The sequence below is a fragment of the Bacillus sp. NS1 genome (genome assembly GCF_058248265.1).
On the sequence record NZ_JBZAZF010000004.1, the window covers coordinates 1 to 57,104 of the forward strand.

Sequence of the window (57,104 nt, forward strand, 5' to 3'; positions counted from 1 at the left end):
CATCTGTCCGCTCGACTTGCATGTATTAGGCACGCCGCCAGCGTTCGTCCTGAGCCAGGATCAAACTCTCCGATAAATGGATCACAGGTTAAGTTCACCGCATCCTGCGGCGACTCCTGTGTGACCTGCATCCTGCAGGTCCTAGTTTGACTGACTACGCACATCGCTGTGCGATTTTATAAAAATGAATTAACAGGTACGTTTTGTCTTGTTTAGTTTTCAAAGATCATTCTCACTTCTTGTCGAAGCGACTTTATTAATATAACATTTCGACTTTCTTTTGTCAAATGTTTTTTTATTTTATTTCTCCGCCGCTGTGAGCCTGTTTTTTCAGAAGCGCATCAGCGACGTTTAATAATATAACATGGTCAAGAATCAGAGTCAACATCTTTTTTAAAAGAATATCCTCGGTGATAAACAGCCTGTCCTTTCGTTTCTATCTTGCAGACGTTGATAAGCCCCTTGTCCGTCAGGTAATCAAGCATAACGCCAAGATCTTGGGTAAAGTGCTTTAACTCAGGATGCTGAAGAAGCTCACCGAATTGCCATATGTCTTTTTCTTTCATCACTTCAAAAAGATGAGCCGAACCGATCTCAGCTTTGGAATGGATGAGAAAATCATTTGCTAAGAATAATAATTCGAGTCTTTTTTCCAAGCTCTCGTGACTGTCAATCAACTCAGAATATAATTTGTACACTTGAGGCTCCATCTGACGCACTTGGCTCCATACCGTGGTTTCCGGGTGGAATCCTCTGTCGATTACTTCAATACGCGCTAAATGGTGCAACGCATGAACAACCGCGTTGTAGGCATCTAAAAATTGATTGGCTTCAAAAAAAGCTTTGCCTTCAACATATCTTCTGATTAATTTGCCGTATTCGAGTCCGATCTTCAGTTTGCGTTCGGCAAACGGAAATGTATTCAGCCTGTCAATCAGCTCGACAATGTATTCGTTACGATCAAATAAGACTCTGCCATTTACAATCCAATCTATGATTCTCCTATTTGTCCCGAGCAAAATCCATTCTTGAATCTGAGAATCTGTTACCACATGCAAAGAAGCTGTTTTTTGATCAAATTCATAATGCTTTATAAAAACAGGCTCTTCAGCCTCCTTTACAATCACCAGCAAAGCGGCATCAAAGTTGTCTGTTAAGGAAGATGTTTTGTTTCTTCTCTCAATCATAATGACAGCCAATGTGTTGGGGTGACTTGCTCTTTCTTGGTAAATTGGACGGAGAAGATTATCCATCACTATTCCTCCAATGCAATTGTTCAAAATTTTTTATTCTCTATTTGATTCAATTCTATGGTTAAAACGAAATTCCTTTTTTCTAAACACATTGAACTATTATAAACAATTTCACAGTAAGTCTCCATATGTAAATTCCAGTTCAACCGAAAACATGAAGAAAATCCCATCAGGTTTGTGCTATAGTTAAACCAGAGGGGGATGGACATGGCGAAATACTCCAGCAAAATTAATAAAATCAGAACATTCGCGTTAAGTTTGGTTTTCGTTGGATTTATCATTATGTACATCGGGATCTTTTTCAAAGAGTCAGTTTTGCTATCTAGTTTGTTTATGATACTCGGGCTTTTATCCATCGGTCTCAGCACGGTTGTTTACTTTTGGATCGGAATGCTTTCGACCAAAGCAGTTCGTGTCATATGTCCGGCCTGTGAAAAAGAGACAAAGGTTTTGGGAAGAGTCGATATGTGCATGCATTGCAGAGAGCCGCTGACTTTAGATAAGGGATTAGAAGGAAAAGAATTTGATGAGTCTTATAATAAAAAGAAAATGCACAAATAAAATAAGCTGACCGTTTCGTGCGGTCAGCTTATTTTTAATGGTTTTCTTTTTTCGAACACTCTTGGCAAACGCCGTAAATTTCTAAACGGTGGTGGCTAACTTTAAAGCCCGTGACATGGGCAGCGAGCTGCTCCACTTCGTCAAGGCCCGGGTAGTGGAAGTCCACAATTTTACCGCAGTTTTCACAAATCGCGTGATAGTGATCGGATGTGACAAAATCGAATCTGCTGGAAGCATCACCGTATGTGAGCTCTTTTACCAAACCGGATTCCCGGAACACACGCAAATTGTTATATACCGTCGCTACGCTCATGTTAGGAAATTTCCCCTCCAGAGCTTTATATATATCGTCCGCTGTTGGATGAGCCATAGAGTTAACGAGATATTCCAGAATCGCATGACGTTGAGGAGTAATGCGAACTCCGGTTTCCTTCAACGTTTCTAAGGCTTCTTTTAGTTCATGTGCAGCCATCCGTCATGCACCTCTCTTCTAAAAAAAATTCTTACATTGTAATGTTTATAATTAGTGTAACTCTTTTCACGATAATTTGTCAATTGATATCAGGGTAAAAGCAAGCATGCCATTTGAAGCTGATAGACGAAATTACTTTTCCGACATATCTTTGAGGGTTTGAAGCGCTTCGGCTACATGGTCCTTCACTTTTACCTTTCTCCATTCTTTAACGAGCCGGCCTTCTTTGTCAATTAAAAAAGTGGAGCGCTCAATTCCCATATATTCTTTCCCGAAGTTTTTCTTCAGCTTCCATACGTCAAACGCTTCCGCCAGCTTATGTTCGTCATCAACAAGAAGCAGAAAAGGAAGGTTATGCTTCTCTTTAAATTTTCCGTGTTTTTCTTGACTGTCCGGGCTGACGCCGATAATAACGGCATCCAGTTCAGCGAAGCTTTCGTGGCTGTCCCGAAAATCGCATGCTTCAGTTGTGCATCCCGGTGTCATGTCTTTTGGATAGAAGTAAAGCACGATATACTTCCCTCTATAATCTGATAATTTTACTGTCTCCCCATGATCGCCTTTCAACTCAAGATCAGGTGCTTTTTGTCCGATTTCTATAGTCATTGCGTTACCTCCGGATGTTTTTTTATTAAGCGTATCCAATTCTTGTCCAGATTACAACCGTCGTCCCTTGCATCTTAAGCCCGAATCCATTGTTCTTGTTCGGAAGCATGCTACAATAGAAAGGACGCATGGAGATATAGGAGGTTTTTATTCTTGCATACAAAATCAATTGAACTTCACAATGAGGCATTAGAGCACATTGTCGGCGGTGTAAACAGCCCGTCTAGATCATATAAAGCAGTCGGCGGCGGTTCTCCCGTTGCAATGGAAAAAGCAAACGGCGCTTATTTTTGGGATGTGGACGGCAACAAATACATCGATTATTTAGCGGCGTACGGTCCGATCATTACCGGACATGCCCACCCGCATATTACAGAAGCGATTAAAAAAGCGGCAGAGAATGGTGTATTGTATGGAACACCGACAAAACATGAGGTTACATTTGCAAAGATGCTCAAAGAAGCCATTCCTGCTATGGACAAAGTAAGATTCGTCAATTCGGGAACAGAAGCTGTTATGACGACTATCCGCGTGGCACGCGCATATACAGGCCGGACAAAAATCATTAAATTTGCAGGCTGTTATCACGGACATTCGGATCTTGTGCTTGTCGCTGCCGGTTCCGGTCCATCTACTCTCGGCACACCAGACTCAGCCGGCGTACCAAAAAGCATCGCAAACGAAGTGATCACAGTTCCATTTAATGATATCGAAAGCTATAAAGCGGCCCTTGATAAATGGGGAAGTGAAATCGCGGCGGTTCTTGTTGAGCCGATTGTCGGCAACTTCGGAATTGTTGAGCCGAAAGAGGGCTTCTTAGAAAAAGTAAATGAACTGACACACAATGCGGGCGCTCTCGTTATTTACGATGAAGTCATTACGGCTTTCCGCTTTATGTATGGCGGCGCGCAAGATCTATTACAGGTGAAACCGGATTTAACAGCGCTCGGTAAAATTATCGGCGGCGGACTTCCAATTGGCGCCTATGGCGGTAAAAAAGAGATCATGGAGCAGGTAGCTCCGCTTGGGCCGGCTTATCAGGCTGGAACAATGGCGGGTAATCCCGCTTCCATCCTATCAGGCATCGCTTGTCTGGAAGTGCTCAAAGAGGAAGGCGTGTATGAAAAGCTTGATCACCTTGGCGCTATGCTGGAGGAAGGCATTTTACAGCATGCAGAAACACACGGCATCACGATTACTGTCAACCGGTTAAAAGGCGCACTCACGGTTTATTTCTCTGATGAGAAAGTCGAAAATTACGAGCAGGCTGAACGCAGTGACGGAGAAACATTCGCTAAGTTTTTCAAGCTGATGCTGGAACGCGGAATTAATTTAGCACCTTCTAAATATGAAGCCTGGTTTATTACAACAGCACATACAGAGCAGGATATTAAAGACACGCTTGCAGCGGTCGAGGATGCTTTTAGTCACCTTAAAAACTAGAATCAGACAACTTGGACAGGAGCATTGAGCTCCTGTTTTTTTATGGATTCAAACAGTGTGTAAGATTTTGGTCTTTTTCTAGAAAAATAGCTTGAATATTTGTGTTGATCCCTGTATATTACTTAATTGTTTAGCAAATAAACTTACCGGGAATTTTAAGGATTAGCCATTTGCTATGTCACACAATTTACTATAGAAAGGAATGCACGCACAAACTAATGAAACTTGGTGCCCGCATTTTCAAAACCGGGATTGCGATTACACTTGCCCTTTATTTGGCTTCGTGGATCGGGCTACCCGCGCCGATTTTTGCTGGGATTGCAGCGATATTTGCGATCCAGCCGTCGATTTACCGCTCTTTTCTCATTATTATTGACCAGGTTCAGGCAAATATCATCGGGGCTGTGATCGCCACAGTGTTCGGCCTTATTTTCGGACCCAGCCCGATTATGATCGGGTTAACAGCAGTTATTGTCATTACAATCATGCTGAAACTTAAAATTGAACATACAATTTCGATTGCTCTAGTAACAGTTATTGCGATTTTAGAATCCGCCGGTGACGACTTTTTAATGTTCGCGCTGATCAGAACAAGCACAGTTATCTTAGGGGTTCTTTCTTCCTTTATCGTCAACCTTGTGTTTTTGCCTCCTAAGTACGAAACAAAGCTGATTCATAATACTGTCGAAAACACCGAAGAAATTATGAAGTGGATCAGACTGTCCATGCGGCAGTCAACAGAGCATTCGATTTTGAAAGAGGATATTGAAAAACTGAAAGAAAAAATGATCAAGCTTGATCAGACATATCTTCTATATAAAGAAGAAAGAAGCTACTTTAAGAAAACAACTTATGTAAAATCAAGAAAGCTTGTCTTGTTCAGACAGGCCATTATTACTGCAAATCGGGCGCTTGATACATTGAAGAAACTGCATCGTTTGGAAAACGAGATCTATCATATGCCGGAAGAGTTTCAGGAAACACTGACTGAAGAGCTTGATTACCTGCTTTACTGGCATGAACTGATTTTGATGAGGTTTGTGGGCAAAATCAAGCCACATGATGACGCGGATGAAGAAGGCATTCGATATAAGCAGCTGTTAACAAAGTCATTTTTAAAAAATCAGCAAAACACGGATGATGAGCTTATTGATTACAACATGCTAAATATTATGGCAAGTGCCGTAGAATATCGCGAGCAGCTTGAACATTTAGAAACACTCATCACAAGTTTTCAAACGTATCATCCGAAAGACTGCGAAATAGAAACAGAAGAGTAACCCGGTTGAACAGCCGGGTTTTTTATATACAAAAAAATCTTATATCCTTCGTTAAAAGGATATAAGATTGATGTTCAGCTTAAATTTTGAATGGTAAATAAGTGCTTGTATTGACTATCATAGTCCATGAGTTCATCATGGGTGCCGATTTCGATGATCGTGCCGTTTTCCATGACAACAATCTTATCCGCATGTGTGATCGTCGATAAACGGTGGGCGACAACAAAAGTTGTTCTGTCCTTCGCCAGTTTGTCCATCGCTTCTTGAATGTAATGCTCACTTTCCAGATCAAGAGCTGATGTCGCTTCATCTAAAATGAGGAGCGGCGGATTTTTCAAAAATACCCGCGCGATTGATATCCGCTGCTTTTGTCCGCCTGACAGCTTAACGCCTCTTTCTCCCACCCGGGTCTCATACCCTTCTGGAAAACTCATAATAAATTCATGAGCATTGGCAGCTTTGGCGGCTTCAATAATCTCTTCAAGCGTGGCCTCAGGTTTGCCGATTGCGATATTTTCCCGAATCGTTTCACTGAATAAAAAGGTATCCTGAAGCACCATGCCAACCTGGTTTCGAAGGCTTCTCGCCTCATAATCGCGAATATCCGTCCCGTCAATCAGCAGTCTGCCGCTTGTCACATCATAAAATCTCGGGATCAGGCTGACGAGTGTTGATTTACCTCCTCCACTCATGCCGACAAGGGCTACGGTTTCTCCTCTATTTATTTTTAAAGAGACATCATGGAGAATATTTTCTTTTTCCTTTTCATATTGAAACGATACGTTTTGAAATTCCACTTCTCCGCGGATCTGGTCAGCCTTAATGGCATTTGGTTTGTCAGTGAGTTCATATGGCTCGTCAATAAATTCAAACACCCTGTCCATTGATGCGATTGACTGTGTCAATGTTGTAGAGGAATTAATCAGCCTTCTCACAGGATTGTACATTCTGTCAATATATCCGACAAACGCGACCATTGTTCCGACTGTCAGCGGTCCATTAATGACAAAATAGCCGGCGCACGCAATGACGATAAGCGGCGCCAAATCTGTAATGGTATTGACGACCGCAAAGGTTTTGGCATTCCAATTCGTGTGGCTGATGGCTTTATCTAAGAAATGGCTGTTTTTCTCATTAAAATTATCCTGTTCATGATCTTCTATCGCAAAGCTTCTGATGACTGGCATGCCTTGAATGCGCTCGTGCAAATGTCCCTGCACTTGAGCGAGCGCCTGCGAACGCTCCCTTGTCAGCTTTCTTAATCGACCGTAAAAATACTTCACTGATATGCCGTATAATGGGAATAAAATGATAGAGATCAGCGTTAATTTTATGTCCAGTGTCAGCATGATAGAGATCACAATCAAAATCGTCAGCATATCAAGCCAAATATTCATCAGGCCTGTGATGACAAAATCCTTTGTTTGTTCCACATCATTAATCACTCGGGAAATGACTTCCCCTGTTCTTGTATTCGCATAAAAACGAAGGCTCAGTTTCTGTATATGGTCAAACAGCTTGGCTCTTATATCGTACAGCACCTTGCTGGCTGTCCACTGGGCAAAATATTGCCTATAGTATTCAACAGGCGGCCGCAAAATTAAAAACAAGGCGAACATGATCGCCATAATGGTGAACAGTGACGTTGTTTTGTCACTAGCCGTGCCGCCTCCTTGAATAATGTCGTCAACGACGTACTTCAGAAGCAATGGGAGAGCAAGCGGAATGGAGAATTTTACGATCCCGATTAACACCGTAACGAAAATTTGCTTCTTATAAGGTTTGACGAATTGCATGTAGCGTTTCATAACCCCCACGTTGATTCCCCCTCTCATATCATGATGTGTGTGAGCCCATGTGAAAAACCTGTTGTACCCCGCAACAGGTTTTTACGTAACTATTATTTTGTATAGCGCAAATACCGTTCATACCACATATCGACAAACTCGGGCGCAAACGGTCCCTGGCGCTGGTGAATCCAATGGAGCAGCGTGTTTAAGTAGTCTCTTAAAATACTGTCGATTTCTTTTGGATAATTCATGGATTTCCGATGATCATCATATTCGTCTTCATCGAGAATATTGTAGGTCATGTCAGGAAAAACCTTAACATCTAGGTCATAATCAATATATTTAATTGCTTCGCCATCATAGGCAAACGGAGAACTGATGTTGCAATAGTAATGGACCCCGTCTTCCCTCAGCATCCCGATGACATTAAACCATTGTCTTGCGTGAAAATAACAGATTGCGGGCTCTCTGGTTATCCATGTCCGGCCGTCTGATTCGGTTACCATCGTCCGGTCATTGGCTCCGATGACACACATTTCTGTACTTTTTAAGATTGTTGTCTCATTCCAAATTCTGTGAATCAGCCCGTTATGCTTATAGCTGTGAATTTGAATGGTTTCTCCTTCCTTGGGATAGCCCATATTTCTCCCCTACTTTCTATAAAGCCCTACAGTTAGTATGTCCAAATTTGCTTACCGACAACGTCTTTTACCTATTATAACGTTACAAATTGAAAAATGAAAATAAAAGAGCCATTCCGGCCGGGGAATGGCACATTCCTGCTCTACACAAAGGAAGACGGCTTTTCTGAGCTGCGATAAGAACGAATCACTTGCTCTGTCTGCTTTTGAAACATATCCTGTATATCGGCTAGATGTTTCCGTTTTACCGCAATTTCATCCTGAATGCCGCGCAGCCTTGCATCCCTTTCCAAATGCCGGAGTTCTGCTTCAATTTGTTTGCAGCGGTCGAGCTCTGATTGGAGATCGAGAAGCTTATCCATCGTTTTCATTTGTTCGCTTACCAGCTTTTCAAATTCTGTCATCGGTTCCTCCTTCAGCCTGGTGAAAGTATAAACGTTTCCTCCTTTAATCATTTCGATCCCATTAAAGCAAACCCTTTGACTCATTCTGTAGACCTTTCACAAGTTTTGTCGTATACAAACAGAAAAAAAGCACTTCCATCCGAAGATGAAGTGCTTTTTTCTGTTTCAGTGATTAGCTGTTTTGTTGTTTGTTTTGTTCAGCAGATTGGTTTTGCTGTCTTACCTGCTGTACGTTAGTTTCACTAGCGAATTCAGTGCCGAATTGACCTTGTTGGCCAGCAGCTGATTGCTGGTTTTGTTTTCTGACTTGCTGAGCGTTTGTTTCGCTAGCAAATTCAGTGCCGAATTGACCTTGACCAGCAGCTGATTGTTGGTTTTGTTTTCTAACTTGTTGTGCGTTTGTTTTGCTGAATTGATTTGAGTTAGCCATTGTTATCACCTCCACGGTCATTAGAATGTGCAGGTGATCGTATAGCTATTCCTCTTTTTTAAAAATTTTTAAACGAGCAGTGAGCGTCCGCCGTCAACGATAATTGTCTGTCCACGGATCATGTCAGCCTTGGAAGATACTAGAAATTCGACAGTATCAACCATGTCTTTAATTTCAACCATGCGTCCCGCCGGCGTGTTTTGACGCGCATCCTCAAGCAAATCCTCTCTGTTCGGGAAATGTTTGAGCGCATCTGTGTCAATCGCTCCGCCTGATACGGCATTGACGATAATTTGTTTTGGCGAAAGCTCAACCGCAAGATAACGGGTTAAAGCTTCTAACGCCGCTTTTGATACGCCAACTGTCGTGTAGTTTTCAAGGTAGCGGATCGAACCTAATGAACTGATGCTGACGATATGCCCGCCCCCGTTCTTTTCCATTAGCTTGGCCGCTTCCTGGGCACAGAAAAGCAATGCTTTCGCATTAATGTTCATCGTCCAGTCCCAGTGTGTTTCTTCTAGTTCCATGACAGGTCTCAGAACGCCTGAAGCGGCATTATTGACAAAAACATCAAGTCTGCCGAATGTTTCATCAATTTGCTGAAACATTTCTTTGATTTTTGCCGGCTGTCCTACGTTTGCTTTTACGACAAGCACTTTGACGCCAAGTTTTTCGATTTCTTCCGCGGTTTCCAAAGCGGCTTTTTTGCTGCGTGCATAGTTAATGACAATGTTATAGCCTTTCTCAGCAAGTCTGAATGCGGCCGCTTTTCCGACACCGCGGCTGCTTCCTGTTACGAGAGCGCATTTATTTTGTTCCATTTTTCCTCATCTCCTTGTAGCGTATAGTTCTTTTATTTCCACAAACAATAATGGCAAGAACTTAAAAGGGGGTCTTCTGTTTATGTATGTCGGACGTGATATGAGCGAATTGAACATGGTTTCCAAAGAAGATTGGAAAAACAGCGAACTCGCCTATTTTCATCATGCCTTTCAGCAAATTATGCCTTATTTGAACGAGGAAGGCCAATCAAAATACCGGGAATTAACGCAAGAAATTGAAGCGCGCGGCGGAATGAAGCGCAATGAAGCGGACTACACCCACGGCACGCGCGTCTCTTACGATTAACAATGTTTACGGAGCAGCCGGGGATGCGGCTGCTTCCTCTGCCATCTTCCAGATTTTTTGATGTGACACCGGAAACGCAAATTGTTCGAGTTCTTCCTTCGTTACTTTTTTCAGCTCTGAGGTATCCGACACTTGTTTTACTTTACCGAAAAACACAGAAATATTCCATACCAGGTGGGTGAAAACGTGCTCGACCACACCCTGCAGGTCACTGATATCAGCTTGTATCCCATATTCGTTTTCTAAAAATGCAGTGAGCTGTTCACGCTCGGTTTTGATCCCTTTTTGTGTTTCAAGATTAGGGAATTCCCACAGGTTGGCGAGCAAACCTTTTGACGGCCTTTTGTGTATATACACTTGTCCGTCTTCATCAGTCAGTACGATCGCGGCCATTGTTTTAATCCCGGGCTTTTTCTTTTTGCTTTTTACCGGAAGCTCCCGTTCAGTTCCTTCTTCAAATGCTGAGCAATGCTTCTGAACCGGGCATAGCAGGCATGAAGGTGACTTTGGCGTACAGATCAAGGCTCCGAGCTCCATCAGGCCTTGATTGAATTCCGATGGTTTTTCTTTAGAAATAAATGCACGGATTGCGTCTTCAAAGATCGTTCTTGTTTTTGGTTTGGCGATATCATCCCAAATGGAAAGAATTCTGGACATGACACGCATCACATTTCCGTCAACCGCGGGAATCGGCTTATTATAGGCGATGCTGAGCACCGCTCCCTTTGTATAAGGGCCGACGCCTTTTAAGCCGCCAAAATCTTTCTCGTCTGGAGGAACAATCCCCCCGTACTCCTGTTTCACTTCTTTTACCGCGCTTTGCAGATTTCTGACTCGCGAATAATAGCCGAGCCCTTCCCATGCTTTCAGCACTTTTTCTTCATCAGCATCAGCGAGCGCTTCCACTGTCGGGAATTGTTCCACAAACCGGAGAAAGTAGGGAATCACTGTCTCTACTCTCGTTTGCTGCAGCATCACTTCAGATACCCACACTTTATATGGATCTTGGTCCTCTCTCCACGGCAGAACACGCTGCTCTCGTTCGAACCATGAAATTAAATCATCGCGAAATCGCTGTATGTCTTTTTGTTTTAATTTGTCTTCAAGTACGTTCATATGTGTTTCTCCCCAGTCTTTCGCGCCCCGCTTTTCTTTAGACTGTTTTTTGTTGTACACTAAGGGCACAGTACGATAATATGTTACATTAAATAGAAGTAAAGAAAAAGCGGAAACATATGAGAATGATTGAATCAGGTTAGAAATTGGGTATATGAAAATGGGGAATATCTTACAAAAGTGAATGTGCAGGACGATTCTGCAAGGAGGTCACCTATGGATACGGGCACACATGTCGTGATGGGCATCGCACTTGGCGGTATTGCGACGCTTGATCCTGTTGTCGGATCAGATCCGGCAATGGCTCATGCTGTTATGATTGCAACGCTTGCGGGCTCTCAGGCTCCGGATATTGATACTGTGTTAAAGCTTAAAAATAATGCTGTTTATATAAGAAATCACAGAGGATTCACCCATTCAATTCCCGCCGTTTTGTTTTGGTCTGTAATTATTCCGGCGATTCTGTATTTGTTTTATCCGCAGGCCGATTTTCTGCACCTGTGGCTGTGGACGCTGCTGGCAGTCGTTCTACATGTCTTTGTTGATATTTTCAACGCGTACGGAACACAAGCGATACGTCCGTTTTCGAAAAAATGGGTTGCGCTGGGCCTGATTAATACGTTTGATCCGTTTATTTTTATCAGCCATCTGGCGGCTATCGCGATTTGGTATGCGGGCGGCAGTCCCGGCATTACATTTCTCAGCTTATATATCATATTGGCAGGCTATTATTTGGTGCGTCTGATCATGCAGCTGAGAATTAAACGGAAGCTTCATGAGATGATTCATGACGATATCGAAAGCATTATTATTTCTCCGACGATGAAATTCAGGCAATGGCGGATCGCAGTGACAACAGCCCATGCTTTCTATGTAGGAAGAAGCATGGAAGGGCATGTAGTGATTCTGGATACGTTTAATCGGGTGCCTGTTCCTGAAACCGAAGTGATGCATGCGGCAAAGCAGGATGATAACATTGCGGCGTTTCTGTCATTTTCTCCGGTTTACCGATGGGAAGTCGATACGTTTAAAGATCACTACGAGGTGAGGTTTATTGACCTGCGTTATCGGAGCAAAGGCCATTATCCGTTTGTGGCCATCGTTCATATCGGTCACGACCTCACGATTCGCTCATCTTATACAGGATGGATATTCAGCGAAGAAAAACTTCAGAAAAAATTAAAGCTCGGCTCTATTTAGAACCGGGCTTTTTTTCGTCTTATATATAAAACAGCAAGCAGCAGACTGACGAGAGATATAAGAACCGATATTTTAAAATATGGCGGATAGTAGGTCAGCTCAATGTGATTGTCTCCCTTTTGCGCCTTAAAGCCTATGAAAGCATAATCCACTTTATCAATCGTCTGTGGTTTCCCGTTGATCTTCAGCTCCCAGCCTTTTTCATAGGGGATCGGGAGCATGATGTACTTGTCTTTTGACAGATGATATGCAAACGTCAGCTTGTTTTTATCCCATTTCAGATTGTTTGCTTTATCTGTTTTGTTTTGCAGCACAGCGCTCTTCAGTGTTTGGTAATTTTCTTCATAGAGCGCTATATTTTTAAGCTCATACGTTCCTTTCGGTAGCTTGATTGAAATATGGCCTGATTTAGGCACTCTGACCGTGATATCATCTACTCCGGTTTTATAAATCGATTGGTTCGATTTCCTTGTTGTGACATAATCATTGACTCTTAATGTAAATCCTTTGTCTTTTGCTTTGCTTTTTAAATAAAAGCTGACATAGTAGTCTCCTGGAGCGGATGACGTCTGTTTCGGGGTGATGATCAGTTCTCCTCCGTTTTCTCCAGTCACAGTAAGCAGTCCATTTTGATACTGTGCATATTTTGCAGTGATGTCCGACTTAGGAATGAGATTCGCCAGTTTTGGTGTCTGCTCCGTTTTCCCTGCTGGATCTGCTACTACAATTCCTTTCAGCATTGCCTGTTCTTTCGCAAGAGCGGGCAATTTGTCCAGCTCGCTTTCGCTGTATATGGCATCGGCTGTTTTGACGAAAGGAAGCATGTATTGATTTTCATATACCGCATAATGCTCTGATTCCAAGTGCTTTTTGAAGCCGTACGGGACGCTGGCTTCGTTTGTTTTTTCCGTCATATAATATTTGCCGTAAAGCAGGCTGTATAAATTTGCCCTGTCTCCCAATGACGCATAACGGCTGACGCTTTCCCTGCCCATATCAATGCTCAAATCATTCCAATAGAAGGTCAGCAGATGCTTGTTTAAAATGCTGGAGTAGGCGCTGAATCCATTAAACCCGTAAATAATTGGCGTATTATTGCGGACCCCGTTCATCCAATCGACTCTCATGAGCGGATCATCGTCTTCCTTCTGTAAACGCCCGATGAGCTCAGATGATTCTTGCCCTTTGTATTCCTCACCCGTGAGATATTCTTTTGTCACACTGTCCAGTCCGCCGCCTTCTGAGAGTGCATATTTTTGATAGGTGTTGGCGACAAACAGCGAAGAAAGAATGATCACACCGTACACAGCCATCTTTGCCCTTTTTTTCGCAAAAGCTGCAGCAAACAAGGCTGCTATTGTCAGGAATAAGAGCAATAGAATGCTTTCATTCGCAGGCTTCCATATATCCAGTTCATACCTTTGGATATGATACCAGTAAAGAAGCAGGACAACAGCTATAGCCGGGAGCAGTTCTTTCCATTTCAATTCAGACAGCTGTGACAGGCCCGCCGCAGCTGCTCCTGCAATGGTAAACGCCAGAACATATTCAAACCGGTTTTGCGGGGCGGAAAAGCCGTTAAATACGCTTGCCGCACACGGACTGAAATGAAAAAGAATAAACAGCAGGCTCAATCCGGCAAAGAGACGAAACACGCGTTTTTTGTAAAAAGAAACAAGAAATAAAAACAGCAGAAAGGCGGCCGGCACAATGATGATCCGGCTCGAAAATAAGATATTATCATCAAAATTAAGCCACTCTATTTTCTGGCTGTACGGAGGGCGCAGGTTGTTTAAATAACCGTATACTACCGGCACAAAAGCCGCCGCACTGATGCCAAAAGAAATGAGGCCTGACACCAAAAACAGTCTGCATTGAATCCATCTTTTCTCTTCATGCTTTTCCAGTCGGATCAGCCATCTGAACAGCACGTAGATCCCAATGAATATAAGGTTTATGTATGTAAAGTAAAAATTGTTGATTAACGTCAGCGAGCAGGCAATGATAAACCATGCCGGGCGCCGCTCTCTCATGATTTTTTCTGCCCCGAGCACAAGCAGCGGAAGCCAAATCATTGTATCGGTAAAGAATTCCCAATACGCTTCGTGGCGGAAATAAATGATTGAGGCACCGTATAATACGGCCCCCGTAAACGACGCCGCTCTGTGTTTGAGAAGATAGTGAAAAACAGAAGCGGCTGTAAAAATGATTAGACTCAGTTTGAAAATACTGACAAAAACTGCTGACTCCGCCCAAAAAAACGTATCCGCTTCTCCGATCAGCTGGACGGCCTGAAGAAGCAAGACAGCTGCGGATACCGCAAGAAAAAGAAAGGAAGCAGAAAAATAATAGCCGAGCTGACTGAACGTACCGCCGCCGAGTCCGAATGAATAATTGTAGAAAAAATTCCCGTGTGTATATTGGTCAAATAATAATTTTTTAAATACGATCATTTGCGCAAGCCCGTCACCCGGACCTGTCATATATCTGCCGTCCGCCCATTCTTTCACAAAAAAAGCGTGTGCCAGAACGGAAACCAGCAGACTGGCCGCATAGATCATGACATATTTTCTTTTCATATGAATTCTCCAGTCTTGCTTTTAAGATAGTAGACACGCAAAAAAAGCACTGCCAACGGCGCTTGGATATTCAGTGCATTTTTGTCAGACGCCGCATGCTTTTCAATTCGTTCGTTTCAGGCAGGTCTTTGTTTGGGATATTCGCTTCTTTAATCAAATAATGCGGGCGTTTTTTTGTTTCATAATAGATACGGCCGATATATTCGCCTATGACTCCGAGACTTAACAGCTGTACCCCGCCAAGAAATAACACTGCTGAGATAATTGTGAAATACCCGGGTACAGAAATGCCGTTAGTCAGAATGTTAACGAATGTGGCAATGATATAAATGATGGAAAGAAGTAAGATGAAAATGCCGGTATAAAAGCATATTCTCAGCGGCTTATGGTTAAATGAAACAACGCCGTCCATTCCGTAATTAAACAGACTGCTGAACGACCATTTGGATGTACCGTTTTTTCGTTCGACATTTTCATAAAACACAATTTTCTGATCGAAGCCGATCCAGCAAAACAGACCTTTGGAGAAGCGGTTGCCTTCACTCAGCTTCAAAAGAGCGTTCACAGCTTGGCGGCTTAACAGCCGAAAGTCCCCGACACCGTCACGCAAATCAACTTCCACCGCTTTATTGATGAACTTGTAATAAAGAGATGACAGGAGTGAGCGCACAGGGCTGTCCCCTTTTCTGTTCCTTTGGGCAATGACTTGATCATAGCCTTCTTCATAGCCTTTGATAAATTCCTTCAGCAAATAGGCCGGATGCTGCAGATCAGCGTCCATTACAATAACCGCCTCGCCTTGAACATGCTCAAAGCCCGCCAGAATTGCGGCTTCTTTTCCGAAGTTTCGAGAAAAAGATATGTATTTTACCCTGCTGCATACGGCTGCCAAGTCTTTGATCTGCTGAAGCGTGTCATCAACACTTCCGTCGTTTATGAAGAAAATTTCATAGTCATAATGAATGGTTTTGAATTCCTTTTTCAAAGATTCATGAATGAGTTTGACATTATACCCTTCATTGTAAGACGGGATAATAATCGAGATTAATCCTTGCTTCATTAAGGCACCTTCTTTTTTATTCTATTTAAGTATTGCCTTAGGGGGAGTTGTAGACAAATCTTCAGTAAGGCTATTCCTTTTTTTAAAGTCGTTTAAACCTGTTTTTTGTTACATTTTATGGTGACATTCATCATTTTTTTAATGTTATTTTGTCATGTTTAAAACAGACTATGAAAAAAACGCACAGAAAAAGTCTGCCATTATGACAGACGGACGAGAGAAATTCGACTTATTGTTTTTTAAGATATTCCAGAATAAGCTGATTGACGATAGCTGGTTTTTCGTGGTTAATCCAATGGGAAGCATCATCAACAAAAATGAGATGTCCATTCGGGCAATGACTTTCCGTTTCTTTCGCAAGCTTTCTGCTCAAAAAGCGGTCCTCCATTCCCCAGATCATCCGGTAAGGTGCTGTTTCGTAAGCAGTTTTCTCTGAAAGGCTTCCTTTTCTGAGGGCTCTGTACCAGTTCAGCATAGCTGTCAGCGCACCGGGCTGTTTCCACGCTTCTTTGTACTTGCTGACATCCTCAGACGTAAAAAGCTCAGGACGGGTCGATAATCCAATCGCTTTGTCTAATGTTTCATAATTATTTTCCTTTAGTGATTCCTCCGGTATGTCGGGCAGCTGGAAGAAGGCGATATAAGAGCTTTTCAGCCATTGTGGCGGATAAATCGGCGTTACTTTTTTCATGACGTGCGGGTGCGGGATGTTGATGGCAATCAGCTTTTCCAGATATTCCTGGCGCGTGGAAGCCAAATGCCATGCGACAGCTCCTCCCCAGTCATGCCCGATGACAATCGCTTTTTCATCTGTGAATTGGGAAATAAGCCCGATGATATCATCTCTTAATGTATCAATCCGATATGAATCAATTCCGTCCGGTTTGTCACTAAGATTGTAACCCCGCTGATCGGGAGCAATGACCCGGTAACCTGCATCGACAAGCGGTCTAATTTGATTTTTCCAGCCGTACCAAAACTCTGGAAATCCATGGAGCAGGACAATTAACGGGCCGTCCTCCGGCCCTGCGGCCGCAACGTGGAGCGTGATTCCGTTTGTTTTGACAAACTGGCATTTAACTCCGTCCACTTATATCTCCTCCTTGACTGTACGTCATGTTTTTCAGCCTTTTCTCCGTAAGCATAAACGTAATGACACAGGCGGCAAACAGCAGGATAAGCTGAAGAATGATCAAGTTTGATCTCAGGAGCAAACCCATTCCTGCAATCACCAAGCCTGACAGGAGCATCAATGATGCACTGTAACGGTTCGCTTCATCCCATAATCTTTGACCTGACATTGAGCGTCTCGTTCTGTATCCGTACACACTGTTGATGGATTTGGGAGGAAATAGTTTGATCAGTATACCCGCAATGATCATAAGCCCTCCACCGACTAAACCAGCCATATCATCATCTCCTTTCTCATTGTTACGTGCAGAAAGAAGAAATGTTTCATACAAAGGCAAAAAGACAAGCCTCAGCCTGCCTTATTTATCGTATTGTAAGTCCTTTGTCTGAATATAGCCCTTAACTCCGCCATAATCAACGAACGCCCATGTGAAGTCAAATCCGCCGTTTTCACTGAATCCCCATCCGAGTAATGTCACCTCTGTTCCGGATGAGAGCTGTTTTGCTTTCCCGTTTTCTGGTGTCGGTGCATAGAAGGCTGTCTGTTTCACTGTTTTCGCTTGGCTTGCGGTTTTCATTAAGAAGTGTGTTGATATATATGCTTTTTTTCCTTTGAATTGAATTTGAGCCCAATCGGCATTTGCGAAACCATTGACTGTGACTTTTTGCTCTGATGATATAGTGCCAAGAATTTTACCTTTATGATTTGGCTCAGTCCGGACATTCAGCTTTCCTGCTTTTATGATGTAAGAATCGGATGATGGCATGCTGACAGATATGTCGTGAAGGGGCGCAGCTTTTGCTGCGGGAGCGGAATAAAGTGCTGTCATACTCAGTCCTGCGGCAGCTGTTAAAGCGAGCATTACTTGTTTCTTTTTCATATAAAGCTCCTCCTCGCATTTGACAAGATATAAGTGGTATTCCCTGATTGACCAGCGGGTGAAACACGTTTTGTTTATTTTTTTGCCTGTTAAGGTAATTTTAAGAAATGAAAAAAACCTGCCGGATGATAGGGCAGGTTTTTTTTAATGCGAGAGGCCTCTGCTTTGGTTTAAGTGATCATTTACGTCGTCACGGGAACTTTGAAAAAGGTGGAGCTGGCCGCCATAGTTTTCGATCCATTGTGTGACGATTTTCTCTGTCATTTTTTCACCCTGATAGGCGTGTCCGGCTTTTGCATAGGTTGCTTCGAAATCGCTCCATAACAATTCCACCCATGTTTTTGCCTGTATATAGCTAATCATATCGTTCTTTTCCAGAAGCAGATTTGTCAGTTTCTCAATATACGTATCCATATGTGCAGTCTCCTTTCTCCAGGAAAAAAATGACGCTTTAAAACGTGCTGTTCTCCATATACTAACCTTACGTCTTCATCTGGAAAGACGCAACTTTTTGATCTCGAACCTAGGGGGAAATGACATGGTCCGGAATAAAGAAAAAGGATTTCCTTACGAAAACGAAAATAAATTTCAGGGTGAACCGAGAGCAAAGGACGACTATGCTTCAAAGCGTCCTGACGGATCAATCAATCAACATCCTCAAGAAAAAATGAGAGCCTCCGGCAAACGGTAAAGAAGAACAGCTGCATGCGCTGCAGCTGTTTTTTTTACCCTTTATTGACTTGATACTCATAGACGCTTTTCTTTTCTGACAAATGTGCGAAGGTAGAAAGCACGAGTCCGCATGCGGTCATAAGCGCTCCGCCTGCGAACAGCCAGGAATAAGAGCCTGTGCCGCTTAAAATCATTCCGCCGATCCACGCACCGAGCGCATTAGCTAGGTTAAACGCCGACACACTGACAGCAGCGGCAATGGTTGTACCGCTCTCAGATGAGGAAATGACCTTCGTTTGCAGTAAAGGCGGCGTGCCGAATGCGCATGCCCCAAATAAAAACGTTGCAACAATGGCTGCAGCCGGGTAAATGGAGATGTAAGGAAAGACGGCCAGCACACCGATCAAACTGATCATCACGCCAATCATCGTCCGAGTCAGCAAAGGAAGTGGCACTTTTCCCGCAAAGAAATTCCCTGCAACGCCTCCCAAACCATACGCAAAGAGAGCGCCAGTAATGCCGACCGTGCCGAATCCGGCTGAATGTCTCAAAATCGGTTCGATAAAGGTGTAGGCGATAAAGACTCCGGAATAGCCTAAAATCGTAATCGCAAAGGAATATAACACTTGTTTGTGTTTAAATACTCCCCACTCATTCATGAGCATTGGGATGACTTTTGGTTTTCTGTTCGGCACAGCAGCCATGAGACCTAAGAATCCGATAACTCCAAGTGCCGTAATGATGGAAAAAACGACTCTCCAATTTAGGACATCTCCGAGAAAGGAGCCGAACGGAACACCGAGCATTAGAGCCACTGTCAGTCCGCCGTTCATAGACGCAGCCGCAGCCGCTCGTTTCTCTGGTGGAACCATTTCACTGGCAAATACCATGGCGATCGCGAAGAAAGCGCCGTGAATGGATGCAGATAAAATTCTAGAGACAGCTAATACCGCAAAATTCGGTGCCAGCGCGCTCATCAGGTTAGAAAGGATAAAAATCGCCATCAACCCAAGCAGCACAGGCTTTCTCGGAAGCTTGACGGAAATGATGGTGACGATTGGTCCAGTTAAACAGACGCTTGCCGCATAGGCCGTGACAAGAAGCCCCGCAGATGAAACTTGTATATGAAAGTCATTGGCAATCGACGTCAAAATACCCATCACTGCGTATTCTGTATATCCGATTGAGAATGTACAAATCATAAGAACAAATATAATAAATTTTACAGAGGGGTTTTTGATACTCAACGTCATCGCCTCCTTTGATTTTAAAAAACAACGAGTTTCATCTTAAAAGATTTTTGAAGTGAATTCAATGATTTTTTCTTTAAGATTCCGTGTAAATGTGCTGCACATAAAAAAGAGGCTGATATTCAGCCTCCCTGTTACACTTGCTTCTTTTGTTGCAATACTGAGATTGGCAGCGCTTCTTCTTGTTGTGGGGACGAGGTTCTGTATCCCCATGCGAAAACGCCATTTAAATAGCTGATGGTAAACTCGTCTTCAGAGTCTTCCACGCGATACGTTTCTCCCAGTGAGAAATCTTCCGGGTTGAGCAAATATGCTTTTGCCATCGTAATTTTCCGTTCGAGCACTGCCAGTTCGTTTATGATTCCATGCTGTTCGGCTTTTCTTGCTTTTTCTGAAAGTGATGCGATTTCGGTATTGAGTTCGTGCTGTGTCATTTGACTGTATCGTTTCTCCATTTTTTCAGCTACTCCTCTTCCTGCAGAAATTGCTCGATTAAATCGAGTGAGAATCCTTTACGGAATAAAAATTGTTTGACCTTCATGGCGCTTTCATATGAGCCGTCATAGCGATATTTTCTAAACGCTTTTTCAGCGTGAAGGCGCAGCGCTTCTTTCTCTGTGTCTTCATCATTTTCATACTCAATCTGCTCAAGCGCCGCGCTGATGACATCAAATGAGAAGCCCTTGCGCTGAAGCTGCATCTGGGCGCGCTGTTTGAGTTCTTTCGTCGAAAGTTTTTTATCTTTTTTGAGAAGCTTTTCAACATGCTTGACCGCTTCTCTCGTCTGATCTTCAAAGGAAAAGGAACTCAGCGCCTCCTTAATTGTATCGTCATCGATCCCCTTCGCTCTCAGCTCTCTGAACAAAACGTCAGGGCCTTTTCCGTTCGTTTTTTTATGGGTGCTGACATAGGCCGCGGCAAATTCCTGGTCGTTTAAGTACTTATAGTCGTTGAGCTTATGGATGACTTCCGCAATGACGGGCGCCGATGTTTCTTTTTTCTTTAAGTGGTCCTCTACCTCTTTCGTTGACCTCATTCGGTAGGATAAAAAATCAAGCGCACGGTTGAAGCCTTTTTTCACTTCGTCCCCGTATTGAATCTCAATGATGTCAAGGTCATCAAGCTCTTTTCCCTTTTCAAGCTCAAATTTCACGAGCACGTCCGCGTCCACACTGAAGGCGTATTTTTCATCCAGAAAGATATTGAAGCGTTCCGTATTCTTTTTTTGCGTAGATATTTTTGTAATAAATGGCATCTTAATCTCCCTTCTCAGGCCTGAAACGCGTTTTCACTTATTAAAATGAGGTAAAGTATATTTATTAGAACAATGAGGAGAGATAATCATGAATATAGCAATGACGGGCGGAACCGGTTTTCTCGGCCAGCATCTGACGGGCGTTCTTACCAGTCAGGGACACCATGTTTATATTTTATCAAGAAACGCAAGGGAAACTGAACAAAAAAATATCACATATGTCCAATGGCTGACGGAAGGAGCCGAGCCGGAGCAGGAACTTCCTCATATTGATGTCTGGGTAAACCTTGCGGGAAAATCGATTTTTGGCCGCTGGACAGAAAAAACGAAGCAGCACATTCTCTCCAGCCGTATCAATGCGACGCGTGAAGTGCAGCGGCTTATTCGTAAACAGAAGGAAAAACCCAATACGCTAATCCAGGCCAGTGCCGTGGGCATTTACGGCACAAGTCTTGAAAAAACTTTCACAGAGGATTCTGCAACGTCAGATGAGGATTTTCTCAGCCATACTGCACATGTGTGGGAAAAGGAAGGACAGAAAATTGAGGCATTGGGCATCCGGACGGTTTATGCGAGATTTGGCGTGATGCTTGGCGAAAAAGGAGCTCTGCCCCTCATGGTTCTTCCCTATAAGCTTCTGGCCGGCGGAACGATCGGAACGGGCAGACAATGGCTGTCATGGATTCATGTCGAGGACGCGGCCCAACTGATCCGATATGCGATCGAAAACACCGGCATCTCAGGGCCCATGAATGTCACCGCGCCCAACCCTGTGGAAATGAAGCAATTCGGAAAAACGATTGCACTGGTGAAGCACCGCCCACACTGGCTTCCCGTTCCAGAATTCTTGTTATCAAAAGTATTGGGTGAAATGAGTCTTCTGATTGTGAAAGGCCAGCGTGCTCTGCCTAAAAAAGCGATGACCTCTGGATTTCGTTTTACATATTCGGATCTTGAATTTGCACTCTCACAGCTGATAACGGAACGAAAGGCTGTATAAAAACGGAAGGAAGCGTCAACCTTAAGAATAACATGGTTGAAGGAGGTCCTTTTTTATGGAAAAGAAGAGGGAGAAGCATCAGCAAGGCGCCAACCTGAAGAAAATGCAGGAAGTTCTTTATTCAGGCGAATTTAAAAAAGCGGAAAAAGCTGCTAAGCGGAAGTAGGAATACATAACCCCTTATTGCCAGATACTATGTTTGTTTGATATCACTTTTTAGGGGGAATTTGATATGGGCAGAAATCATATCCACAAAAACCGTGATAAAAACAAACAAAAACTTCCTCAAGTTCCCGACGCATTAAAAAGGGAAACTGACGGCGTTTACGAAGAATATTCAAGCGAGCTTGCTGATGCGGATGACCGCGAAGCGCAAGAGCGTGCGAAAGCAGCAGATAACAGAGCGAAAAAGAAAACTCGTTAATGAAAAAACCCTTGTCTCCGTTTGAGACAGGGGGTTTTTTACATGTCGGTGAACCGTTCACGGATCGGCGTGCGTTTTTTCACTTCCGGTGCTTCGTCAGGATAGCCCGTTTGTATGATGGCGGCGAATCGTTCATTATCCTGTAAACCAAAGGCCTGATGGACTTCTTTGTCGTAAAGGATTTTTCCGCTTTTCCAAACCATGCCGATTCCTTTTTCCCAGGCAAGAAGCTGAAGATTTTGAATCAATGAGCTCGTTGCCGCAAAATCATCGTCTCGCGCTCTTTCGTTTTCATCTTCTTGAAATACAACGAGCAGAAATCCCGGAACGCGTCCGAGTGTGTTTTTGAAATTTTGAAGCTTTTCCTCTGTCAGATCCGGCTTGGATCTCTTAGAGAATGCTGCAAATGTGTTGATCAGGTTTGCTTTTCCTGTCTCACTGGAAACGTAAATAAATCTCCATGGCTCTGTCACTCTGTGATTTGGCGCATATTTTGCCGTTTCAAGCATGTCAAGAATGACTGCTGAAGGCACTGGATCTTGTTTAAATTTTCGAATCGATCTTCTGCTGCGTATGATGTCCCGCAGTGCTGAATGTTGATGTATCTGTTCGGTTTGAGGCATACCGTCTCACCTTCCTAAGCAATTGAAAATGATTATCATTCATAATGATAACGGAAAGTGCATCTTTTTGTAAACCATCATCCGTATTAGATTTTCAGAATACGGGTTTCTGAGTATACAGCCGTTCCAGTCATGTTTACTTTCACATGATCACCATCTTCGTTTATTTCAATTTCTACTTTACCGTCTTTTCCTATTTCCTGCCCTTGTTCAATGATAAATTCACGCTGCTCGGTATTGCCGTACTGTTTCATATAAGCCCCCATCACACCAGATGCTGTGCCCGTTACAGGGTCTTCTATCGTTCCCGAATATGGTGATGAAAAGTGGCGTCCATGCAGGTCGCTGTCGGGATGAATGGTTTCATAGGTAAACGGGTGGACAGAAGCCTTTGGCAGATCAACTAAAACCTCTGGAAATTGTTTGTTATCAGGCACCATTTTTTTGGAGGCCTCTAATGATGCAAGCGGAATGATGGCTGTCCATATGCCAGTGCTGCCAAACACAATCGGAAGGTCTTCATGAAAATCTTCTTCCGTGATTCCCAATGCGCCCGCAAGTTTTTTTCGATCGCCTGTAAATGGTTTGAATTGCGGAGAAGCCTGTTCAAGCGTGATATGAATGCGGCCATCTTTTTCAGAAATCTTCACAGGCAGGATACCGGCTTTTGTCTGGATGCTGTACGTTTTACCGCTCTTCAGCATTCCTTTTTCACATAATGCGTAAAGAGAAGCGACTGTTGCATGACCGCACAAATTCATTTCGTGTCCAGGGGTAAAGTAACGGAGTTCAAGATCAGCCGACTCGCTTTTCCGGATAAAGGAGGTTTCTGAATATCCGGCACGCTCAGCTATGGCCTGCATCTCTTCTTCAGTATAATCGTCCCCCTTCAATACGACGCCTGCGGGGTTTCCTTTACCGGGACTGCTTGTGAATGCTTCATATTTTAATACCTCTATTTCTTTCACTTGTCTGCCGCCCTTTCTTTATCAATGTCTCTGTCAGTATAGCAAAAATAGTTATGAATTTTCAGTCATTATCAGAAAAACCCATTTTCCTTTTTTAGAAAATGGGAGTAACGATCAAGAGTTTCTCGTTTTATAAAGCAAATAAATAAAATAAGGGGCGCCGATAGCCGCTGTAAAAACGCCGGCTGGCACTTCCACCGGAGCAAATAAGGTTCTGCCGACGATGTCAGCTGTTAAGACGAGCAATGCTCCGATGAGTGCCGACGCCGGAAGCAGCGCGCCGTAAGACGAGCCGACGAGGCGTCTTGCAATGTGAGGAGCCATCAGCCCGACAAAACCGATTGTGCCTGCAACCGAAACTGCACAGCCCGTAAGAGCCGTACTCAAAAGCAGCAAGAAAAAACGATTTCGCTGCACGGCACTTCCGGCACCGGCCGCAATATCCTCGCCCAGCACCTGTATATTCATATTTTTCAGCGCGATAAAACAAATAAATAAGAGAATGACAGATAAAATTATAGCTATCTTTACATGCTGCCAATTTGACCCATAAACTGACCCGGTAATATACACATTGGCTTGCGATGCTCGATAAATTGGCCCTTTGATCATCAGCAGGGTAGTCATCGCTTGCGCCGACATTGAAAATCCGATTCCGATAAGCACCAGCCGAAATGTGGAGGCACCATTTTTGTATGCCAGTAAATAGACGATGAGTCCAACAGCTGAGGCACCGATAAATGCGGCCGCCGGAAGCCATGACAGACTGATCGTAAGTGAACTGCTGCGATCCGAGAAGAACATCATCAAAAGCACGACTGCTACTGCCGCTCCTCCTGTTATTCCGATAATATCCGGTGATGCGAGAGGGTTTCTGACGAGCCCCTGCAATATCGCGCCTGCCGCCGCCAGGCAGACGCCGGCGCATAAAGCGGTCAAAATTCTTGGCATGCGGAACGACATAACCATCAATTCATCCAGCTTTGAACCTGCACCAAAGAATGTTTTTGCTACATCCCAGGGAGGAATAAATCTTTGTCCAAGACCGGCGCTTATCACTAGTACAGCCGCTGTTAATCCCAGTAAAACAAAAAAGACAATCCATGCTTTCTTTTCAGCCCCGGTAACGCCAAAACGAAGTTTCATAGTTTAGCCCCCCTCCTTGCGATGTACACAAATACAGGCATACCGATGATGGCTGTCATGACCCCAACAGGAACTTCCTGAGGCATAATGATATATCGCGCCCCGATATCCGCGGCAACAAGCAAAAACGCACCCAAAACAGCGGAAAACGGCAGAATCCAGCGATAATCATTGCCGACGATAAATCGGGCAAAATGCGGAATAATGATGCCAATAAATGAAATCGGCCCGGCAATGGCGACAGCAGATCCGGCAAGCAAGACAACACAAAGCGCCATCACAAATTTCAGGAGGCCTGTTTTTTGGCCGAGTCCTTTTGCCACATCTTCCCCCATGACGAGGAGATTGATTTTTTGGCCAAGGAACAAGCTGATCACAAGCGCTGCTGCCGCATATGGGAGCATTGTCATCAACAGATCCAGACTCCTGCCCTGCACAGAGCCGGTCAGCCAAAAAAGCACTTGAGCAAGCTCGAGTTCATTGACAGAAAGCAAGCCTTGTGTCAGAGAAGAAAACATGGCCGCCATGGCGGCTCCCGCCAGCGTCAGTTTAATTGGCGTCAGCCCTTCCCTTCCAAGCGAGCCTGCGGCATAGACGATCGCGGCGGTAAATGTAGCCCCGAGAAACGAGCTCCATACTAGTGCCTGAGGTGATTGAATATGCAGAAAAAACGAGCCGGCAACAATAAAAAAGCCGGCACCGGCGTTAATTCCGAAAATCCCCGGTGACGCAAGCGGATTTTTTGTGAGCGCCTGCATGAGAGCGCCCGCAGCTGCAAGCGAGGCGCCGACGACTGTCGCAACCAAAGCGCGCGGAAGCCTGACATCTTTGATGATGACATGCTCATTTGTTCCGTTGAAGGAAGTAAACGCCTGATAGACCTGTCTCCATGACGTCCCTGTATAGCCGTAGACGACGCTTGCGCAGACAGCCGCCAGTAAAATGAAAATCAGACATACTAACACAATCCATTTTGAAGATGCCTTTTTGCAGATCATGATCTAATTCTCCTAGTTATTTACTATGTAATGTTTGTTTTTGAGAATAATCCTCAATTAGGGATTGACACTCTTAACACTGCTTATTATGATCTAAATGATAATGAATTTCAATATTGGGAGGAAAAAGATGAAAAAGCATATCAGCATGCTATTCGTAATTTTAATGGCCGTTATGGTACTTTCTGCCTGTAATAGTTCAGAAAGTTCAAGCAACAGCGAGGGGTCAAGCAGCAAAACAAGAACGGTCAAACATGCAATGGGGACATCAGACAACATTCCCGCCAATCCAAAACGGATTGTTGTTTTAACAAATGAAGGAACAGAGGCGCTCTTAGCGCTTGGCATTAAGCCGGTCGGAGCCGTAAAGTCATGGAAGGGCGACCCGTGGTATGACTATCTGAAAGATGACATGAAAGGTGTTAAAAACGTCGGTCTTGAAACGGAACCGAATGTGGAAGCCATCGCAGAATTAAAGCCTGATTTGATTATTGGAAACAAAGTGCGCCAGGAAAAAATTTATGATCAGTTAAATGCGATTGCGCCGACCGTTTTCGCTAAATCTTTGGCTGGGAACTGGAAGGATAACCTGACTCTATACGCCAACGCGGTGAATAGGGCGGATAAAGGCAAGGAAGTCATTGCCGACTTTGATAAACGCGTTTCTGATTTGAAAGACAAGCTTGGCGATCAGACAAACAAAACAGTTTCTGTCGTACGCTTTTTATCCGGCGAGTCAAGAATTTATTATACCGATTCATTTTCTGGGATTATTTTAGACCAGCTTGGATTCAAGCGCCCTGAAAAACAGGTGGAGCTGTTCAAGAAACAGAAGGACCAATTTACGTTCTCAACAGACAGTAAAGAGTCCATTCCTGATATGGATGCCGATGTGCTTTTTTATTTCACATATAAAGCCGATAATGCAAAAGAAAATGAAAAATGGGCCAATCAGTGGACAAGCAGTTCACTATGGAAAAACCTGAAGGCCGTGAAGTCCGGTAACGCCCATGAAGTCGACGACGTCGTATGGACAACCGCAGGCGGAATTAAAGCCGCAACCTATCTGCTTGATGATATTGAAACCTATTTCTTAAAAACGAAATAAAAAAAGACTCCGTCTGGTTAGACGGAGTCTTTTTTGCTTTTACCGATCAGCCGCGTGACGAGGAACATAGTGACGGAAAGAGATCTGTTTTTCCGGTACGCCAAGTATTTGCCGCGCCATTCCGGTTTGTATTTTTCTTTAAAGGCCCTGAGACCGCTAAAGCTGTACATGTATCTGACATTATTAAAAATGACAGCGGCAAATCTTTCTGACCAGAAGGATGTAAAGGCGGTGCCGACATTGGCCAAGGGCGCCATTCCCATGTTAAACGACGAGCAGCCTTCCTCCTTCGCCCATAAAAACATACGGATGAATAATGCGTCCATAATGCCGTTCGGGGCGTCGTCACGGTAGCGCATCAGATCGACTGATATCTCTCCTTCCTGATACATCGGCATGACATTTGCAAATGCAACGATCTCTCCTTCTGCATTTTTCATGTAGGCAATCGGCGCTTTCTGTAAATAGGAGGGATCAAAAAATCCGAGCGAGAATCCCTTCTCCTTTTTCGAGCCGAGCCATTCATCTGAGATTTGTTTCAGCTCCTCCAAAAACACATCAGAAAATGGGGGATGATCCACATGGAAGGTATATTCCTCCCGCTCAAATCGGTTATTGATTGCCCGAAGGCCGGCTTTTTTCTTCCCTGTCAGGGTAAATGTGTCTAAGTCCACATAGGCTTCTTCGCCCAGCTTAAAGAAGTTATAGCCAAAATCGTGATACAGCGCCATATCCTCTCGCTCAATTTGATAGAACAGAACACTGAATCCCTTCTGATGCGCTTCGTTCAGAAATTCTTCCAGTACAAGCGGGAACGATTCTCTTTGGCCTGACGGATCTCCGAGCACGACCAGTCTTCTGGCGATTTTTCCGAACAAAAGAAGTGCATTGCCATCACTTGAAAAATAAAACCGCTTATCTCCAAGATAGCCGAGATGGCTCAGCGCGTTGCCGCCTTTTTCATTGAGAAACGCAGCAAGATGCTCAGGGTCTGCTTTCTCTCCGATTGGTTTCGTTCTATTATGATACACCACTGTAAAAATTAAGAAGAACAGCGGCACAATGATGATCGCCATGATGGTTGCATGGGTAATGTGCGAGGTGCTGTGGACGAAATATTCGTGATGCATCACCTTTTTCATCCGGTCCCAAATGAAGCCCGCGATCAGATTGTAGTTAAAGAGTGCCACGGTAAACAGCGCCACAGCGAATATCAATTGTCCCAGCGTATAGGATGCCTGTTCTCGGACAAATTGTTTTTTTAACAGCACAAGCAATACGATAATCATCGGCAGTACGAATATCGCACTGATGTTAAGTCCTTTTAAAAAGCTGAACACAAAGCCGCCGACAAGCGCTGTAATGGCCATCGTATAGGAGCGTTTTGTCCGTTTATAAAGCTCGATCGGCAAAATCAGCAGAATGAGCGCTGAGCTTAAGGACAGGCCATTGAACAGCAAAAGAGCCGGGCGCGGAATGTGCGGTATGACGGTCAGCCTGTCAATCGGCAAGGATACTGAAGCCAGAACTATCAGGCCTGCAACGAACACAATAAGCGAAAGTGAGCCTTGCAAAATTTTCACTAATATCGCCCGCTGTACGACAAGCAGAACATTTGTCGTCTCAATTGCCGGTGCGATCCGCGGGTTCGTTTCGAGCCGCTTCATTGTATTTTCGGTCAGGTCGCCGGCAGCAAAGAACAGTCCCAAAACAAATGGGATAAATGAATAGACGAGCCTGTACAAAACAATAGAAGTAACAATGGCCTCCTGATGATAGCCAAGCTGCTCCATCCCGAGCAAAAACAAAAGGTCAAACGAGCCGAAGCCGCCCGGCACGAGGCTGATCATTCCTCCAATCGCCGCAATGACGAACACTCCGAACACAAACCTGATATCAGCATGAATGCCCATAGCGAACAAAGACAAATAGATGACAATTCCCGCCATAAGCCATTCGGCAACGGAAGCGCCGACATAAGCGAAAATCGGATTTCTCACCTTGTCCGCATTTTCTTCGTCCCCGGCTTTGCGTCCTTTCATTTTGGACACCGTCAAGGATAGCGGCAAAATCAGTGCGAAACCGATAACGACTGCCCACAGCCAAGGCTTTTCATTCATCACTTCATCCACTGGCAGCACTCGTGCGGCGACGAAAATGCTGAAAACAGATAACCCAAGCAGCATAGATGATGTAAGCCAGGCGATTCCTTTGACGAGCGCCTTATGGTCTTTCGTATGCTCTTTATAAAACATCATTCTTAACCCGACTCCGGCTAATCCGCCGAATCCCAGGACGTTATTAAATGAATTGGCGATCCAGGAAACCCTGAATACCTTTCCGTTTGTGATCGATAGGCGCAGTGAGTATTTCAGGACGTAATCATACAGTGACATGGCTGCAACAGCCAGCAAGCCGACCAATACAAGGATGAATAAGTCCGTTCGCTCAAGCCCGTTGATGACCATGAGCGTGCGTTTGAATGACAGATTTGTCAGTTCTTTTTTCGATTGATAAATAACAAATAATAAAACAGCAATAGGAAAAACGATTTTTAAAATTGATAAAGCATTCTTTTTAATCAGCAATGGTCTCTCCAATCATAATCTAGTTCGAACTTCTTCCCCCCCCAATAATCTCCAACTCATTATACACTACCGTTATTTTTCGGACAAAGTCCCGCATACATTTCTGCTTACTTTCTTTCAGGAGTGGAAATCGAGTAATATGGTAAGAGGAGTGAATGATGAGGAAGTGATGACATGGAATACAATCTACATGATACAACGGTATTAAACGAAGACATTCTTTCATCTGAGGAACGGGAAATATGGGTGCTCTATATGAAAGTACTAACCTCTGCAGGTCTTGGTGATGTGTCCGAGTGGATGAAGCTGGATATGAGCATGCCGCAAATGAAAGTGATGATGCTGTTAAACAACCATGGAACACTGAAGGTCAGCGACATTGCAGAAAAAATGGGAGCTTCCCTGTCCAATACAACAGGACTGCTTGACCGCCTTGAGAAATCAGGGTTTGTCAAACGCTCACATTCTGAAGAGGATCGCCGTTCAGTAGTTGTTCAGTTGACGGAGAATGCAAAAAATATTTTTCGGGGGCTTTATGAAAAGGGCCATCTGAAATTGAAGCGTTCATTGGAGCTGCTGTCCCCTGAAGAAAAGCAGGCTGTCTCCGAAGGGCTGTCTATCCTTTCAAGAGCATTAGAGAAAGCGAAAAAGGAATAAATCTGTAAGTCTGTCATCCGCAAACCGCGGGGCAGGCTTTTTTTATTTGACATTTAGTTCATTTAAAATGAATAATATATTTAAAGTGAACAAAAAAGGAGGTTGATGAATATGCCTGATGTATTGACAGAGCAGAAAAGCCAAAAGTGGGCAATCAGCCTGTTTACGATTGGTGTGTTTATGGCTGCACTGGATAACGGAATTATTTCTGCTGCTTTAACAACGATAAACGAGTCGTTTGCCGTTTCTCCTTCCTGGGGATCATGGGGCATTACTCTTTATACGCTTGGTCTTAGCGTCAGTGTGCCGATTGTCGGAAAGCTTTCTGACCGCTACGGCAGAAAGAAACTTTTCCTCATTGAGGTTTGCCTGTTCGGACTTGGTTCCTTGCTTGTTGCTTTGAGCCAAAGCTTCCCGCTCTTTCTGGTCTCACGGCTGATTCAGGCGCTTGGGGGCGGCGGGATTTTCATTATCGGAAGCTCTCACATTCTCGCTACCCTTCCAAAGGAAAAACAGGGAAAAGCACTTGGGCTGCTTGGCGCAATGAACGGGATGGCCGCTGTGCTCGGGCCGAATATCGGAAGCTTTCTGCTTGATTGGACTGGTTCTTGGCATTGGCTGTTTTTGATTAATTTGCCGATTGCGGCGCTATTGGTTGTTTTCGGTGCATGTTTTATTGCGGAAACAAAAGCGCCTGAGGCTAAGCGCCTCGATACGGCAGGAATCTTCCTTCTGTCCCTGTCGATTTTAGCTGTGATGTACGGCATGACGAATCTTGACGGGGCAAATCTCTTAAACAGCTTGGGAAATCCGGCGGTTTATGGGTGTATTGTTTTTGGCATTCTCTGTTTTGCAGCGCTTATCTCGTTTGAAAAGAGGGTTGAAATGCGCGGGGGCGATCCGATTTTGGCGTATTCTCTGCTGCGGAACCAAATGTTTCAGCGCACGCTTATCATCGGTTTGTTATCCGGGGGACTTTTGGCGGCGGTCATTTTTATCCCGTCATATGTTGAGCAGTATTTGGGTGTCCCTGCTGCAAAAGCAGGCTATTGGATGACACCGCTTGCGTTAGCTTCCGGCATCGGCGCTTGGCTTGGCGGAGCGCTCACCGACAAGAAAGGACCGGTAAAAACCGTTGTTCTTTCGGGAATCATTTCATGTGCGGGATTTGCTTTATTTCCGCTCTGGGTGACGGACAAATGGGAGTTTGTGATCGCAAGTGTGGCAGCTGGGATCGGTTTTGGCTTTCTGTTAGGCGCGCCGCTGAACGTCCTTGTATCAGAAGCGGCTAAAACCAATAAGGGAACAGCGCTTGGCACTCTTTCATTAGTAAGGCAAATTGGACTGACATTGGCGCCTACTCTTTATGCAGGTTTTATCACAGCCGGGTTTGATCAAATAGGTGATGAGATTAGCAGCCGCTTATCGGACAGCGGACGTTCGGAACAGGCGATGCAGATGATTCCGGAGATCGACAGTTCTAATGTTTCTTCCTTACAAGAACAAATCGAACGCATTCCCGTACCTGAAGTGAAAACCGCGATAAGCGATGCCATTCATGCGAGTGTCGCCAGCGGCTATGATCATTTATATGCAGCGGCTGCTGTGATTTCACTGCTGGTGATTGCTGCTATCACTCTTCCGGCTTTCCGCCGGCAAAAGCGTTAAGACCACCCCATCCGTTTGGAAAGCTCCGTAATATGAGCGATATGGTGATGTGAGTGCCAGACATACAGTCCGAGCGCGTTCTCTAGGGTCATGATCTCCTTTGTATCGGGATGGTAAAATCCGCGCTGAAATTGCTGATCCGTCAGGGTGCGGAGAAGAGCCGTCCATCGCCCGTGAAGCTCCTGCAAAAGCGCGAGTGAACCGCTCGGCTCTGCTGTTTTGGAGTCCTTTAGCTCCGACCACGCTTTTTCATTATACGGACGGATGGCCGGTGTCTCTTCCGTCAAGCTCAATTTAAAGCGGATATAGCTGTTCATATGGCTGTCAGCCAGATGGTGAACAACTTGCCGAACAGTCCATCCCCCGTCTCGGTACGGTGTGTCAAGCTGGCTGTCTGTCATGCCTTCAACCGCTTGCTTCAGTTTGGCCGGCACTTCTTCAAGCGCTTGAATCCATTCTTCTTTTTGCTCCTTCGATACGGATTCCCTCGGCGTGTATTCTCCTATTGGGTAACTTTGATTAGCTGTTGTCATGAATGTACTCCCTTCTGTTCAATCTTCTCCTATATTTTACAAGAAAAAGTGCACGTTGTATAATTTAAAACCCGCTGAAGTTAAAGGAATGGAGGATTGCAATCATTATTTAAACTGAATAAACATAAAACAAGCGGCAGGAGCCTCTCTCCTGCCGCTTGTTTTCATCCTGCGTGATCACGCATTTCTACTGTTACTTTCTTCTGTTTTGGCTGATAGATTTTCCCCACAAATAGATAACCGTATTTGAATTGATTCAATGCCCAAGAGGTCAGGATTGGGCCGGCTGTGCACACGGCAAACAACAGGAGAACAGCCGGTACGGCGGGAATTCCGGGCATGTTTGTCAGTAACACGTAGCCTATGATCATAAAATAGGCATGGAGCAGATAAATCGAAAATGAATAGTTGCTGATAAACATCATGATCTTCGGCACATGCTTTATTTTAGAAAACAAGTGAAAGCACAGGAAAATCATGCTTGTCGAATACAACATGATATCAGGCCGTTTCGAGCTGATCATGCCGATTTCACCGACATAAGAAACAGTGACAACCAGCGCAGCAGAAGCTAGCGCGGCGCCGTATATCACCCAGCGGTATTGGTCAAGCAGCGCTAAAAAACGCTTGTACTCTTTTCCGCAATAGTAGGCTAGACAAAAGTAGAAAAGCCAGCCTGTGAACGGAACCCAGAAGAATGGAAACGACCCGCCCTCTTCTGAAGCAGGAGCTGGGCTGACTGCTGAGAAATAGCTTAAATAAGCTGCTGTCACCACAAATGAGATGGACAGCACCCATTTCGGCGAAGCTTTTTTCAAATACTCATGAAAGATCATATGCAGAATGTAAAATTGAAAGATGACGAGAATGAAGTATCCGATAAAGTTTCCTAACAATACGTTCGCCAGGTATTTTTGCACAATCGCGAGAAAGGTTACCTCTCCCCCCATCGCACTGGTCATCAGCAGTGCATCGATGGCCGCGATAAATAAAAAAGGAACGAAAATCACTTTTCCCCGCTTCCTTAAAAAACCGTCCGGCACCCCATCAGGATAAGAACGGGCCAGCAGAAATTCAGAGATGAAAATGAAAGCAGGCGTACTGAACATCAGGAGTGTGCGAAAAGAATCTACGGTGTGAGAAATGTTTGCGAGAGCCTCTGCCTGAAGCATCAGGACCATTGAAATGATATGGAGCAGGACGACACTTAAGCACGAAATGCAGCGGATCATAAAAATTTCTTTAATTTGCATAACAGCGCTCCTTTTATTTCAAATTTTTAGAAATCGATGGTTGTACCTTAACATGCCTGCCTTATTTGAAAAAGTGCCTGATGTCATAAATTGGGGTATGTATTATAGACTAAGGTTATCAAAATCCCTGACTTTTTGGTGTATCTTTCTCATACGAGATTGCTAAGAGAATCTCAAAAAACCTGCTGTAACGGAGACGGCAGGTTTTTTTATAGAGATATTAATTTGTATTAAGGCCTCCGCCATTCAGCCCTTCTTTGATATAGCCGTTCACTTGGCTATTAGAAAGCAAGCCAATATGGCCGATGCCATAAAGCTGGATGTTTCTCGCCCCTTGTAACCGAGACAAGCTATTGATTACAATTTGATCATTTAGGCTGTAAATAGATGTATAGAGGATCTTTTGATTAGGGTCTGTACCTGGGAGCGCAACAGATGACACTAAACCATTAGCCCCTCCAAGTGTTACGACATTTTGAATCTTATTGCCCCCGCCTAAATATTTAATATAGTACAGCGTGTTAGCGCCTCCCATACTATGAGCCACAATATCTACTTTTTTGGCTCCCGTTTCTTTTAAAACGCGATCAACATATGAAGCGAGCTGCGGGCCGTTATTTAGGTTGTTCCCTGTTTTATCATAAAAATCAATAGCATACAGTTTGTTGCTTTGCCAGCCTTGAGAAATTAAGTAGTTTTTAATAGCGAAAAAGTTGTATGAGCCACCGCTTATTCCATGAACAAGAACTACAGGATTATGTACTGATTCAGCTTTTGCGCTTGACGGCGGAGCAGTTAGAACAGATAGAATCAGCGATAAACAGATAGCGGATGCAAAAAGTATTTTTTTCACGTTCATTCCCCCTTAAAATGTTTGTACCATCAATTTCCTATTATACATAAAAAATCAATGTTGTTAATATTTTTTCAGAAAATTAAATTTAAATAAATCATTTTTATATGATGGATGAAGATGAATCCGATATCTCCTGAATCATTCCATCCCTTTTATCTTAATTTCACAAGTAGACCGGTTGTGTTCCCTTTCTCCCTTTTCTATAATAAGGGGAATAGGCAGTTAGAATCACAGATGAGCACTGGCTCATCTTTTTTGCGAAACAGCCATAGACACGGAGGATAGCATGAGAGTATTAAAATACGCCATATTAGGGCTTTTGCGAAAAGGCGAATTGAGCGGATATGATATTACAAGTTATTTTAAAGAGGAGCTCGGCCAATTTTGGAGCGCCAAGCACAGCCAGATTTATCCTGAGCTCAAAAAGCTGACGGATGAAGGGTTTATCACGTTCCGGACAACAATTCAAGGCACAAAGCTGGAGAAAAAGATGTACACCCTGACAGACAGCGGAAAGCAGGAGCTGCATGACTGGCTGATCCGCCACCAGCCGATACCGGAGACGGTGAAGGATGAATTTATGCTGAAGGCTTATTTCATTTCATCTCTATCGCGGCAGGAGGCTTCTGATTTGTTCACAGATCAGCTGCTGAAACGCAAGGCCAAGCTGTCAGATCTGCAGGGAAGCTATGAAAAGCTTATGGCTTCAGCGGAGCCGATGTCGTTTTCTTCACCAGATTTCGGCCACTACCTCGTGCTGACAAAAGCGCTGGAGCGGGAAAAAACTTACGTTTCTTGGCTGGAATCGATTTTAGCGATGATAGATGAGGATTAGCTGGAGCGGCCTTCAGGCTGCTCCGATACTTGAAGTGGGAGGACAAAGGATGAATGTGACATTCAATGAATTAACAGGGAAACAGGTCCAAGTTGTGCCGATGGACAAAAGCCATATCCAAGGTTTATACGAAGCTGCAAATGATGAAAACATCTGGACCCATTTACCGAAAACCATTACAACGCTGCATGATATGGAGGCTTTTGTAGAGGAAGCGCTGCAAACGAAAGAGTCCGGAGCAGAATGTCCATTCGTGATTATTCATCGTGAAACTGGCAAAATCGTCGGCACGACGCGATTTCTGTATATGTCATCCGCTTCAAGGAGCCTTGAGATCGGCTGGACGTGGTTTCACCCTTCAGTGTGGGGAACCTCGTTCAACACAGAATGCAAATATGTGCTGTTACAGTATTGCTTTGAACAGCTGAACACGATTCGGGTGCAGTTCAAAACAGATGAGCGGAATATCAGATCGCAAAAGGCGATTGAACGGCTTGGAGCAGTTAGAGAAGGCACATTGCGAAACCAAATGATCAGAAAAGACGGAACATTCCGCAATTCGGTATTTTACAGCATCATCGACAGTGACTGGCCGAGCGTGAAACAGAATTTGGAACAGAGACTAAAGCTTACAGAAAAAACAAAATGATTGCGAAAAAACATCTGCCCGGGGGCAGATGTTTTTTAGGCGCGGAGCGCTTTCAGTCCCGCTGTGAAAGTAATTGCCGCAAAAGCAAGCAAGATGCCGCAGACCCCGAGTATATCTGTGACGTGGGCACCGTTAGCCATTATCTCAGTGAGCCCGCTCATCGCCCACTTTTGCGGAAGAAATTCAGCGATGGACTGCATAAATTTCGGTTCAATGTCTATCGGCCAATACATTCCGCTTACCATACACGTTGCGATGACGAACAAGTTGCCAAACGCAAGCTGCTGTTCCGGCGTTCTGACATTGGCCGCAATCACCAATCCGATACCGACAACGGTAAGCAGAAAAAGCGACACTAACACAATAACCGCAGCCGGGTTCCCCCAGTTGATGCCAAACAGCCAATGGGTTGCAAGAAGCAAGATGCCAAATTGAATCCAGCCAATGACGAAGAAGGACAGCACATACCCCGCACCAATTTCCGCCCGGCTGACAGAGGCTGTAAGCAATCTGGACCAAACGCCGTTTTTTCTTGCCTCTATAATGGTTCCTGCCGCCCCCATCATTGTCAACATGACAAAGAGAATGGAAAAGCCTGCTGCTCTGGAAGCTATATCACTTGCACCCGCGGCTTCCTTTTTATCGCTGAGGGACTTTTGTTTTACTGTTGGTACTGCATCTTCATGGTCTTTGGCAATAACTGTTTTATAAGCCGCCTTCCAGTTCTCCCCCGCTGCCTGAGCAGCCGTTTTCGCCGCGGCAACCTGAATATTAAGCTTTGCCAATGCGCTTTCTGCATACTGTTTGGCCATCGGTGCTTCCGACAGCTCCGGACCGTGCCGGAAGATCAGCCCCGGATTTTTTCCTTTTTCGAGCTGTGCCTGAAACGAGCGGGATATGACGATGACCCCGGCAATTTTCTTTTGCTTCAGCTTTTCCGACGCTCTACTTTCAGACATGCTATCGAATGTATACATATCATCGTGTGTCTTCAGCTGTCGAATATAATGCTGCGAGAGAATCGTGTCATCCTGATCAACGATGGCAAGATGCAACTTATCATCATTGCTGCCAAGCATCCCCCCAAATACAAAAGTCAGCAAAAGCGGGGCAGCGAACATCATCAAATAGTTCTGCCGCTTCTTGAAAATGAGAGAAAGCTCAATGCCGCAAATGGCTATGATTTTTTTCACCCTGGTGTACCTCCTTATCTTCTATGAAGCCGTCTGATGCCAAGCACGAGTGAACAAAGGCCGATCACCGCAAAAAGAAGCACAGGCTTTTGAAGGTCAGCCCAGCCTCCGCCTTCCATTAGAGAAAGAAAGCCATCAAGCGCCCATCGATTCGGCACCGCTTTTGATACAGACTGCAAGAAGTCCGGAAATTGGTACAGCGGCAGCATGGACCCGCCGAGAACCGCAAGCAATTGAATGCCGAAGCCGCCTATCGCATCGGCTGATTTCATATCGCTGATGCACGACGCAAGCAGCATGGAAATGCCGGATACAGCTGCAGCGTATGAAAGCCCGAGCACACTCACAAACAGCAGATTGCCGCCCCAGTTCACACCAAATACATTGATCGTGACGATCAGAAAAATAAAAAATTGTATGATGGCAAATAGATAGGTTCCGAGCCATTTTCCGAAGAGAATGGCGTATTTTTGTACAGGCGTCATCAACATTCTGGCAAGCGTTTCCGTCTCCTTTTCCTGTAAAAATGATTTCGCCCCAACTGTCATATGAAACAGCATAAACATGCAAAGCATTGCCGCCGAATAGTATTGAAAACTGGTAACTGCCTTGCTGCCGACTGATCTTTCCGTCACTGTTGGTTTGTCACCCGTTTCCTCTTCAAGCGCCTTTACCAGCTTTTCTGCAAAACGTGAAGGGTCAAGTTTTCCTTGCTTGACAGCTGCCGTTTTGCTGATGTAGTCCATTGAGGCTGACGCGGCTTCTTTTACCGCTTTATATTGGTCTATGAAAGATGCGGCGGCTGTTTCGATAATGGAACTTTTTAATGTTTGATCAGGATCAGCATAAATAAAGGCTGACGTTTTGCCGGCTTCCCAATGGTTCGGGATAACGATACCGACATCGATTTTCTTTTCATCGAGCAGGTTCTTCATCTCGTCCTCGCTGCTGGCTTGTGTGACCTTTATCGAGTTCATTTTTTTGAGCACATCTGTTTTAAACATGTTCGCTGCTTCTGACTGGTCTGATTGAACATAGCCGACTTTGATGTCGTCAATCTGGCTGCCTCCGTCAACAACCGATCCGAGCGCGGCCCCTAAAATACAGGTCAGGATCAGCGGCATTAAGATAAGCATCATAAACCCTTTTTTGTCCGTGATTCTGATTTTGACATCCTTCCATGCGATCCATATGCTTTTTTTCATAGCCGTCCCCCCCTTAATCCCGCAAAGTGCGGCCGGTCAGATTCAGAAACAGACGCTCCAGGTTTGGTTCCTGCACCTGAAGAGACAGCAGGTTGATGTGATGGGCAGTTGCTTCCGCAAGCAGACTGGTAACTACCTTCTCATGATGAGCCGCAGAAATGTCAATTTTGAGCTCTGACTCGTGTACTGTCACATCATTCACATGAGCCAGGGAACGAATTGCAAAAAGAAACGCTTCATCGATTCCGCTGACAGTGAGCTGAATGATCGTATCGCCTCCAATGCGGCTGCATAAATCAGTTTTTGTGCCGATCGCAATCATTTCTCCTTGATCAATAATGCCAATCCGATCACATAAATACTCGACCTCTTCCATGTAATGACTCGTATAGATCACCGTCATACCCGTTTCATTGAGCTGTTTCACCGTTTCTAAAATATGATTTCTCGATTGGGGATCAATACCAACAGTCGGTTCATCCATGATCAGCAGCTCAGGTTTGTGCATTAAGGCAGCACCGATGTTGATTCTCCGTTTCATTCCGCCTGAGAATGTTTCAATTTTATCTTTGGCCCGCTCAGTCAGGCTGACATATTCAAGGACCTCTGCCGACCTTTTTTTGGCTTCGCCGTGCGTTAGTCCGTACATTTTCCCCCAAAACATAAGATTCTCATTAGCCGTCAGCGTCGGATATAAAGCAATTTCCTGCGGGACAACGCCGATTTTTTGTTTCGCTTTTACCGTTTCTTTTCCGATGACATAGCCGCCCACTGTGATGTTTCCGCTGTCATGCGGCACGAGGCCGGAAATCATCGAGATGGTTGTGGACTTCCCCGCACCGTTTGGCCCAAGCAGCCCGAACGACTCCCCCTTTTGCAGAGAAAAAGAAATGCCTTTCACGATTGTTTTTTTCCCATATGCCTTTTTGATGTTTTCTGCTTGCAGCACGTCGTTTCACTCCTTTTTTAATCCCATTGTCATTGTAGATAAAAGAAAGGCGTGCGGCATGTAGCGGCAGATAGATCATAAGGCATGAAAAAAAAGCCTGTAAAAGGCCTTTTCAAAGAGACGCATGTGCTGAACGTCATATGTCAAAAGACAGATACACCATATCTGACGGAATAGATGGCGGCTTGGGTTCTGTCCCTGACAGCCAGCTTGCTGATGATGTTTGACACGTGATTTTTTACTGTGCCTTCTGTAATGTACAGCTTTTCGGCAATTTCTTTGTTATTCAGCCCGTACCCCAGCTCGGCCAGAACTTCCATTTCACGCTCGGTCAGGTCGAGCAGCTCCTTAGGTTTTTCTATCTCGTTTATTCCTTTCAGCTGTTTTTCATGCTTCCACTCATTCAGCATTTGGGCAGTCAGTTCTGGAGGAAGCACCATTCCGCCAGATTGAACAGTCATCACCGCTTTAACAATTGTATCGGCTGACATGTCCTTCAGCAGGTACCCGCTCGCTCCTTCTTCAAGTGCTTCTGCAATCAGCTCTGAATCTTTGAATGTTGTCAGCATCAAAACCTTTACGCCGGGTAAAGAGCTTGTAATCATTTTTGTCCCTTCAACTCCGTTGGACACCGGCATTCGGATATCCATTAACACGATATCCGGCTCAAGTTCTTTCGCCTTTTCGAAGGCTTCCTGTCCGTTTCGCGCCGTGGCGACCACATCAAGCTCTTCTCTGAGCTGAAGCAGCGATGCCAGCCCTTCTCTGACGATATCCTGATCGTCGGTAATGATGATCTTAATCATGATAAACTCTCCTTTTGCTGCGCGGGCCCAAAGCTCCATTTTTTATTTGCCAGTGAAAATTCAGCGATTACAGCAAACCCTTGGTCCCGTTCGCTCTCAAAGCGGATCATACCCCCATGCTCCGCTGCCCGCTTTTTCATATTCAAGAGGCCAAAGCCAAGTGCCGCCTCGGCATTTCCTTTTCCGTCATCCTTAATGACAAGGCTGATACTTTCCACTGTGCAGGCAAGCTGGATCGAACAGGCTGTAGCGCCGCCGTGCCGTTTGGCATTGGTCAATGCCTCCTGCACCGTTCTGACCAAGGTCGGATGAAGTGACAGCGGGATTATCGCCGGATCGCCGCTGACCGCAAGTTCGGTTGTGACTCCTGCATTTTTGTAAAAGTCTTCTGTCAGCTGTTTCAATGAATCGATTAACGAAGGGTCGTTATCCGTTTGCAGGGTGCGTACTGATAAGCGGACATCATCGAGCGCTTCACGGGCAAGCGTTTCACATACCCCAACGGTCTCCTCCGCTTTTTGGCTGTCTCTTTTTTGCCATTCACGCAGAAGCTGCAGCTGCACGAGGAGCGCCGTCATTTTGTGTCCTACTGTATCATGGATTTCCCTTGCCATTCTGTTCCGCTCATGAATGGCAGTCAGCTCTTCAACCTGCTTCGCATATAAATGGAGTTCCTGGTGCGCAGCAGACAGCGCAAAGTGAGACTCTGTCAGTTCCTGAAACTGCTGTTTTGCCGTTTCCTGCGTATCCAACAGCTTGCGGATTAATTTGCCGACGACTCCGCAAAAGACAACGAATGTCATGCTGATACAATGATCCATAACATATTCATCGCCGAACATACGATATGTACGAATAAGCACAATCAGCCACATGATAAAACAATAACAAAGCACAGACCATACTGTTTTTCGGTCAAACCCTTTCAAAAAAAAGGTAACAGCAACCGGGCTGAGCAATGTGATATATAAACCTGTACCCGGAAACATGAAACCGAACGAAAAGCCAACTGCAATATCAATCAAACAAAAAATAACGGCATATTTCCCTACTCTTAATAAGAGATGATTTGCTAAGAACACACCCGCACCGCCAGCGATGAACAAATACTCAAACCAACGGTCATCTTTTACAAGAAAAAAGTAAACCGAACAACTTACCATTAAGGTGAAAATCCTAGTAAATATAAGAGCCTTCACGCTCATCACTCCCGATACCCAATTCCTTTCTTATCATACCTGCCTCAGGTCATTTTTGACAGGAGTTTCTGGAAAATAAAAACCGCATATGAACTTTATGTCATATGCGGCGTCTTCCACTTATTATTCAAATTCAACCCATACGGACCCTTGGTCTGCTGAACGTACACAATTCTCAATCCAGCGGATGCCCTCGATCCCTGCGTCAATGTCAGGATAAACCAAGTTGTTCAGTGTTTCTTGATCTTCGCGTTTTTTTGCGTCAATTGCAATGGCAAACTTAAGATAAATGTTGGCCCACGCGTCTGACAGCCCTTCGCTGTGTAAAGCGCCCAGACGTTCATCGGCGCTGCACGCACCGTCTAAATACGGCATGCCGCGAACGAGTGTCTGAATAGGCTCTCCCTGCACTTCATACATCAGTTCGTTCGGTTTGCTGTCCCACCATTCGAGGCTTGCTTTTGAGCCGACAATCCGGATTCTGTGGCCATCCATACATCCGGCATTGATTGATGATGTCCACATCGTCCCGACCGCCCCGTTTTCATAATGCATCAGCACATGGGCATTGTCCTCCAGCGGCGCGCGGCTGCCGACGAAGCTCTGGCGGTCACACAGCAGCTCTTTAATTTTCATCTTCGGCATAATGAGCTGCGACATATAGTATGTGTGGGTAGATAAATCGCCCAGCACAAAGCTTGGCCCGGCGATTGCAGGGTCGACACGCCATTTTTGTGCAGCGCTTATGTTTTCGCCTTCATCTGCTGCACAAAAACCGTGTGTGTACTGCAAGTCAACCACGCGAATATCGCCGATCCTCCCTTGCTCAACCATCGCGCGCATTTGAAGAAGCATTTGATTGCCGGAAAAGCCGTATGTCACGCCGACGATTTTGCCTTTTTTCTCTGCGAGCGTTTTGATTTCATAGCCCTCTTCTGAAGTGAAGAACAGCGGTTTTTCACAGATGACATGAAGATCTGCTTCAAGTGCTGCCTTACAGATCTCATAATGAGTGCCGTTTGGAGTGGCAATCGATACAACCTCTATGCCATCCACTCTTTTCGCTTCCTCCGCAAACATGGTTTGATAGTCGGCATAACAGCGCTCCGCATCTACTCCGAGGTTCACCCCGAAGTCTTTTCCTCTTTCGGCATCGATATCAAAGGCCCCTGCGGTTAATTGAAAGGCAGTATTATCTCTCAACGCTCCAATACGATGTTTATATCCAACCTGGCTGAGCCGTCCGCCGCCTACCATTGCCCAGCGCAGCGGCTTTGAAATGATTCTTTCTCCATTTAGCATCATGAAAACCTCCTATTGGCTGATGGTTTGTTTTAAAGCTTCTACAGAAGTGCGGACGCCCGCTTCAGGCGACATCGTCAGGTCCTCCATTTCTAAGGAAACCTCACCGTCATACCCCATCATTTTGACGACTGAAAAAAATTCCTTCCACCACTGTAAATCCTGTCCGCAGCCGACTGCTACGTAATTCCATGCCCGGTTCGCAGGATCTGTCACTTCTTTTGTTTCTAAAAACCCATTTACCGCGGCTAAATGTCTTTCAATTCTGACATCTTTCCCATGAACATGGTGAATGGCTTCTCCGAGCTTCCTTGCTGCGATGATCGGGTCTGCACCCATCCATAATAAGTGGCTCGGATCAAGATTCAAACCGACCATCGGGCCGACCGCGTTTCTGAGCCGAAAGAGAGTCTCAGGATTATAGACTAATTGAGAGCTGAAATTTTCAAGCGCAATTTTTTCCACTCCGCAGGCTTCCGCTTTTTTGACAAGTTCCTTCCAATACGGAATCGCAACGTCTTCCCATTGATAGTTGAGAATATCTTTTAAAACGGGAGGCCAGCTCACTGTGTATGTGATCCAGTTCGGCACTTTGTCGTCCGGGCCGCCGGCTGGCAGGCCGCTCATCATGATCACTTTTTTGACACCTAATAATCCAGCCAGCTCCATCGTTTTGTCCGTTACTTCTCTGTGCGATTTGCCCAGTTCGCCTGGATCTAAAGGATTCCCCGAGCAGTTTAAAGCGCAAAGTGTCATATTCCGCTTTTCCAGCGCGGCTGAAAGTTCTTCTCTTTTCTTGCTGCTTTGCAGCAATTCGTCAAGATTCAAGTGAGGTGCCGGCGACCAGCCTCCAGTTGTCATTTCAAGCGTATCAATGCCAAGTTCCGCGGCAAAATCGAGCATTTCTTCAAAAGGCAAATGTCCTAAGCTGTCTGTTACATAAGATAGTTTCATTGATAGATTCCTCCTAGTATCTGCAAGTTACGAAAAGTGAGTCGTTTGATTCGGCATTTCCTGATCAGCTTGGCGGCCATACTGGCGGAATGAATGCTCAAGCTGTTCAAGTGACCGCCCTTTTGTCTCAGGCACATATTTTTTCACAAATAGAATCGCTAGAATATTCATTGCGACAAAGATAAAAAATGTTGCCGACATTCCAATATGATTGAGCAAAATGGGAAAGGTGAATCCAATGAGAAAGTTAGCTGTCCACAAGCAGAAGGTGCTGATCCCCATGCCAAGTCCCCGCACATGCATCGGAAAAATTTCCGAGAGCATGAGCCACGTCACCGTAGAAATGGCAGCCTGCTGAAACGCAAGAAACAAAACGGTCAAACTCAGCACAACATATGGCAGGGCTGCTGTTCCTTCAAGAACAATGGATAAAATTCCGATCAGCAGAAGGGCTGTCATCGTGCCAATCTGTCCGATGATCAGCATGGGCCGGCGGCGGACCTTGCCGAGAAGCCAGATCCCAAAAATGACCGCGATGACTGAAATAACTCCGTTTGCAATATTGCCGATCAATGCAGCTTCTGTTTGAAAGCCGGCTTCTCTCAGAATTTCTGTCCCATAGTACATGATCGAATTGACACCGGTAATTTGCTGGACGATGGCGATTCCGATCCCAATCAATAGAATGCGCCTAGTCCACGGCTCTTGAAAATCATGAAAGCCGGCTTTTTTTGATGTGCCCTCAATCGCGATCGCATGTTTGATTTCTTTGATTTCCTGCTGTGCCCGGCTGTCTTCACGGATTTGCTTAAGCACCCGCAGGGCGTCACCCATTCTGCCTTTAGCCGCCAGCCAGCGCGGGCTTTCAGGCACGATGAGCATTCCGAACCATAACGCAACAGCCGGAAGTGTCGCGATGACCAGCATATACCGCCATACATTTGCGCTCTCCCCCATTGTGTTCCCGATAATGGCGTTAAAGGTGTAAGCCAGCAGCTGGCCAATCACAATCATCAGTTCATTTTGTGTCACGATTCGCCCCCTGCGTTCTGCTGGCGAAATCTCTGCTAAAAAAGTTGGAACCGTTACAGAAGCGCAGCCAACCGCTAGTCCGAGAAGAAAACGAAAGGCAATCATGACGGACACATTTGGAGAAAAGGTACAGCCAAGTGTGGCCGCAATGAATAGTAAAGCTAAATAAAGGATCGTTTTTCGGCGGCCGTGCTTATCGGACAGACGTCCTCCAAACATCGCTCCGAAGGCTGCCCCGAGAAGCAGGGAACTCGCAACCAGTCCTTCTGTAACAGGTGTAAGATTCAGTTGGCCTGCAGTTGCCATAAAAGGAAGTGCCCCATTTATGACGCCCGTATCATAACCGAACAAAAGCCCGCCGAATGTAGATACCAATGTAATCGTTCGTAAAAGCCCTTTATGAGCTAAACTTTCTTTTCCTTTTACAGCCTCTTTCTTTTCCTTTGCACTCATGGTTTTCTTCCCCTTCTTTCAAGAATGGCAGAGCACCCGACACCAAGCATAAGCCAATACATCCCTCCTTCAGCAACACCTATTCTTGTAACCGCTTTCTTAGAAGATTATAAGACACCGAGATTTCTCGCGTCTTTATCATATAGAGACATTGTTTTGTCATTTCAGGACATCTTATTCATGCGGCTTGGCCTGTTCGATTTTTTGAAAAGATTTATTGATTTGAAATGCAGTCATTTTTGAGTCCTTATAAAGGGAACGGAAAAGCCCTGGAGAGCTGCCGATTTTGGCGGAAAACACGCGTGTGAAATAATGCACCGTAAATCCGATTTCTTCCGCAATTTCTTTGATTGATAGATTCGTTGATTTCAGCAGCTCGGCAGCTTTATTTATCTTTTCATTTTGGACAAATTCAGAGTAGCTGACGCCCAGTTCTGCTGCAAATAAACGTGACAAGTGCCTCCCTGAGATATGAAAGTGACTGGCGACATCCGTCAGCTTTAAGGGCTGTGACAAATTGTCTTTAATGTGCAGTTTCACCTCTGTCAGCAATGCAGAGGATGTTTGAATGGGCTGCTTTTGTTTCGGCCGATGGGCAGACGGGAGAAAGGTTTGGATTAATGAAAGGATCAAAGCCTGCGACAATTGTGATAGGATCTCTTTGTCAAAAGCATTGACTGGCTTCGCTGCTTGCAGCATTAATGTTTTCCAAAACAGGCCCGGCGGTTCGCCATCTTTCATTTGAACTGTGGTAAGAGGGCTTTGTTTCACATCTTCCATCACTTTGATCCATTCAGCGCTTGACTGGTCCTCGCTCAGCTCGAAAGCGACATAAAAAAGGAACAGCCCTGTTTCACTTTTGATTTGGTGCAAATGCTCCGGCTTTGACAAAAAAAACGTCTGTTCACGAAGCGGATATGTACGATCCCCTTCAAGGTAATATCCTTCACCTCTTACGACGTAACAAATTTCATAAAAGGAATGCTTATGAAGCAGTGTGTTATAGTGGTTCGTCATCGCTCCCCAATAGTGGACGTAAAATGAAACATCCTTTTGCTCTAAGCGATGCACATATTGATTTAAAGCTATTTTGCCTGTCACAAGGTGATTGAGTTCCATGTAAACGCCTCCTTAAAAGTTGGTTCTCTCATCATAACAAGGCGAACAAAAATAAAAAATCCCTCTGCCGTTTTTTCGGCAAAGGGATTACAGTCAAATCACAAATAGAATATGGGCCCCGGAAACAGGATCTTTCACCCGGAAGCTGCTTTCCTTTTCTTCGATCGAATATCCGGCATGTTTGACTCGGTCTGTCACTCGATCCAGTTCCTCTTGATGAGGCAGGACTACCGTGTAATAGTCTAGTCCGCTGGCATTTGTCGGTTTTGGCGGCGCGTTTCTTCCCGCCCAAATGTTTAAGCCGATATGATGGTGGTATTCCCCGGCTGAAACGAAGAGAGCGGACATGCCCGCATAGTTTCCGACAATGTCAAAGCCCAGCACATCTGTATAAAACGCTTTTGCTTCGTGCAAATCACTGACATGGAGGTGAATGTGTCCGATGATGGTACCGTTCGGAAGCGCTGTTTTCCGCTCATCTCCGGCTTCTTCCATAAGACCCTCAATGTCAACAGCGGTTGTCGTCATGACGTAGTTTCCTTCTTGATCACGCTGCCACGTGCTGCGGGGGCGGTCAGCGTACATTTCAATTCCGTTTCCATCAGGATCAGACAGGTAGAGTGCTTCGCTCACAGCATGATCCCCATGTCCGATTGCAATGCCGTATTCAATCAGGCGGGCGAGCGCGATACCAAGTTCCTTCCTGTTCGGAAGAAGAATCGCAAAGTGATATAGGCCCGTTACAGACCGTTCAGGCAAGACAACGGCGCTTGGATTTTCTTCAAGAATAAGCAGTACACGTTTCCCGTCAGCCGTTAATTGAGCTTGGCGATCCGTCTTTTGTAAGACTTGAAAGCCGATAACGTTACAGTAGAACTGAAGAGAACGCTCCAGACTGCGGATTGTGAGTTTGACATAGCCAATATTTGTATCCTCATGAATGCTGGTCATGCTGTTTGCCTCTTTTCTTATGCTGATACGTTTTCGCTCTTTTTTGCTTTAAATACAAGTGGGTCTAGCGCCAGGAAACGGCTTCCAGAAAGAGCCAGGTGGATTGATGTCAAAAGCAGAAGGTAATCAAATTCTGCATTGCCCATGAATGGCGCTTTCAGCTTGACTGTAATGATGGCACCAATCAGCGTGAGAGCAAACAGAACACCGACAATACGTGTAGCCAATCCGAAGAAGACAAGCACCCCGCCAACGAGTTCAATCGCTGCAATGACATACGCCATAAAGCTTGGAAGGCCTATGCTGCCGAAAAATTGGATGGTGCCTTCCATTCCCTGAAACTTTGATAATCCGTGAACAAAAAAGATAATACCTGTAATAACTCTTAAAAGTAATGTGCCAATTTCAAATGATTTATTCATTTTATCCTCCTTGATAAATGTTATCACTTACTTAATGTAAGCTAGTATATATACATAACTTGTTTACGTCAAGTAATTTTGTTACATTTTACGAAAATGAAATAAAAGTACTATAAAACTGTAACAAAAAAGACCTTTGTGCAGGACAAAGGTCTATTTCTCAAATTGGCTTTGATATAAGTCACTATAAAATCCTTTTTGCCGGATCAGCTCGTCATGACTGCCTTTTTCAATCATTTCGCCGTCTTTTAGCACCACAATCTGGTCCGCTCTTTGAATGGTGTTCAGCCTGTGGGCAATGATGACGCTTGTTCTTCCTTCCATTAAACGGGCGAGCGCTTCTTGAATGTTGACTTCTGTTACGGTATCAATGTTGCTTGTTGCTTCATCCAAGATCAGGAGAACCGGATCGGCAAGCACCGCCCGCGCTATAGAAATCAATTGTTTCTGTCCTTGGCTGATGCCTGATCCGTTTTGCGTCAGCACGGTATCATACCCTTTTGGCAGCCTTTCAATAAAACTGTGGGCGTTCGCTGTTTTTGCCGCGGCTTCGACTTCCTGATCAGATGCATCGAGCCTGCCGTAGCGAATATTTTCTCTGATCGTTCCCTGAAACAAAAACGAATCCTGAAGAACAAAGCCCATGTTTTTCCGCAGGCTTGCTCTAGTGAGGGTTTTAATATCTGTACCGTCGATTAAAATCCTGCCCTCATTAGGTTCGTAAAAACGGGCGAGAAGATTTGTGACAGTTGTTTTCCCCGCTCCCGTCGGTCCGACAAACGCGATGGACTGTCCGGCAGGCACTGTAAACTGTAAATGCTTCAAGGTCTGCTGCCCTTCATCGTAACCGAAGGACACATCCCGGAATTCAATACTGCCTGTTTGAATCGGCTGATGCACGGCGTTCTTTTCATCCTCACGCTCTTCTTTTTCATCAAGTACGTCAAACACCCGTTCAGCACCGGCAATCGCGGACAGCATTGTATTAAACTGGTTGGCCAAATCATTTAAAGGGCGTGTAAATTGTCTTGAATACTCGGCAAAGACGACGATGGAGCCGATCGAGATCCAGCCTTTCAGCGCAAACAGACCGCCGATTGCCGCAATCATCGTAAAGCTTAAGTTATTCAAAGAGTTCATGACTTTCGGGATAAACCCGGAAATCGTCTGTGCCCAGAAGCCCGAAGTCTTGAGCGCAGCGTTTTTTTCGAGAAATTCGGCAGTAATCTGCTTCTCACGCGAATAGGCTTTGATGACCTTTGCGCCGGAAACAGATTCCTCAATATATCCGTTCAGTTCACCAAGGTTTTTCTGCTGTTCTTTAAACAGCTTTCCCGTCCGGTTGGTAATCCATCTCAGGCTTACTGCCATCACCGGAATGATGGTCAGGGTAATCACTGTAAGGAGCGGGCTCATGTACAGCATGACCGCAACCGTTCCGACAAAGGTGATGACGCTTGATAAAATTTGAATGACCGACGTGTTTAAGGTCGAGCTGACATTTTCGATGTCATTCGTCACCCGGCTCATCAGCTCGCCGTGCCGCTGTTTATCAAAAAACGGAATCGGCAGCTCATGCAGATGGGTGAACAACTCGCTTCTCATTCTGAAAACAGTGCCTTGGGAAATCGCAATCATCCAATAGTTTTGAAACCAGAGTGACAGGGACTGAATTACATAAATGACAAGCAGAAGAAGCAAAACGGGAACCAGTCCGCTTACCGTTCGCCCGACAATGAAATGGTCGATGGCCTTTCCGATCACAAAGGGGCCAAGGAGCCCGAATATCGCGCTGATGACAACCATCAGCATGACAAGGATGAGCAGTCCTTTTCGTTCAGCCAAGTAAGACCAGATTCGCTTCAGTGTGCCTTTTGCATCCTTTGCTTTCGCCCGCTTTTTCACGCCTTCTTTTTTGTCAATTGGCAGTTTGGGATATTGGAAAGGCTTGCGGATGTCTTTTAACATGACTCGCTCCCCTCCCTTCCGAATTGTGACTCGTAAATGCGCTTGTATAACTGAGATGCAGAAAGCAGCTCACTGTGCGTGCCTCTTTCAATCAGTTCGCCATCCTCAAGCAGCAAAATCTTATCAGCTCTCATCGCCGTGGTTATTTTTTGCGTAATGATCAAAGTTGTGCACTCATATGTGCTGATCGCCTCAAGCAGCTTCGCCTCCGTTTGCAGGTCAAGCGCGCTTGTGCTGTCATCTAAAAGAAGGATGGCCGGCTTTCGGATCAGCGCCCGCGCAATGGAAATCCGCTGTTTCTGGCCGCCGGACAGGTTGACGCCTCTTTGCCCCAAAACAGTGTCATATCCATTTGGGAGCTTTATAATCGTTTCATGAATTTGCGCATGTTTGGCCGCTTCCATTATTTCATCTAGTGAAGCATTTTCTTTGCCCCAAGCGATATTTTCTTTGATTGTGCCGGAAAACAGGAGCACTTCCTGCGGTACATATCCCATTTGCTTGCGAAGCCTCTCTGCCGGGAAATCGCAAATCGGCTTTTCATCTATGTAAATGCTGCCTGAATCCGGCAGATAAAGCCGTGGAATGAGCTGAAAAAGCGTGGACTTGCCCGATCCCGTCGCACCGAGAATCGCGATCGTTTCCCTCGGCTTTGCGGAAAATGAGACATTTCGCAGCGCCTCTCTGTCCATTTCAGGATAACGGAAGGATACATGCTGAAACTCAATCCGCCCCAACAAACGATCAGATATGAAGCCTTCCTCATGCTCATCACCTTCCGTCTCAAGCACCTCACCGATCCTATCACCTGAAGCCTTCGCCCGGGTGAAAATCATAATCAAAAACGGAAACATCGAAAGCGCGCCCGTAATTCGTGTTGCGTAGTTAATAATCGCAACAACATCACCGACTTGAGTGCTTCCGTTCCTGATACTGTAGGCCCCTGCCCACAAAATGAAAAGGATGCAGAGATTCATCAGCAGCATCAGCACAGGCATCGTGAATTCCACAAGCTGAAAGGCCGAAACGGTTTTTTCCATCAGCCTCGTGTTGGCTTTGATAAATCTTTTGACCTCGTGGCTGCCTCGAAGCAGCGCCTTGATCAGTTTAATCGCTGTTAAGTTTTCCTGCATGACAGTGTTCACCTGATCCAGCCTTTTCTGCACTGAGCGGAATAGCGCCCCGCCTTTCTTTAAGACCCATAGCAAAAACAAGATCAGGATCGGAATGGTTACAAGCAGAAAAAAGCCGAGCTTCATGTTAACGGTGAGTGACAGCACAATGCCGCCTACAATCATTAACGGAGCCCGCAGCATAAACCGCAAACTCATAAAAATCATGTTTTGAACCTGTGTGACATCGTTTGTCAGCCTTGTGATGTACGAAGAGGACGAAAACTGTCCAAATGTAGAATAGGAGAAGGACTGTATCTTTTGAAAAAGCCCTTTTCTCGTATCGTAAGAAAAGCTTTGGCTGACATGGGCGGCATAAAAGGAATTCAACATTCCCGCCGCAAATGATAACACGGTCAGTCCGATCATGACCGCGCCCCATGTCCACACATGCCGGAGATCTTGCTTTAAAATCCCATCGTCGATGATTTTTGCGATCAATAAAGGCTGCATCAGTTCAACCGCAAGCTCCGTCAACATGAGAATCAGCGCAACCCCCACCAGCGATGAGTATGGTTTTAAAAACGATAAAGCCTTTTGCATGTAAAAGCCTCCAAACCCCTTTTTACTCAATTGTCTTTTTCTTTACTTTACTATGGCGGTCTTTTTGGCGGCAAACAAAAACCCTCCCGAAAAGGAGGGCTGGCTTTATTGATTCAATATTTTTTCCACACGCTCCCGCATCTGCGGAACGCTCAATCCGATAATCACCTGAAACGCCTTTCCGCTCCTGACGACACCGTGTGCGCCAAGCGCGCGGAATACGCTGTCGGGCTCAACCTTTGTTTCATCCTTGACGCTGACTCTGAGGCGGGTGGCGCAGTTTGTCACTTCAGTGATGTTGTCTTTTCCGCCCAGCGCTTCAATATACAGAAAAGCGGTGTCATCTGCCGTTTCAGCAGCAGAGGCCGTTTCATCCTTGTTTTTTCTTTCTCTGTATTCCTTTTTCGAATACAGCTTTGTTTCCTGCTGATCATCCTTTTCCCGTCCCGGTGTGGCGATATTGAATTTGAGGATTAAAAACCGGAAGACGAAAAAATAAATAGCTGTAAAAGAGAGCCCGATTAAAATTTGATACACATACGTCATACCGTGGCTGCCAAAGAGCGGAATCCAGTTCAAGGTCACCGCTTCAATCAGCCCGCCTCCCATGTTTCCGACGACACCTGCCATATACATGACCGTCGACATTGTTGCTGCTAGCACGGCGTGAACCGCAAATAAGAAAGGAGAAATGAATAAGAAAGTGAACTCAATCGGCTCTGTAATACCAGCGACAATCGCCGTCAGCGTGACAGGAATCAGCAGCCCTGCAACAAGTTTTTTCTTTTCCTTTTTGGCTGTGACATAAAACGCCAGTGCGATCCCCGGAATGCCGAAAATTTTCGAATTGCCGTGGAGCGCGAATCCGCCTTGCGGGAAGAGCTCCTTCAGCGGTTTGGCGCTTTGCGAATATTCGCCGAGATGCTGTGCCCAATACGTGACGATCCCCCCTTCTGCTACAGCAGGCCCATAAATAAACGGCGTGTAAATAAAGTGATGAAGACCGGTTGGAATCAAAATCCTTTCTAAAAACGTGTATATCCAAACGCCCACCGCCCCGGAAGCAACCAGGAAGCTTTGAAGCGAGCCGATTCCCGTCTGAACGATCGGCCAAATGTAAGACACAGCCAAGGCGATCGGAATCATAATGAAGAAGGAAATCATCACAATATACGTTGAGCCTTGAAAGATGCCGAGAAAATCGGGCAGTTTTTTATCAAAATAGCGGTTATGGAAAAACACGACAATCGACGAAATAAAGATGGCTCCGATAATATTGGTATCAAGTGTTTTGATGCCGGCGATCATCGTTAACCCGCTCGTTCCGCCGACCTCTTGGTTCATGTCGACGCCGAATGCTCCTCCCCATACCGTCAAGATCGAGCTGACAAAGTAATTGAACGTCAAGTAAACCGTAAGCGCTTCCAAACAAGCGCGCGCCTGAGCTTTCTTCGCCAAGGCAACCGGGATGCCGATAGCAAATAAGAGCGGCATTTGATTAAATACGGTCCAGCCGCCCTGCTCAATGATATACCAGCACTGGTACCAAAACCCGTCAGGATCGGCGAGCGGGCCCATGAGGGTTTTATTTTTAAAGAGCGTGCTGACACCGACAATAATGCCGGCGAACGCGAATAATAGAACAGGCACAAACATTGCGCTTCCAAAGCGCTGGATTTTTTGCATCATACCAGAACCCCCTGCTACTTCATGTCATTTTTTTCTGCCTCTTTGTAATCAACATATGCGCGGAACAATGCTTCGCCAACGAGAAAAAATGGTGCAAAAGCGACAATTTCCGTTTTATCGCTTAATGTCACAGGTTTGCTTGTCGCATAAAGATTATGCGGAGTCAGCTGGGCGAGGACATTGTTTTTTAAATTCGTAATGGAAATAAAGGGAATACCCTTTGCAGAAAGCATTCTTGCCTGAGGAATCAGCTCCGGTGTTTCTCCGGAAAGAGAAATGATGATAAACAGATCGTTTACTTGAAAATCCTCGCGCATCAGATTAAATTCATTTGTGTCTTCAATCAAAATGAGATATCGATGGCGGGGAATAAACATTCTTTGCAGATCACGGGCGCATATCTTTTGCGCATTTCCTGATCCATACACGAAAATACGGTCAGCTTCATCAATCAGCTGGCACATCTCCGTCATGTCCTTTGTCCTTAAGAACTTCAGATTTGATTCAATATCATCAAGCAGCTTTTGAAAACTCATACTCTCGCCTTCTTCCGGCTGATCTTCCCACTTTAAATAGACGCGAAATTCACTGTAGCCGCTGAAACCGAGCTTTTGGGCAAGCCGTAAAATCGAGGAACGCGATACGGTGCAGGCTTTGGCCAGCGCGTCGATTCCAAGGTGATAGCACGTGTGCTTGTGATTCAATATATATTTTAAAATATGAAAATCGTTATCATTTAATTTGCTGTAGTGCTGATTAATCAGTTCTTCGAGCTTCATATCAGATCCCCCCATTTTCTTTCTATTATATACAATAACAGATTCGAGAATGGGGGAATTTCAGTTATGAAATGCGAGTAGGGCTTTGATCAAGCTCTGGCCAATAGTCTTTATTGGCCTCTATTAAATCCTCAAGAATGAGCCTTGCTACACGCGCGTTCGGCACTGTTTTTGACAAGATCAGCGCCTGCCACAGCTTTTGGAACGATTTCTCCGCCCACGCTTCAACAGTCAGTTTCTCAACAGATACCTGCTGCTCCATCAGCCCTTTTTGGAATTGCGGAATGATGCCGACGGTGATCGGTTCAGGCCCATTAGAGCCGACAATACATGGCACCTCGACCATTGCAGTCGGGTCAAAGTTCGCAATCGCGCCGTTATTTTCAACGATCAACAGCATTCTCTCACCTGTGTTGTAGGCAATCGCCCGGGCAAGATCAACAATATATGATGCGTGATCATCGATTTTGATTTCGCTGTTTTCCGTGGACTGCTCGCGTGTGATCATGTCACATTGGCTGAAAATAAAGGCTTCGCGCCCTTCCATCACTTCGTTTGCCCGTGTATGATTCGGATTTGATTTTTTCACCATATCATCCGGGAACAAATAGTATTGCAAATACGTATTCGGCAGTGTATCAGGATCTGCGGCCTGCACGTCACGCGCCTTGGCGAACGTGTCATTCCAGCTCGCCTCCACAGCTTCAGCCTCCGTTTTCGGAATGTACCCGTATTGAGATACATGTTCCTTCAGCTTCGGCATTAAATCGTTGCCCTCTTGATCCTGAATCGATGTCCACCAGCCGAAATGGTTTAATCCGTAATAGCGGACTTTCATTTCTTTTCTCGAGGACAGGCCGAGAATTTGCGCCATCCGGTCTTCAATTCCAACCGGCATATCGCAGATGTTCAGGATTTTTGAATTTGGTCTAAGGCGTCGCGTTGCTTCGGCTACGATCGCCGCCGGATTGGAGTAATTGAGCATCCACGCATCAGGCGAGTATTTTTCCATGTAATCTAATATTTCAAGCACGCCGCCGATTGAACGCATGCCGTATGCGATACCACCCGGCCCGCACGTCTCCTGTCCGACAACTCCGTACTTCAGAGGAATTTGTTCATCCAGCGCACGCATCGCGTATTTCCCTACCCTAATGTGTGCCATGACAAAATCGACATCTGTAAAAGCTTCTTCTGGGTCAGTCGTCGCGGTAAATTCAATTTCCGGCGCTTTTTCTCTGATAAAAACGTCACAAGCACCTGCTATGCGATCCTGTCTTTCCTTATCATTATCATACAGCTTCAGCTTTCTGATCGGAAACTCCTCCAAATGGTCCAAGAGCATCAGAACGATCCCTGGAGTGAAAGTGCTGCCTCCGCCCGCTATTACGATTGAGAATGATTTTTTCTTCATATGACGACCTCCTTGATAACGTTTACAATTCCATTTATACCATGGAAGGGCCCGTCCCGTAACACGTTTGGCGCACTTAGGTCATTTGATCAATTTTAGTGTTTTTTCCCACAAGGCGGGAATTTTCCCACTTACCTTACGTCTGAAGGACTTGATTTTTTTACCTTTTTTGTAATCTTAAAGTCTCACCAACTGTGAAATTTGAGTGAATATACGCCCTTCCAGTTCTTATGAAAAGGTTCTTTTGTACGATTCGGATACATGCCGAATTATTTATAATCATTTATATAAAACATCCATTTGTGCGTGAATTTAGAAAAGGCAGGGGACAAAAGTTGGACTCATATAAAGTCATTGAGCTGGCAAACAAGTACAGTTCGGCCGCGGAACAGGTCAGAAGCTCCAAAATGCTGCTTGAATCCCGGTTATCTGCATTGGGGGATGCTTGGCAGGGAAAAGCAAGAGATTCGTTCGATCAGGATTTCGAGGAAACGAAAGCATCCTACGATCAATTCGAACAGGAGCTTCTTGAAACAAGCCAGGAACTGAAGGCAGCCGCCGTCAAAATAGAAGAACGAAAAGCTGAAATTGCCAGAATGGAAGAACTGGAGCGTAAAGCTAGAGAGGAAAGACATAAACTCGGGGGGTGAACGATGTGTCAGGAAACATTGCAGTTGATCCGGATAAGCTCGAACAGCTGGCAAATGATGTTGTCACTGAATTAACCGATATGGAAAACAAATATAAGGACCTGCATCTGGAGCTGGGGCAGATGATTTTGCAATGCGATCCCCGCTACAGCAGCTGTTTTTCCGGGGTCGGCGATGCGTGGAGTTCAGGAAAAGCGCTCGTCACCAAGCTGAGTGACAATGAGATTTTTATCAGAAAAACGAGCGATAAATTTGTTGAACAAGATGATATGTTACGAAAGCTCTATCATGCTTATGACAAATATGGAACGATGACAAGCTTAACCGCTCTTATGCTGACGCAGGGAAAATACTACGGATTAGGGCTTACGAAATTTGAGAAACAGCCCAGCGGCTTGCATACCGCCCGGCACTCAAAACTTCTATTGGATATTTCCAGAGCCGTTGACAGCTCACGTTATCAAAAAGCGGCCAGAGTGCTTTTGAATCCTAAATATTTGTTTAAAAAGACAAACCGGCCATTTTCTGATTTGGTACATAAAAAGTTTACAAAGTATTTCCCCCAGGACACGGTGGATTTTTCAAACAGCGTCAGAAGCTACACAAGAGGATTTCTTAATGAAGCCGGCGTACGCTCAACTTTGAAGGATGTCGGAAAAACGGGCTTGAAATTCGCAAAAGGAAATGCCATTACCGCCACACTGATCACCGGTGCAACCGAAACATTCGGTGCCGGCTTGAAAATTGCTGAAAATTACGCGAAATACCAAGACAAACCGGAAGTTCTCAAGCGTGAAAACGCCAAGGCTGTCGGGAATGCTGTGAATAACACGATTTTCATCGCAG

General features: G+C 45.1%; 58 protein-coding genes and 1 rRNA gene (1 of these 59 running past the window's edge). 16 read left to right on the top strand and 43 right to left on the bottom strand.

What is annotated here, in order from left to right:
- A 16S ribosomal RNA gene (locus AC4CV5_RS15705) occupies positions 1 to 76 on the bottom strand; the annotation flags it as partial.
- A gap of 292 nt (positions 77 to 368) precedes the next feature.
- Positions 369 to 1,253, bottom strand: coding sequence for a nucleotidyltransferase-like protein (locus tag AC4CV5_RS15710; RefSeq protein ID WP_326222858.1), 885 nt, complete (start codon positions 1,251 to 1,253; stop codon positions 369 to 371).
- Between the two features lie 207 nt (positions 1,254 to 1,460).
- Between AC4CV5_RS15710 and AC4CV5_RS15715 the strand changes: the two genes are divergently transcribed.
- On the top strand, positions 1,461 to 1,814 hold the full coding sequence (locus tag AC4CV5_RS15715) for a YgzB family protein (RefSeq protein WP_019713698.1): 354 nt from the start codon (positions 1,461 to 1,463) through the stop codon (positions 1,812 to 1,814).
- A 34-nt stretch (positions 1,815 to 1,848) separates the two neighbouring features.
- Here the strand turns inward: AC4CV5_RS15715 and perR are convergent, their stop codons facing one another.
- Positions 1,849 to 2,286: a peroxide-responsive transcriptional repressor PerR gene (gene perR / locus AC4CV5_RS15720; protein WP_003223285.1), complete on the bottom strand. Its 438-nt coding sequence runs from the start codon at positions 2,284 to 2,286 to the stop codon at positions 1,849 to 1,851.
- Positions 2,287 to 2,418: 132 nt separating this feature from the next.
- Positions 2,419 to 2,892 (bottom strand): thioredoxin-dependent thiol peroxidase, encoded by a 474-nt coding sequence (gene bcp / locus AC4CV5_RS15725; protein ID WP_019713697.1) that lies wholly within the window; start codon positions 2,890 to 2,892, stop codon positions 2,419 to 2,421.
- Positions 2,893 to 3,045: 153 nt separating this feature from the next.
- Here bcp and AC4CV5_RS15730 point away from each other — a divergent pair, with 153 nt between their 5' ends.
- Both AC4CV5_RS15730 and AC4CV5_RS15735 read left to right on the top strand, forming a co-directional pair.
- Positions 3,046 to 4,335: a glutamate-1-semialdehyde 2,1-aminomutase gene (locus AC4CV5_RS15730; RefSeq protein WP_019713696.1), complete on the top strand. Its 1,290-nt coding sequence runs from the start codon at positions 3,046 to 3,048 to the stop codon at positions 4,333 to 4,335.
- A 218-nt stretch (positions 4,336 to 4,553) separates the two neighbouring features.
- Positions 4,554 to 5,615, top strand: a complete 1,062-nt coding sequence (locus tag AC4CV5_RS15735) for an aromatic acid exporter family protein (protein ID WP_014113117.1) — start codon at positions 4,554 to 4,556, stop codon at positions 5,613 to 5,615.
- A 74-nt stretch (positions 5,616 to 5,689) separates the two neighbouring features.
- Here AC4CV5_RS15735 and AC4CV5_RS15740 read toward each other — a convergent pair whose 3' ends face one another.
- From AC4CV5_RS15740 to fabL, 5 genes are all read right to left on the bottom strand, one after another.
- Positions 5,690 to 7,432 (bottom strand): ABC transporter ATP-binding protein, encoded by a 1,743-nt coding sequence (locus AC4CV5_RS15740; protein WP_019713695.1) that lies wholly within the window; start codon positions 7,430 to 7,432, stop codon positions 5,690 to 5,692.
- Positions 7,433 to 7,515: 83 nt separating this feature from the next.
- Positions 7,516 to 8,046 carry a nucleoside tri-diphosphate phosphatase gene (gene ntdP, locus AC4CV5_RS15745; protein WP_003239685.1) on the bottom strand — a complete coding sequence of 177 codons (531 nt, stop codon included), beginning with the start codon at positions 8,044 to 8,046 and terminating at the stop codon, positions 7,516 to 7,518.
- 143 nt (positions 8,047 to 8,189) lie between these two features.
- Positions 8,190 to 8,450 (bottom strand): YgaB family protein, encoded by a 261-nt coding sequence (locus AC4CV5_RS15750; protein WP_014113115.1) that lies wholly within the window; start codon positions 8,448 to 8,450, stop codon positions 8,190 to 8,192.
- A gap of 172 nt (positions 8,451 to 8,622) precedes the next feature.
- Positions 8,623 to 8,880: a gamma type acid-soluble spore protein SspE gene (gene sspE, locus AC4CV5_RS15755; RefSeq protein WP_019713693.1), complete on the bottom strand. Its 258-nt coding sequence runs from the start codon at positions 8,878 to 8,880 to the stop codon at positions 8,623 to 8,625.
- Between the two features lie 68 nt (positions 8,881 to 8,948).
- The gene (gene fabL / locus AC4CV5_RS15760; protein WP_019713692.1) at positions 8,949 to 9,701 is read right to left on the bottom strand and encodes an enoyl-[acyl-carrier-protein] reductase FabL; all 753 of its coding nucleotides are present in this window, start codon (positions 9,699 to 9,701) and stop codon (positions 8,949 to 8,951) included.
- Positions 9,702 to 9,783: 82 nt separating this feature from the next.
- Here fabL and AC4CV5_RS15765 point away from each other — a divergent pair, with 82 nt between their 5' ends.
- Complete coding sequence (locus AC4CV5_RS15765) at positions 9,784 to 10,008, top strand: mother cell protein YfhS (RefSeq protein WP_162102901.1); 225 nt, start codon at positions 9,784 to 9,786, stop codon at positions 10,006 to 10,008.
- A gap of 6 nt (positions 10,009 to 10,014) precedes the next feature.
- Here the strand turns inward: AC4CV5_RS15765 and mutY are convergent, their stop codons facing one another.
- Positions 10,015 to 11,124, bottom strand: coding sequence for an A/G-specific adenine glycosylase (gene mutY, locus AC4CV5_RS15770; RefSeq protein ID WP_490923205.1), 1,110 nt, complete (start codon positions 11,122 to 11,124; stop codon positions 10,015 to 10,017).
- Positions 11,125 to 11,340: 216 nt separating this feature from the next.
- On the opposite strand from mutY, the gene AC4CV5_RS15775 reads away from it, so the two are divergent.
- Complete coding sequence (locus tag AC4CV5_RS15775) at positions 11,341 to 12,324, top strand: metal-dependent hydrolase (RefSeq protein WP_019713690.1); 984 nt, start codon at positions 11,341 to 11,343, stop codon at positions 12,322 to 12,324.
- Here AC4CV5_RS15775 and AC4CV5_RS15780 read toward each other — a convergent pair.
- From AC4CV5_RS15780 to AC4CV5_RS15805, 6 genes are all read right to left on the bottom strand, one after another.
- On the bottom strand, positions 12,321 to 14,903 hold the full coding sequence (locus AC4CV5_RS15780) for a YfhO family protein (protein ID WP_490923206.1): 2,583 nt from the start codon (positions 14,901 to 14,903) through the stop codon (positions 12,321 to 12,323). The genes AC4CV5_RS15775 and AC4CV5_RS15780 overlap by 4 nt on opposite strands.
- A gap of 70 nt (positions 14,904 to 14,973) precedes the next feature.
- The gene (locus tag AC4CV5_RS15785) at positions 14,974 to 15,963 is read right to left on the bottom strand and encodes a glycosyltransferase family 2 protein (RefSeq protein ID WP_019713688.1); all 990 of its coding nucleotides are present in this window, start codon (positions 15,961 to 15,963) and stop codon (positions 14,974 to 14,976) included.
- Between the two features lie 229 nt (positions 15,964 to 16,192).
- On the bottom strand, positions 16,193 to 17,053 hold the full coding sequence (locus tag AC4CV5_RS15790; RefSeq protein WP_326222853.1) for an alpha/beta fold hydrolase: 861 nt from the start codon (positions 17,051 to 17,053) through the stop codon (positions 16,193 to 16,195).
- Positions 17,040 to 17,372, bottom strand: a complete 333-nt coding sequence (locus AC4CV5_RS15795) for an SdpI family protein (protein WP_166853854.1) — start codon at positions 17,370 to 17,372, stop codon at positions 17,040 to 17,042. The genes AC4CV5_RS15790 and AC4CV5_RS15795 overlap by 14 nt, the downstream gene beginning before the upstream one ends.
- A gap of 81 nt (positions 17,373 to 17,453) precedes the next feature.
- Complete coding sequence (locus AC4CV5_RS15800; protein WP_166853855.1) at positions 17,454 to 17,975, bottom strand: SH3 domain-containing protein; 522 nt, start codon at positions 17,973 to 17,975, stop codon at positions 17,454 to 17,456.
- A gap of 144 nt (positions 17,976 to 18,119) precedes the next feature.
- Complete coding sequence (locus tag AC4CV5_RS15805) at positions 18,120 to 18,389, bottom strand: YfhJ family protein (protein ID WP_490923208.1); 270 nt, start codon at positions 18,387 to 18,389, stop codon at positions 18,120 to 18,122.
- Between the two features lie 124 nt (positions 18,390 to 18,513).
- Here AC4CV5_RS15805 and AC4CV5_RS15810 point away from each other — a divergent pair, with 124 nt between their 5' ends.
- Positions 18,514 to 18,666, top strand: a complete 153-nt coding sequence (locus AC4CV5_RS15810) for a small, acid-soluble spore protein K (RefSeq protein ID WP_010333452.1) — start codon at positions 18,514 to 18,516, stop codon at positions 18,664 to 18,666.
- A 34-nt stretch (positions 18,667 to 18,700) separates the two neighbouring features.
- On the opposite strand, the gene AC4CV5_RS15815 is transcribed toward AC4CV5_RS15810, so the two are convergent.
- From AC4CV5_RS15815 to recX, 3 genes are all read right to left on the bottom strand, one after another.
- Positions 18,701 to 19,894, bottom strand: coding sequence for an MFS transporter (locus AC4CV5_RS15815; RefSeq protein WP_019713683.1), 1,194 nt, complete (start codon positions 19,892 to 19,894; stop codon positions 18,701 to 18,703).
- 137 nt (positions 19,895 to 20,031) lie between these two features.
- Positions 20,032 to 20,352 (bottom strand): YfhH family protein, encoded by a 321-nt coding sequence (locus AC4CV5_RS15820; RefSeq protein ID WP_166853856.1) that lies wholly within the window; start codon positions 20,350 to 20,352, stop codon positions 20,032 to 20,034.
- 8 nt (positions 20,353 to 20,360) lie between these two features.
- Positions 20,361 to 21,152, bottom strand: coding sequence for a recombination regulator RecX (recX, locus tag AC4CV5_RS15825; RefSeq protein WP_019713681.1), 792 nt, complete (start codon positions 21,150 to 21,152; stop codon positions 20,361 to 20,363).
- An 88-nt stretch (positions 21,153 to 21,240) separates the two neighbouring features.
- Here recX and AC4CV5_RS15830 point away from each other — a divergent pair, with 88 nt between their 5' ends.
- The 3 genes from AC4CV5_RS15830 (at position 21,241) to AC4CV5_RS15840 (ending at position 22,576) form a co-directional block, all read left to right on the top strand.
- Positions 21,241 to 22,152, top strand: a complete 912-nt coding sequence (locus AC4CV5_RS15830) for a TIGR01777 family oxidoreductase (RefSeq protein WP_490923211.1) — start codon at positions 21,241 to 21,243, stop codon at positions 22,150 to 22,152.
- A 55-nt stretch (positions 22,153 to 22,207) separates the two neighbouring features.
- Complete coding sequence (locus AC4CV5_RS15835; RefSeq protein ID WP_003223230.1) at positions 22,208 to 22,318, top strand: YfhE family protein; 111 nt, start codon at positions 22,208 to 22,210, stop codon at positions 22,316 to 22,318.
- A 66-nt stretch (positions 22,319 to 22,384) separates the two neighbouring features.
- Positions 22,385 to 22,576, top strand: coding sequence for a YfhD family protein (locus AC4CV5_RS15840; RefSeq protein WP_148963659.1), 192 nt, complete (start codon positions 22,385 to 22,387; stop codon positions 22,574 to 22,576).
- Positions 22,577 to 22,614: 38 nt separating this feature from the next.
- Here AC4CV5_RS15840 and AC4CV5_RS15845 read toward each other — a convergent pair whose 3' ends face one another.
- From AC4CV5_RS15845 to AC4CV5_RS15860, 4 genes are all read right to left on the bottom strand, one after another.
- Positions 22,615 to 23,199, bottom strand: a complete 585-nt coding sequence (locus AC4CV5_RS15845) for a nitroreductase family protein (RefSeq protein WP_166853859.1) — start codon at positions 23,197 to 23,199, stop codon at positions 22,615 to 22,617.
- An 86-nt stretch (positions 23,200 to 23,285) separates the two neighbouring features.
- Positions 23,286 to 24,167: a PhzF family phenazine biosynthesis isomerase gene (locus AC4CV5_RS15850; protein ID WP_019713677.1), complete on the bottom strand. Its 882-nt coding sequence runs from the start codon at positions 24,165 to 24,167 to the stop codon at positions 23,286 to 23,288.
- 114 nt (positions 24,168 to 24,281) lie between these two features.
- The gene (locus tag AC4CV5_RS15855; protein ID WP_490923213.1) at positions 24,282 to 25,313 is read right to left on the bottom strand and encodes a FecCD family ABC transporter permease; all 1,032 of its coding nucleotides are present in this window, start codon (positions 25,311 to 25,313) and stop codon (positions 24,282 to 24,284) included.
- A complete protein-coding gene (locus AC4CV5_RS15860; RefSeq protein WP_490923215.1) occupies positions 25,310 to 26,311 on the bottom strand; it encodes a FecCD family ABC transporter permease in 1,002 nt (333 codons plus the stop codon). The genes AC4CV5_RS15855 and AC4CV5_RS15860 overlap by 4 nt, the downstream gene beginning before the upstream one ends.
- Before the next feature lie 130 nt (positions 26,312 to 26,441).
- On the opposite strand from AC4CV5_RS15860, the gene AC4CV5_RS15865 reads away from it, so the two are divergent.
- The gene (locus tag AC4CV5_RS15865) at positions 26,442 to 27,419 is read left to right on the top strand and encodes an ABC transporter substrate-binding protein (RefSeq protein WP_490923216.1); all 978 of its coding nucleotides are present in this window, start codon (positions 26,442 to 26,444) and stop codon (positions 27,417 to 27,419) included.
- A 17-nt stretch (positions 27,420 to 27,436) separates the two neighbouring features.
- Here the strand turns inward: AC4CV5_RS15865 and mprF are convergent, their stop codons facing one another.
- A complete protein-coding gene (gene mprF / locus AC4CV5_RS15870) occupies positions 27,437 to 30,007 on the bottom strand; it encodes a bifunctional lysylphosphatidylglycerol flippase/synthetase MprF (RefSeq protein ID WP_490923217.1) in 2,571 nt (856 codons plus the stop codon).
- A gap of 174 nt (positions 30,008 to 30,181) precedes the next feature.
- On the opposite strand from mprF, the gene AC4CV5_RS15875 reads away from it, so the two are divergent.
- Both AC4CV5_RS15875 and AC4CV5_RS15880 read left to right on the top strand, forming a co-directional pair.
- Positions 30,182 to 30,664: a MarR family transcriptional regulator gene (locus tag AC4CV5_RS15875; RefSeq protein WP_019713672.1), complete on the top strand. Its 483-nt coding sequence runs from the start codon at positions 30,182 to 30,184 to the stop codon at positions 30,662 to 30,664.
- Positions 30,665 to 30,775: 111 nt separating this feature from the next.
- On the top strand, positions 30,776 to 32,332 hold the full coding sequence (locus AC4CV5_RS15880; protein WP_490923218.1) for an MFS transporter: 1,557 nt from the start codon (positions 30,776 to 30,778) through the stop codon (positions 32,330 to 32,332).
- On the opposite strand, the gene bstA is transcribed toward AC4CV5_RS15880, so the two are convergent.
- The 3 genes from bstA to estB form a co-directional block, all read right to left on the bottom strand.
- Positions 32,329 to 32,865: a bacillithiol transferase BstA gene (gene bstA / locus AC4CV5_RS15885; RefSeq protein WP_490923219.1), complete on the bottom strand. Its 537-nt coding sequence runs from the start codon at positions 32,863 to 32,865 to the stop codon at positions 32,329 to 32,331. The genes AC4CV5_RS15880 and bstA overlap by 4 nt on opposite strands.
- A gap of 164 nt (positions 32,866 to 33,029) precedes the next feature.
- The gene (locus AC4CV5_RS15890) at positions 33,030 to 34,118 is read right to left on the bottom strand and encodes an acyltransferase family protein (protein WP_490923220.1); all 1,089 of its coding nucleotides are present in this window, start codon (positions 34,116 to 34,118) and stop codon (positions 33,030 to 33,032) included.
- Between the two features lie 220 nt (positions 34,119 to 34,338).
- The gene (gene estB, locus AC4CV5_RS15895) at positions 34,339 to 34,971 is read right to left on the bottom strand and encodes an esterase EstB (RefSeq protein WP_490923221.1); all 633 of its coding nucleotides are present in this window, start codon (positions 34,969 to 34,971) and stop codon (positions 34,339 to 34,341) included.
- 289 nt (positions 34,972 to 35,260) lie between these two features.
- Between estB and padR the strand changes: the two genes are divergently transcribed.
- The gene (padR, locus tag AC4CV5_RS15900) at positions 35,261 to 35,809 is read left to right on the top strand and encodes a transcriptional regulator PadR (RefSeq protein WP_019713666.1); all 549 of its coding nucleotides are present in this window, start codon (positions 35,261 to 35,263) and stop codon (positions 35,807 to 35,809) included.
- 49 nt (positions 35,810 to 35,858) lie between these two features.
- A complete protein-coding gene (locus AC4CV5_RS15905) occupies positions 35,859 to 36,458 on the top strand; it encodes a GNAT family N-acetyltransferase (RefSeq protein ID WP_019713665.1) in 600 nt (199 codons plus the stop codon).
- 35 nt (positions 36,459 to 36,493) lie between these two features.
- Here the strand turns inward: AC4CV5_RS15905 and lnrN are convergent, their stop codons facing one another.
- From lnrN to glvA, 16 genes are all read right to left on the bottom strand, one after another.
- Entirely contained in the window at positions 36,494 to 37,651 is a 1,158-nt protein-coding gene (lnrN, locus tag AC4CV5_RS15910; RefSeq protein WP_490923222.1) for a linearmycin resistance permease LnrN, read from the bottom strand.
- A gap of 14 nt (positions 37,652 to 37,665) precedes the next feature.
- The gene (gene lnrM / locus AC4CV5_RS15915) at positions 37,666 to 38,856 is read right to left on the bottom strand and encodes a linearmycin resistance permease LnrM (protein ID WP_166853867.1); all 1,191 of its coding nucleotides are present in this window, start codon (positions 38,854 to 38,856) and stop codon (positions 37,666 to 37,668) included.
- Positions 38,857 to 38,869: 13 nt separating this feature from the next.
- The gene (gene lnrL / locus AC4CV5_RS15920) at positions 38,870 to 39,805 is read right to left on the bottom strand and encodes a linearmycin resistance ATP-binding protein LnrL (RefSeq protein WP_019713662.1); all 936 of its coding nucleotides are present in this window, start codon (positions 39,803 to 39,805) and stop codon (positions 38,870 to 38,872) included.
- A gap of 143 nt (positions 39,806 to 39,948) precedes the next feature.
- A complete protein-coding gene (gene lnrK, locus AC4CV5_RS15925; protein WP_019713661.1) occupies positions 39,949 to 40,611 on the bottom strand; it encodes a two-component system response regulator LnrK in 663 nt (220 codons plus the stop codon).
- Positions 40,608 to 41,810, bottom strand: coding sequence for a sensor histidine kinase (locus AC4CV5_RS15930; RefSeq protein WP_490923224.1), 1,203 nt, complete (start codon positions 41,808 to 41,810; stop codon positions 40,608 to 40,610). The genes lnrK and AC4CV5_RS15930 overlap by 4 nt, the downstream gene beginning before the upstream one ends.
- A 123-nt stretch (positions 41,811 to 41,933) precedes the next feature.
- Complete coding sequence (locus tag AC4CV5_RS15935) at positions 41,934 to 43,115, bottom strand: Gfo/Idh/MocA family protein (RefSeq protein ID WP_080010252.1); 1,182 nt, start codon at positions 43,113 to 43,115, stop codon at positions 41,934 to 41,936.
- 9 nt (positions 43,116 to 43,124) lie between these two features.
- Positions 43,125 to 44,066 carry a sugar phosphate isomerase/epimerase family protein gene (locus tag AC4CV5_RS15940; protein WP_010330885.1) on the bottom strand — a complete coding sequence of 314 codons (942 nt, stop codon included), beginning with the start codon at positions 44,064 to 44,066 and terminating at the stop codon, positions 43,125 to 43,127.
- A 27-nt stretch (positions 44,067 to 44,093) separates the two neighbouring features.
- Positions 44,094 to 45,551: a sugar porter family MFS transporter gene (locus tag AC4CV5_RS15945; protein WP_490923225.1), complete on the bottom strand. Its 1,458-nt coding sequence runs from the start codon at positions 45,549 to 45,551 to the stop codon at positions 44,094 to 44,096.
- Between the two features lie 174 nt (positions 45,552 to 45,725).
- Positions 45,726 to 46,670 carry an AraC family transcriptional regulator gene (locus tag AC4CV5_RS15950; RefSeq protein WP_490923227.1) on the bottom strand — a complete coding sequence of 315 codons (945 nt, stop codon included), beginning with the start codon at positions 46,668 to 46,670 and terminating at the stop codon, positions 45,726 to 45,728.
- Positions 46,671 to 46,763: 93 nt separating this feature from the next.
- On the bottom strand, positions 46,764 to 47,621 hold the full coding sequence (gene catE / locus AC4CV5_RS15955) for a catechol 2,3-dioxygenase (RefSeq protein WP_490923229.1): 858 nt from the start codon (positions 47,619 to 47,621) through the stop codon (positions 46,764 to 46,766).
- 17 nt (positions 47,622 to 47,638) lie between these two features.
- Positions 47,639 to 48,043: a DoxX family oxidoreductase CatD gene (gene catD, locus AC4CV5_RS15960; RefSeq protein WP_003239773.1), complete on the bottom strand. Its 405-nt coding sequence runs from the start codon at positions 48,041 to 48,043 to the stop codon at positions 47,639 to 47,641.
- Positions 48,044 to 48,196: 153 nt separating this feature from the next.
- Positions 48,197 to 50,011 carry an ABC transporter ATP-binding protein gene (locus AC4CV5_RS15965; RefSeq protein WP_490923231.1) on the bottom strand — a complete coding sequence of 605 codons (1,815 nt, stop codon included), beginning with the start codon at positions 50,009 to 50,011 and terminating at the stop codon, positions 48,197 to 48,199.
- Positions 50,005 to 51,726 carry an ABC transporter ATP-binding protein gene (locus tag AC4CV5_RS15970; RefSeq protein WP_490923233.1) on the bottom strand — a complete coding sequence of 574 codons (1,722 nt, stop codon included), beginning with the start codon at positions 51,724 to 51,726 and terminating at the stop codon, positions 50,005 to 50,007. The genes AC4CV5_RS15965 and AC4CV5_RS15970 overlap by 7 nt, the downstream gene beginning before the upstream one ends.
- 105 nt (positions 51,727 to 51,831) lie before the next feature.
- Positions 51,832 to 53,415, bottom strand: a complete 1,584-nt coding sequence (gene malP / locus AC4CV5_RS15975; RefSeq protein ID WP_490923235.1) for a PTS maltose transporter subunit IIBC — start codon at positions 53,413 to 53,415, stop codon at positions 51,832 to 51,834.
- Between the two features lie 14 nt (positions 53,416 to 53,429).
- Entirely contained in the window at positions 53,430 to 54,194 is a 765-nt protein-coding gene (gene glvR, locus AC4CV5_RS15980; RefSeq protein WP_166853877.1) for a MurR/RpiR family transcriptional regulator GlvR, read from the bottom strand.
- A 64-nt stretch (positions 54,195 to 54,258) separates the two neighbouring features.
- Positions 54,259 to 55,608 (bottom strand): maltose-6'-phosphate glucosidase, encoded by a 1,350-nt coding sequence (gene glvA, locus AC4CV5_RS15985; protein WP_490923236.1) that lies wholly within the window; start codon positions 55,606 to 55,608, stop codon positions 54,259 to 54,261.
- Between the two features lie 335 nt (positions 55,609 to 55,943).
- Between glvA and AC4CV5_RS15990 the strand changes: the two genes are divergently transcribed.
- Together AC4CV5_RS15990 and AC4CV5_RS15995 are read left to right on the top strand one after the other, a co-directional pair.
- Positions 55,944 to 56,258, top strand: coding sequence for a WXG100 family type VII secretion target (locus AC4CV5_RS15990; protein ID WP_019713649.1), 315 nt, complete (start codon positions 55,944 to 55,946; stop codon positions 56,256 to 56,258).
- 5 nt (positions 56,259 to 56,263) lie between these two features.
- Positions 56,264 to 57,104, top strand: the 5' portion of a protein-coding gene (locus tag AC4CV5_RS15995; protein WP_019713648.1) for a hypothetical protein. It continues 383 nt past the right edge of the window; only the first 841 of its 1,224 coding nucleotides appear in the window; its start codon is at positions 56,264 to 56,266; its stop codon lies beyond the right edge, outside the window.

Excerpts from the sequence above, each read along its gene's own strand:
- ntdP (WP_003239685.1), bottom strand. The coding sequence starts at position 8,046 with ATGGGCTATCCCAAGGAAGGAGAAACCATTCAAATTCACAGCTATAAG.
- AC4CV5_RS15855 (WP_490923213.1), bottom strand. The coding sequence starts at position 25,313 with ATGAAACTTCGTTTTGGCGTTACCGGGGCTGAAAAGAAAGCATGGATT.
- AC4CV5_RS15805 (WP_490923208.1), bottom strand. The coding sequence starts at position 18,389 with ATGGATACGTATATTGAGAAACTGACAAATCTGCTTCTGGAAAAGAAC.
- catE (WP_490923229.1), bottom strand. The coding sequence starts at position 47,621 with ATGACCAGCATTCATGAGGATACAAATATTGGCTATGTCAAACTCACA.
- glvA (WP_490923236.1), bottom strand. The coding sequence starts at position 55,608 with ATGAAGAAAAAATCATTCTCAATCGTAATAGCGGGCGGAGGCAGCACT.
- AC4CV5_RS15880 (WP_490923218.1), top strand. The coding sequence starts at position 30,776 with ATGCCTGATGTATTGACAGAGCAGAAAAGCCAAAAGTGGGCAATCAGC.
- recX (WP_019713681.1), bottom strand. The coding sequence starts at position 21,152 with ATGCCATTTATTACAAAAATATCTACGCAAAAAAAGAATACGGAACGC.
- AC4CV5_RS15935 (WP_080010252.1), bottom strand. The coding sequence starts at position 43,115 with ATGATGCTAAATGGAGAAAGAATCATTTCAAAGCCGCTGCGCTGGGCA.
- fabL (WP_019713692.1), bottom strand. The coding sequence starts at position 9,701 with ATGGAACAAAATAAATGCGCTCTCGTAACAGGAAGCAGCCGCGGTGTC.
- AC4CV5_RS15715 (WP_019713698.1), top strand. The coding sequence starts at position 1,461 with ATGGCGAAATACTCCAGCAAAATTAATAAAATCAGAACATTCGCGTTA.
- AC4CV5_RS15970 (WP_490923233.1), bottom strand. The coding sequence starts at position 51,726 with ATGCAAAAGGCTTTATCGTTTTTAAAACCATACTCATCGCTGGTGGGG.
- AC4CV5_RS15940 (WP_010330885.1), bottom strand. The coding sequence starts at position 44,066 with ATGAAACTATCTTATGTAACAGACAGCTTAGGACATTTGCCTTTTGAA.
- lnrK (WP_019713661.1), bottom strand. The coding sequence starts at position 40,611 with ATGATTAAGATCATCATTACCGACGATCAGGATATCGTCAGAGAAGGG.
- AC4CV5_RS15750 (WP_014113115.1), bottom strand. The coding sequence starts at position 8,450 with ATGACAGAATTTGAAAAGCTGGTAAGCGAACAAATGAAAACGATGGAT.
- AC4CV5_RS15835 (WP_003223230.1), top strand. The coding sequence starts at position 22,208 with ATGGAAAAGAAGAGGGAGAAGCATCAGCAAGGCGCCAACCTGAAGAAA.
- AC4CV5_RS15845 (WP_166853859.1), bottom strand. The coding sequence starts at position 23,199 with ATGCCTCAAACCGAACAGATACATCAACATTCAGCACTGCGGGACATC.
- bstA (WP_490923219.1), bottom strand. The coding sequence starts at position 32,865 with ATGACAACAGCTAATCAAAGTTACCCAATAGGAGAATACACGCCGAGG.
- AC4CV5_RS15795 (WP_166853854.1), bottom strand. The coding sequence starts at position 17,372 with ATGGCTGGTTTAGTCGGTGGAGGGCTTATGATCATTGCGGGTATACTG.
- AC4CV5_RS15875 (WP_019713672.1), top strand. The coding sequence starts at position 30,182 with ATGGAATACAATCTACATGATACAACGGTATTAAACGAAGACATTCTT.
- AC4CV5_RS15785 (WP_019713688.1), bottom strand. The coding sequence starts at position 15,963 with ATGAAGCAAGGATTAATCTCGATTATTATCCCGTCTTACAATGAAGGG.
- AC4CV5_RS15905 (WP_019713665.1), top strand. The coding sequence starts at position 35,859 with ATGAATGTGACATTCAATGAATTAACAGGGAAACAGGTCCAAGTTGTG.
- AC4CV5_RS15820 (WP_166853856.1), bottom strand. The coding sequence starts at position 20,352 with ATGGAGAAACGATACAGTCAAATGACACAGCACGAACTCAATACCGAA.
- AC4CV5_RS15810 (WP_010333452.1), top strand. The coding sequence starts at position 18,514 with ATGGTCCGGAATAAAGAAAAAGGATTTCCTTACGAAAACGAAAATAAA.
- malP (WP_490923235.1), bottom strand. The coding sequence starts at position 53,415 with ATGATGCAAAAAATCCAGCGCTTTGGAAGCGCAATGTTTGTGCCTGTT.
- AC4CV5_RS15945 (WP_490923225.1), bottom strand. The coding sequence starts at position 45,551 with ATGAGTGCAAAGGAAAAGAAAGAGGCTGTAAAAGGAAAAGAAAGTTTA.
- mutY (WP_490923205.1), bottom strand. The coding sequence starts at position 11,124 with ATGAACGTACTTGAAGACAAATTAAAACAAAAAGACATACAGCGATTT.
- sspE (WP_019713693.1), bottom strand. The coding sequence starts at position 8,880 with ATGGCTAACTCAAATCAATTCAGCAAAACAAACGCACAACAAGTTAGA.
- catD (WP_003239773.1), bottom strand. The coding sequence starts at position 48,043 with ATGAATAAATCATTTGAAATTGGCACATTACTTTTAAGAGTTATTACA.
- AC4CV5_RS15710 (WP_326222858.1), bottom strand. The coding sequence starts at position 1,253 with ATGGATAATCTTCTCCGTCCAATTTACCAAGAAAGAGCAAGTCACCCC.
- AC4CV5_RS15860 (WP_490923215.1), bottom strand. The coding sequence starts at position 26,311 with ATGATCTGCAAAAAGGCATCTTCAAAATGGATTGTGTTAGTATGTCTG.
- AC4CV5_RS15765 (WP_162102901.1), top strand. The coding sequence starts at position 9,784 with ATGTATGTCGGACGTGATATGAGCGAATTGAACATGGTTTCCAAAGAA.
- AC4CV5_RS15965 (WP_490923231.1), bottom strand. The coding sequence starts at position 50,011 with ATGTTAAAAGACATCCGCAAGCCTTTCCAATATCCCAAACTGCCAATT.
- lnrM (WP_166853867.1), bottom strand. The coding sequence starts at position 38,856 with ATGAAAAAAAGCATATGGATCGCATGGAAGGATGTCAAAATCAGAATC.
- AC4CV5_RS15830 (WP_490923211.1), top strand. The coding sequence starts at position 21,241 with ATGAATATAGCAATGACGGGCGGAACCGGTTTTCTCGGCCAGCATCTG.
- perR (WP_003223285.1), bottom strand. The coding sequence starts at position 2,286 with ATGGCTGCACATGAACTAAAAGAAGCCTTAGAAACGTTGAAGGAAACC.
- AC4CV5_RS15890 (WP_490923220.1), bottom strand. The coding sequence starts at position 34,118 with ATGCAAATTAAAGAAATTTTTATGATCCGCTGCATTTCGTGCTTAAGT.
- AC4CV5_RS15735 (WP_014113117.1), top strand. The coding sequence starts at position 4,554 with ATGAAACTTGGTGCCCGCATTTTCAAAACCGGGATTGCGATTACACTT.
- bcp (WP_019713697.1), bottom strand. The coding sequence starts at position 2,892 with ATGACTATAGAAATCGGACAAAAAGCACCTGATCTTGAGTTGAAAGGC.
- AC4CV5_RS15780 (WP_490923206.1), bottom strand. The coding sequence starts at position 14,903 with ATGAAAAGAAAATATGTCATGATCTATGCGGCCAGTCTGCTGGTTTCC.
- AC4CV5_RS15865 (WP_490923216.1), top strand. The coding sequence starts at position 26,442 with ATGAAAAAGCATATCAGCATGCTATTCGTAATTTTAATGGCCGTTATG.
- AC4CV5_RS15800 (WP_166853855.1), bottom strand. The coding sequence starts at position 17,975 with ATGAAAAAGAAACAAGTAATGCTCGCTTTAACAGCTGCCGCAGGACTG.
- padR (WP_019713666.1), top strand. The coding sequence starts at position 35,261 with ATGAGAGTATTAAAATACGCCATATTAGGGCTTTTGCGAAAAGGCGAA.
- AC4CV5_RS15775 (WP_019713690.1), top strand. The coding sequence starts at position 11,341 with ATGGATACGGGCACACATGTCGTGATGGGCATCGCACTTGGCGGTATT.
- AC4CV5_RS15840 (WP_148963659.1), top strand. The coding sequence starts at position 22,385 with ATGGGCAGAAATCATATCCACAAAAACCGTGATAAAAACAAACAAAAA.
- AC4CV5_RS15950 (WP_490923227.1), bottom strand. The coding sequence starts at position 46,670 with ATGGAACTCAATCACCTTGTGACAGGCAAAATAGCTTTAAATCAATAT.
- glvR (WP_166853877.1), bottom strand. The coding sequence starts at position 54,194 with ATGAAGCTCGAAGAACTGATTAATCAGCACTACAGCAAATTAAATGAT.